This is a genomic window from Streptomyces sp. DT190 (assembly GCF_049846985.1).
Taxonomy (GTDB): domain Bacteria; phylum Actinomycetota; class Actinomycetes; order Streptomycetales; family Streptomycetaceae; genus Streptomyces.
On record NZ_JBNCNM010000006.1, the window covers coordinates 112,119 to 168,605 of the forward strand.

General features: G+C 72.4%; 51 protein-coding genes, 2 tRNA genes and 2 pseudogenes (2 of these 55 running past the window's edge). 25 read left to right on the plus strand and 30 right to left on the minus strand.

Features of this window, described 5'->3' with window-relative positions:
- From ACPXCS_RS13540 to ACPXCS_RS13550, 3 genes are all read right to left on the minus strand, one after another.
- Positions 1-504 carry the 5' portion of a nucleotidyl transferase AbiEii/AbiGii toxin family protein gene (locus tag ACPXCS_RS13540; protein ID WP_425946963.1) on the minus strand. 198 nt of this gene lie to the left of the window's left edge, so the window shows 504 of its 702 coding nt (coding positions 1-504); the start codon lies at positions 502-504; its stop codon lies off the left edge, out of view.
- A gap of 304 nt (positions 505-808) precedes the next feature.
- Positions 809-1,519 carry a polysaccharide deacetylase family protein gene (locus ACPXCS_RS13545; RefSeq protein WP_425946962.1) on the minus strand — a complete coding sequence of 237 codons (711 nt, stop codon included), beginning with the start codon at positions 1,517-1,519 and terminating at the stop codon, positions 809-811.
- Positions 1,516-2,178 carry a glycoside hydrolase family 11 protein gene (locus tag ACPXCS_RS13550; RefSeq protein ID WP_425946961.1) on the minus strand — a complete coding sequence of 221 codons (663 nt, stop codon included), beginning with the start codon at positions 2,176-2,178 and terminating at the stop codon, positions 1,516-1,518. Before ACPXCS_RS13550 ends, ACPXCS_RS13545 begins: the two co-directional genes overlap by 4 nt.
- Positions 2,179-2,510: 332 nt before the next feature.
- Here ACPXCS_RS13550 and ACPXCS_RS13555 point away from each other — a divergent pair, with 332 nt between their 5' ends.
- Complete coding sequence (locus tag ACPXCS_RS13555) at positions 2,511-4,655, plus strand: SpoIIE family protein phosphatase (RefSeq protein WP_425946960.1); 2,145 nt, start codon at positions 2,511-2,513, stop codon at positions 4,653-4,655.
- A 227-nt stretch (positions 4,656-4,882) separates the two neighbouring features.
- On the opposite strand, the gene ACPXCS_RS13560 is transcribed toward ACPXCS_RS13555, so the two are convergent.
- From ACPXCS_RS13560 to ACPXCS_RS13610, 11 genes and pseudogenes are all read right to left on the minus strand, one after another.
- Positions 4,883-6,067 carry a type III polyketide synthase gene (locus tag ACPXCS_RS13560; protein WP_425946959.1) on the minus strand — a complete coding sequence of 395 codons (1,185 nt, stop codon included), beginning with the start codon at positions 6,065-6,067 and terminating at the stop codon, positions 4,883-4,885.
- A gap of 463 nt (positions 6,068-6,530) precedes the next feature.
- The gene (locus ACPXCS_RS13565; RefSeq protein WP_425946958.1) at positions 6,531-6,884 is read right to left on the minus strand and encodes a helix-turn-helix domain-containing protein; all 354 of its coding nucleotides are present in this window, start codon (positions 6,882-6,884) and stop codon (positions 6,531-6,533) included.
- Positions 6,885-7,587: 703 nt separating this feature from the next.
- Positions 7,588-7,890, minus strand: a pseudogene (locus ACPXCS_RS13570) (SCO5918 family protein); the annotation flags it as partial.
- A gap of 39 nt (positions 7,891-7,929) precedes the next feature.
- Positions 7,930-8,163, minus strand: coding sequence for a CBS domain-containing protein (locus tag ACPXCS_RS13575; RefSeq protein WP_425946957.1), 234 nt, complete (start codon positions 8,161-8,163; stop codon positions 7,930-7,932).
- 82 nt (positions 8,164-8,245) lie between these two features.
- Positions 8,246-9,817, minus strand: a complete 1,572-nt coding sequence (locus ACPXCS_RS13580; RefSeq protein ID WP_425946956.1) for a DEAD/DEAH box helicase — start codon at positions 9,815-9,817, stop codon at positions 8,246-8,248.
- Between the two features lie 241 nt (positions 9,818-10,058).
- Positions 10,059-10,262 (minus strand): cold-shock protein, encoded by a 204-nt coding sequence (locus ACPXCS_RS13585; RefSeq protein WP_028799214.1) that lies wholly within the window; start codon positions 10,260-10,262, stop codon positions 10,059-10,061.
- Positions 10,263-10,690: 428 nt separating this feature from the next.
- Positions 10,691-11,257 carry a Uma2 family endonuclease gene (locus ACPXCS_RS13590; RefSeq protein WP_425946955.1) on the minus strand — a complete coding sequence of 189 codons (567 nt, stop codon included), beginning with the start codon at positions 11,255-11,257 and terminating at the stop codon, positions 10,691-10,693.
- A gap of 132 nt (positions 11,258-11,389) precedes the next feature.
- Positions 11,390-11,947: a DinB family protein gene (locus tag ACPXCS_RS13595; protein WP_425946954.1), complete on the minus strand. Its 558-nt coding sequence runs from the start codon at positions 11,945-11,947 to the stop codon at positions 11,390-11,392.
- A gap of 561 nt (positions 11,948-12,508) precedes the next feature.
- Positions 12,509-12,584, minus strand: a tRNA-Arg gene (locus tag ACPXCS_RS13600).
- Positions 12,585-12,673: 89 nt separating this feature from the next.
- On the minus strand, positions 12,674-14,377 hold the full coding sequence (locus tag ACPXCS_RS13605) for an IclR family transcriptional regulator domain-containing protein (protein ID WP_425946953.1): 1,704 nt from the start codon (positions 14,375-14,377) through the stop codon (positions 12,674-12,676).
- A gap of 92 nt (positions 14,378-14,469) precedes the next feature.
- On the minus strand, positions 14,470-15,867 hold the full coding sequence (locus ACPXCS_RS13610) for a M6 family metalloprotease domain-containing protein (protein WP_425946952.1): 1,398 nt from the start codon (positions 15,865-15,867) through the stop codon (positions 14,470-14,472).
- A 549-nt stretch (positions 15,868-16,416) separates the two neighbouring features.
- Between ACPXCS_RS13610 and ACPXCS_RS13615 the strand changes: the two genes are divergently transcribed.
- Positions 16,417-17,076 (plus strand): TetR/AcrR family transcriptional regulator, encoded by a 660-nt coding sequence (locus tag ACPXCS_RS13615; protein WP_425946951.1) that lies wholly within the window; start codon positions 16,417-16,419, stop codon positions 17,074-17,076.
- 241 nt (positions 17,077-17,317) lie between these two features.
- Positions 17,318-18,865: an MFS transporter gene (locus tag ACPXCS_RS13620; RefSeq protein ID WP_425946950.1), complete on the plus strand. Its 1,548-nt coding sequence runs from the start codon at positions 17,318-17,320 to the stop codon at positions 18,863-18,865.
- Between the two features lie 103 nt (positions 18,866-18,968).
- On the opposite strand, the gene ACPXCS_RS13625 is transcribed toward ACPXCS_RS13620, so the two are convergent.
- Positions 18,969-19,502, minus strand: coding sequence for a MarR family winged helix-turn-helix transcriptional regulator (locus ACPXCS_RS13625; protein ID WP_425946949.1), 534 nt, complete (start codon positions 19,500-19,502; stop codon positions 18,969-18,971).
- A 115-nt stretch (positions 19,503-19,617) separates the two neighbouring features.
- On the opposite strand from ACPXCS_RS13625, the gene ACPXCS_RS13630 reads away from it, so the two are divergent.
- Positions 19,618-20,379, plus strand: coding sequence for a dioxygenase (locus tag ACPXCS_RS13630; protein WP_425947106.1), 762 nt, complete (start codon positions 19,618-19,620; stop codon positions 20,377-20,379).
- 5 nt (positions 20,380-20,384) lie between these two features.
- Here the strand turns inward: ACPXCS_RS13630 and ACPXCS_RS13635 are convergent, their stop codons facing one another.
- Complete coding sequence (locus ACPXCS_RS13635) at positions 20,385-20,903, minus strand: GNAT family N-acetyltransferase (RefSeq protein WP_425946948.1); 519 nt, start codon at positions 20,901-20,903, stop codon at positions 20,385-20,387.
- Between the two features lie 205 nt (positions 20,904-21,108).
- On the opposite strand from ACPXCS_RS13635, the gene ACPXCS_RS13640 reads away from it, so the two are divergent.
- Both ACPXCS_RS13640 and ACPXCS_RS13645 read left to right on the plus strand, forming a co-directional pair.
- On the plus strand, positions 21,109-22,107 hold the full coding sequence (locus tag ACPXCS_RS13640; RefSeq protein WP_425946947.1) for a sigma-70 family RNA polymerase sigma factor: 999 nt from the start codon (positions 21,109-21,111) through the stop codon (positions 22,105-22,107).
- A 414-nt stretch (positions 22,108-22,521) separates the two neighbouring features.
- Positions 22,522-23,223, plus strand: a complete 702-nt coding sequence (locus ACPXCS_RS13645; protein ID WP_425946946.1) for a TetR/AcrR family transcriptional regulator — start codon at positions 22,522-22,524, stop codon at positions 23,221-23,223.
- 500 nt (positions 23,224-23,723) lie between these two features.
- On the opposite strand, the gene ACPXCS_RS13650 is transcribed toward ACPXCS_RS13645, so the two are convergent.
- Positions 23,724-24,701: a helix-turn-helix transcriptional regulator gene (locus ACPXCS_RS13650; RefSeq protein ID WP_425946945.1), complete on the minus strand. Its 978-nt coding sequence runs from the start codon at positions 24,699-24,701 to the stop codon at positions 23,724-23,726.
- Positions 24,702-24,763: 62 nt separating this feature from the next.
- Here ACPXCS_RS13650 and ACPXCS_RS13655 point away from each other — a divergent pair.
- The 5 genes and pseudogenes from ACPXCS_RS13655 to ACPXCS_RS13675 all read left to right on the plus strand — a co-directional run bounded on the left by ACPXCS_RS13655 (position 24,764) and on the right by ACPXCS_RS13675 (position 30,228).
- Positions 24,764-25,821, plus strand: a pseudogene (locus tag ACPXCS_RS13655) (MFS transporter).
- 162 nt (positions 25,822-25,983) lie between these two features.
- Positions 25,984-26,745, plus strand: coding sequence for a DeoR/GlpR family DNA-binding transcription regulator (locus ACPXCS_RS13660; RefSeq protein ID WP_425946944.1), 762 nt, complete (start codon positions 25,984-25,986; stop codon positions 26,743-26,745).
- Positions 26,742-27,689 carry a 1-phosphofructokinase gene (gene pfkB, locus ACPXCS_RS13665; RefSeq protein WP_425946943.1) on the plus strand — a complete coding sequence of 316 codons (948 nt, stop codon included), beginning with the start codon at positions 26,742-26,744 and terminating at the stop codon, positions 27,687-27,689. Before ACPXCS_RS13660 ends, pfkB begins: the two co-directional genes overlap by 4 nt.
- A gap of 163 nt (positions 27,690-27,852) precedes the next feature.
- A complete protein-coding gene (locus ACPXCS_RS13670) occupies positions 27,853-29,955 on the plus strand; it encodes a PTS fructose transporter subunit IIABC (RefSeq protein WP_425946942.1) in 2,103 nt (700 codons plus the stop codon).
- A gap of 117 nt (positions 29,956-30,072) precedes the next feature.
- Positions 30,073-30,228 carry a hypothetical protein gene (locus tag ACPXCS_RS13675; RefSeq protein WP_425946941.1) on the plus strand — a complete coding sequence of 52 codons (156 nt, stop codon included), beginning with the start codon at positions 30,073-30,075 and terminating at the stop codon, positions 30,226-30,228.
- A 6-nt stretch (positions 30,229-30,234) separates the two neighbouring features.
- Here the strand turns inward: ACPXCS_RS13675 and ACPXCS_RS13680 are convergent, their stop codons facing one another.
- The 4 genes from ACPXCS_RS13680 to ACPXCS_RS13695 all read right to left on the minus strand — a co-directional run bounded on the left by ACPXCS_RS13680 (position 30,235) and on the right by ACPXCS_RS13695 (position 34,897).
- Positions 30,235-30,981: a DUF6227 family protein gene (locus tag ACPXCS_RS13680; RefSeq protein ID WP_425946940.1), complete on the minus strand. Its 747-nt coding sequence runs from the start codon at positions 30,979-30,981 to the stop codon at positions 30,235-30,237.
- Between the two features lie 179 nt (positions 30,982-31,160).
- Positions 31,161-32,378, minus strand: a complete 1,218-nt coding sequence (locus ACPXCS_RS13685; RefSeq protein ID WP_425946939.1) for a L,D-transpeptidase — start codon at positions 32,376-32,378, stop codon at positions 31,161-31,163.
- A gap of 164 nt (positions 32,379-32,542) precedes the next feature.
- Entirely contained in the window at positions 32,543-33,583 is a 1,041-nt protein-coding gene (locus ACPXCS_RS13690; RefSeq protein ID WP_425946938.1) for a P1 family peptidase, read from the minus strand.
- Between the two features lie 84 nt (positions 33,584-33,667).
- Positions 33,668-34,897, minus strand: coding sequence for a low temperature requirement protein A (locus tag ACPXCS_RS13695; RefSeq protein WP_425946937.1), 1,230 nt, complete (start codon positions 34,895-34,897; stop codon positions 33,668-33,670).
- A 56-nt stretch (positions 34,898-34,953) separates the two neighbouring features.
- Between ACPXCS_RS13695 and ACPXCS_RS13700 the strand changes: the two genes are divergently transcribed.
- A complete protein-coding gene (locus ACPXCS_RS13700) occupies positions 34,954-35,133 on the plus strand; it encodes a hypothetical protein (protein WP_425946936.1) in 180 nt (59 codons plus the stop codon).
- 88 nt (positions 35,134-35,221) lie between these two features.
- Here ACPXCS_RS13700 and mscL read toward each other — a convergent pair whose 3' ends face one another.
- The 6 genes from mscL to ACPXCS_RS13730 all read right to left on the minus strand — a co-directional run bounded on the left by mscL (position 35,222) and on the right by ACPXCS_RS13730 (position 41,502).
- Positions 35,222-35,680 (minus strand): large conductance mechanosensitive channel protein MscL, encoded by a 459-nt coding sequence (gene mscL, locus ACPXCS_RS13705; RefSeq protein ID WP_425946935.1) that lies wholly within the window; start codon positions 35,678-35,680, stop codon positions 35,222-35,224.
- Positions 35,681-35,830: 150 nt separating this feature from the next.
- On the minus strand, positions 35,831-36,448 hold the full coding sequence (locus ACPXCS_RS13710; protein ID WP_425947104.1) for a hypothetical protein: 618 nt from the start codon (positions 36,446-36,448) through the stop codon (positions 35,831-35,833).
- 576 nt (positions 36,449-37,024) lie between these two features.
- Positions 37,025-37,948 (minus strand): S-methyl-5'-thioadenosine phosphorylase, encoded by a 924-nt coding sequence (locus tag ACPXCS_RS13715; RefSeq protein ID WP_425946934.1) that lies wholly within the window; start codon positions 37,946-37,948, stop codon positions 37,025-37,027.
- Between the two features lie 78 nt (positions 37,949-38,026).
- A complete protein-coding gene (locus ACPXCS_RS13720) occupies positions 38,027-38,344 on the minus strand; it encodes an FmdB family zinc ribbon protein (protein WP_425946933.1) in 318 nt (105 codons plus the stop codon).
- A 67-nt stretch (positions 38,345-38,411) separates the two neighbouring features.
- On the minus strand, positions 38,412-39,704 hold the full coding sequence (locus ACPXCS_RS13725; RefSeq protein ID WP_425946932.1) for an MFS transporter: 1,293 nt from the start codon (positions 39,702-39,704) through the stop codon (positions 38,412-38,414).
- A gap of 268 nt (positions 39,705-39,972) precedes the next feature.
- A complete protein-coding gene (locus tag ACPXCS_RS13730; protein ID WP_425946931.1) occupies positions 39,973-41,502 on the minus strand; it encodes a potassium/proton antiporter in 1,530 nt (509 codons plus the stop codon).
- Positions 41,503-41,741: 239 nt separating this feature from the next.
- Here ACPXCS_RS13730 and ACPXCS_RS13735 point away from each other — a divergent pair, with 239 nt between their 5' ends.
- Entirely contained in the window at positions 41,742-44,585 is a 2,844-nt protein-coding gene (locus ACPXCS_RS13735) for a penicillin acylase family protein (RefSeq protein WP_425946930.1), read from the plus strand.
- A gap of 81 nt (positions 44,586-44,666) precedes the next feature.
- On the opposite strand, the gene ACPXCS_RS13740 is transcribed toward ACPXCS_RS13735, so the two are convergent.
- Positions 44,667-45,308 carry a 5-formyltetrahydrofolate cyclo-ligase gene (locus tag ACPXCS_RS13740; RefSeq protein WP_425946929.1) on the minus strand — a complete coding sequence of 214 codons (642 nt, stop codon included), beginning with the start codon at positions 45,306-45,308 and terminating at the stop codon, positions 44,667-44,669.
- A gap of 75 nt (positions 45,309-45,383) precedes the next feature.
- Here ACPXCS_RS13740 and galU point away from each other — a divergent pair, with 75 nt between their 5' ends.
- From galU to ACPXCS_RS13775, 7 genes are all read left to right on the plus strand, one after another.
- Positions 45,384-46,286, plus strand: coding sequence for a UTP--glucose-1-phosphate uridylyltransferase GalU (galU, locus tag ACPXCS_RS13745; protein WP_425946928.1), 903 nt, complete (start codon positions 45,384-45,386; stop codon positions 46,284-46,286).
- A gap of 4 nt (positions 46,287-46,290) precedes the next feature.
- Positions 46,291-47,631 (plus strand): gephyrin-like molybdotransferase Glp, encoded by a 1,341-nt coding sequence (glp, locus tag ACPXCS_RS13750; protein WP_425946927.1) that lies wholly within the window; start codon positions 46,291-46,293, stop codon positions 47,629-47,631.
- An 82-nt stretch (positions 47,632-47,713) separates the two neighbouring features.
- Positions 47,714-48,223 (plus strand): cyclic pyranopterin monophosphate synthase MoaC, encoded by a 510-nt coding sequence (gene moaC, locus ACPXCS_RS13755; RefSeq protein ID WP_425946926.1) that lies wholly within the window; start codon positions 47,714-47,716, stop codon positions 48,221-48,223.
- Entirely contained in the window at positions 48,220-48,717 is a 498-nt protein-coding gene (locus ACPXCS_RS13760; RefSeq protein WP_425946925.1) for a MogA/MoaB family molybdenum cofactor biosynthesis protein, read from the plus strand. The genes moaC and ACPXCS_RS13760 overlap by 4 nt, the downstream gene beginning before the upstream one ends.
- Positions 48,714-49,361 (plus strand): GNAT family N-acetyltransferase, encoded by a 648-nt coding sequence (locus ACPXCS_RS13765; protein WP_425947102.1) that lies wholly within the window; start codon positions 48,714-48,716, stop codon positions 49,359-49,361. The genes ACPXCS_RS13760 and ACPXCS_RS13765 overlap by 4 nt, the downstream gene beginning before the upstream one ends.
- A gap of 172 nt (positions 49,362-49,533) precedes the next feature.
- Positions 49,534-50,733, plus strand: coding sequence for a gephyrin-like molybdotransferase receptor GlpR (glpR, locus tag ACPXCS_RS13770; protein ID WP_425946924.1), 1,200 nt, complete (start codon positions 49,534-49,536; stop codon positions 50,731-50,733).
- Positions 50,734-50,817: 84 nt separating this feature from the next.
- Positions 50,818-50,891 (plus strand) — tRNA-Ala (locus ACPXCS_RS13775).
- Between the two features lie 78 nt (positions 50,892-50,969).
- Here the strand turns inward: ACPXCS_RS13775 and ACPXCS_RS13780 are convergent.
- Positions 50,970-51,446 carry a GNAT family N-acetyltransferase gene (locus ACPXCS_RS13780; protein ID WP_425946923.1) on the minus strand — a complete coding sequence of 159 codons (477 nt, stop codon included), beginning with the start codon at positions 51,444-51,446 and terminating at the stop codon, positions 50,970-50,972.
- A 60-nt stretch (positions 51,447-51,506) separates the two neighbouring features.
- On the opposite strand from ACPXCS_RS13780, the gene ACPXCS_RS13785 reads away from it, so the two are divergent.
- Complete coding sequence (locus ACPXCS_RS13785) at positions 51,507-52,310, plus strand: exodeoxyribonuclease III (RefSeq protein ID WP_425946922.1); 804 nt, start codon at positions 51,507-51,509, stop codon at positions 52,308-52,310.
- Here the strand turns inward: ACPXCS_RS13785 and ACPXCS_RS13790 are convergent.
- Positions 52,307-52,948 carry a MerR family transcriptional regulator gene (locus ACPXCS_RS13790; protein WP_425946921.1) on the minus strand — a complete coding sequence of 214 codons (642 nt, stop codon included), beginning with the start codon at positions 52,946-52,948 and terminating at the stop codon, positions 52,307-52,309. The genes ACPXCS_RS13785 and ACPXCS_RS13790 overlap by 4 nt on opposite strands.
- Positions 52,949-53,078: 130 nt before the next feature.
- On the opposite strand from ACPXCS_RS13790, the gene ACPXCS_RS13795 reads away from it, so the two are divergent.
- From ACPXCS_RS13795 to ACPXCS_RS13810, 4 genes are all read left to right on the plus strand, one after another.
- On the plus strand, positions 53,079-54,608 hold the full coding sequence (locus ACPXCS_RS13795) for a flavin-containing monooxygenase (RefSeq protein WP_425946920.1): 1,530 nt from the start codon (positions 53,079-53,081) through the stop codon (positions 54,606-54,608).
- Positions 54,605-55,528 (plus strand): alpha/beta fold hydrolase, encoded by a 924-nt coding sequence (locus tag ACPXCS_RS13800; protein ID WP_425946919.1) that lies wholly within the window; start codon positions 54,605-54,607, stop codon positions 55,526-55,528. Before ACPXCS_RS13795 ends, ACPXCS_RS13800 begins: the two co-directional genes overlap by 4 nt.
- Positions 55,525-56,409 carry an SDR family oxidoreductase gene (locus ACPXCS_RS13805; protein ID WP_425946918.1) on the plus strand — a complete coding sequence of 295 codons (885 nt, stop codon included), beginning with the start codon at positions 55,525-55,527 and terminating at the stop codon, positions 56,407-56,409. The genes ACPXCS_RS13800 and ACPXCS_RS13805 overlap by 4 nt, the downstream gene beginning before the upstream one ends.
- Before the next feature lie 76 nt (positions 56,410-56,485).
- Positions 56,486-56,487, plus strand: partial view of a hypothetical protein gene (locus ACPXCS_RS13810; RefSeq protein WP_425946917.1) — a 2-nt sliver only. The gene runs 202 nt beyond the window's last position; only 2 of the gene's 204 nt are visible here; only part of the start codon is in view: it crosses the right edge, with 2 bases visible at positions 56,486-56,487; the stop codon falls past the right edge of the window.

Genomic DNA, 56,487 nt, shown 5'->3' on the forward strand with positions numbered 1-56,487 from the left:
GTCAGCGGCATGGCGGCGGCCGAGCTCCTCCAGTTCGGGGTGGCTCCAGCGGGCCGAGACGGCGTGCACGTCGACCAGGTCGCGGGGGAGCCCGCGGTCGGCCAGGTCCCGCACCCGCGTGCCGGCCAGGTCGTCCAGGGAGAGGGCCGGCCCGAGTTCCGTCGGCACCGGCGGGCGCCACAGCACCTCCTTGCGGACACCGACCCGGCACTCCTCGCCGGTCGCCGCGTCCGTCACGAGGAACTGCGCGGACAGCGGCTCGGTCCCCAGCGTCTGCACGAGCCAGCCGCGCGCCGCCAGACCGGTGCGGACCGCGTCGGCGATCGCCTCCATCCCGGCGGGGTGCTCGGTGGCGACGTCCACGTCCCGCCCGCCCCGCTCCACCAGCCCGTGCGCCAGCACCGCGGACCCGCCGGCGAGGACGAGCGCGTACGCCTCACCCACCGAGAGCAGATCACCGAGAAGCCGGCCGAGCGGCTGGGAGACAGGGGCAGGGGCGGACATGCCCTGATTATCCCCGGGCGGCGGCAGGGGGCCGGAACGACCGCCCCGGACGGGTGAGGCCCGGGGCGCTCACCCACCCGCGACAGCCTGCACCCCACGCCGGCTCGGCGGGCGCCGGCCCTTCCGAGACCCGGCGCTCCCGGCGGCCGGCCGGACGCGGTACGGCACGGCCGCACCGGCGCCGTACGCCTGGACGCGGCGCTCACGCCCTCGCTCGCGAGACCTCGCGCGGTCGGCGGCGCACGGCGGCGCGGCGGCCCGGGGGCCGTCGCGCCTGGTGCGGTGTGCCGGGTGGGCGGCCCTGTCAGCCGGGGGCCACGGCGCGGCCCGTCTGGGGGGAGATCATGCCTGCGCACAGGCCGCGGGCTGCCAGACCCTGGGCGATGCGGGGAACCGCGGCCAGGGTGTTCGCGGACCAGTCGTGCATCAGGATGACCTGCCCGCTCGTGAGGCGGGCCGCGGACTGGACGATCGCGTCGGTGCTCGCGCCGTTCCAGTCCTGCGAGTCGACGTGCCAGATGATCTCGGTCAGGCCGTAGCGGGCCGCGACCGACTTCACGGTCGCGTTGGTCTCGCCGTACGGCGGGCGGAACAGCTTCGGTGTGCCGCCTCCCGCGTTGGCGATCGCCTGCTGGGTCCGGGAGATCTCGGAGTCGATCTGCGCCTGGCCCAGCTGGGTCAGGTGCGGGTGGGTGTAGCTGTGGTTGCCCACCCACATCCCGGCCGCCACCTGGGCCCGGACCAGGGACGGGTTGGCGGCGGCGTACTGGCCCTGGTTGAACATCGTGGCCCGCAGCCCGTTCTGGCGGAGCGCGTCGAGAAGTCTCGTCGTGTTCCCGGACGGGCCGTCGTCGAAGGTGAGTCCGACGTAGCCGTTGCAGGCGGCCGGCCGCGGGGGAGCGGCGGTCGCGGTGGCGGTGAGGGCGGCGGCGGTGGCCGCCATGGCCGTCGCGAGGACGGTCAGCCTCCTGAGCAGGGCGCGCGGTGCGGGGCGCGAGTCCGTCCGCACGGTCATCGCACGGTGATGGTGGAGCTGCCGCTGCTCTGGTAACCCTCGGTCGCCATGATCATGTAGTACTTGAAGTTGCCGAGGGGCATGCCGGCGCGGGCCCAGGCGTCGAAGTGGTTGCCGGCGGTGATGGTGCCGCCCGTGCGCTTCGACTGCCGCACGCTCCAGTACTGGTCGAAGGTGCGCGTGCCCTCGACGGACGGGGCGTTGTACCGCGTCGTCTTGTAGATGTCGTACGTACCGCCGTCGCTGGTGACGGTGCCCTTGTACTGGCCGGTGGGCCGGTACGTGCCCCAGTTGTCGACGATGTAGTACTCGACGAGCGGGTTGGCCGTCCAGCCGTAGAGCGTCAGGTAGGCGTTGCCGGACGGGTTGAAGCTGCCGGAGTACGTCACGGTGCGACGGGCGCCGGTGCTCCAGCCCTTGCCGGCGACGAAGTTCCCGGTGTTCCGCCACGAGGTGCTGTACGTGCCTCCGTTGGACAGCGTCATGGAGACGGTGCCCGGGGCGTCGGTCCAGAACGAGTAGTAATACCCGTTGTTGGTGCCGGTCTGGTTGGTCGTGACCACGGTGTCCGCGTGGGCGGTACTGGCTGCGAAAGTCACCATCAGCAGGGCGCAGACACCGCTGATGAGCAGCCGTAAGCGATTCGAGAGCGTGTTCATGGGGGGCGCTTCCTCCTTCGCCTCATCGGTCATCCGGAGTGTTGGCCTGGCCCTGACAACTGTCAACAGTTTCGGTACTAGTTTCGAAATATTCGTCGGTGGCCGGCTCATGACGGAGGCCCGTACGCGCTGTTCACGCGCCTTCTTGAGCAGGTCTTCTGTCCTGCGGGTGATCGTGTTCGCGAGGATTCGCCCGGAGTGATCCCTTCCGCTAGTCGAATGTTTCGTAGTACTTCCGGATCGCGTGCGAGCGGTTGCCGGAGGCCCGTGGCCCATCCGCTGATGTGGGCGAAGTGCCCTTACCTGTTATTGAATGAGGTGTGCGGTCAGGAATGTCGGGATCATCGTCCTCGTCGCCGTTCGACATGATCAGCAGCGCCCTGGGGAAGTACATCCCGCGCGGCGGAACAGCAGCGTCCGGCGGTTCTGCGGGTCCGCAGGCCGACCGGCCCGCCCGCCCCCTCGTGTCCGCCCCCGGCCGCCAGGAGCAGATCCTCGGCGCGGTCAACCTGGACCGCGACCTGCGCATCACCCGCTGCAACCTGGGCGCCCCCGTCTTCGCCGGGGTGGACCCCGTGATCGGCAGCCCGTTCGTCGATCTGCTGCCCCCGGGCGACGTGCCGACGGTCACCCGGCGGCTGCGGCAGGTCCTCGAGACCGGCGAGCCGCACGTCGCCCGGGTCCAGCGCCTGCGGCGCTCCGACGGGTCGGAGCTGGTGGTCTCCATGAGCATCCTGGCCGCCGCGGCACCCCAGGAGGGCCTGACCGTCTCCCTGATCGCCATGGCCAAAAGGCTCCACCTGTACGCCGCCGAGACCGCGATCGGCACCTCGCTGGACATCGGCGAGACCGCGCAGTCCCTGGCCGAGTCGCTGCTGGCCTGGGGAGAGGTGGCCGCCGTCGACCTCGACTTCGCCGTGTGGACGGGCGAGGCCGTCGCCAAGCAGTCGCAGGGACGCATCCGGCTGCGGCGGGCGGCCCTCGTGCCCGACCGGGCCTGGCCCGACGGCTACGTGACCCCGGGCGAGGACCTCCCCGGCGAGGCGAGCCGCCTGCTGTCCCAGGCGATACGGCGCGACGACGCCGCCCAGGCGATCGTCATACCCGACCGGGACGCCATCGAGCGGGTCCTCGGCAGTCCCCGGCTGGTACGCGCCCTGGTCCCCGGCGACGGCGCGGCCGGCGTGGCGTTCATCCCCCTGGTCCTGGACGGCCCCCCGCCCGTCGTCCTGGGCGTGGCGGAGGTCTGGCGGCGGGCGGACCGGCCCTTCCACGACGGTGAGCTGCTCGACCTGCAGGAACTGGTGGCCAGAACCTCCCACCACGTCGACCTGGCCCGCCAGCACCAGCGCGAACACACCCAGGTCCTGGCCCTGCAGCGCCGGCTGCTGCCCCGGACCGGCGGCGACACCGTCGAGACCGCCAGCGTCTACCAGCCCGCCACCCCCGACAGCGCGGGCGTCGGCGGCGACTGGGTGAACAGTTTCCCGCTGCCCGACGGCCGTACCGCCCTCGTCGTGGGCGACGTCGTCGGACACGGTCTGGGGGCCGCGGCGACCATGGGGCAGCTGAGCATGGAGGCCCGCGCCCTGCTCTCGGCGGGACTGGCCCCCGACGAGGTGCTGGAACACCTGGACGAGACGGTGTCCCTGCTGGACGACGCGGAGTCCGGCCTGGCCGCCGGCTACAGCGCCCTCGGCTCGACCTGCTGCATCGCGGTGTACGACCCGGTCGCCCAGCACGTGGCCCTGTCCAGCGCCGGCCACCTCCCCCCGATCCTGGCGCCCCCGGACGGCCCCGCCGTCCCGCTGGCGGTCCGGCCCCACCCGGGGCTGGGCGCCGAGTTCGCGCTGCGGGAACCGTTCGACGTGCACGCCTTCGCCGCACCCGTCGGCTCCCTGCTCGCCCTCTACACCGACGGCCTGGTCGAGGACCCCGCCCTGTCGATCGACGAGGGCATCGCCAGGCTGGCGGAGGCCGTCTCCGCGGTGCACCCCTGGGACGCCCTGCCGCAGGCCGCCCGGCACGTGGTCGCCACCCTCGCGCCCGCGCGCCGCCGCGACGACGTGACCCTGCTGCTCGCCCGCACGATCGGCTACCGCAAGGGGGACACCGCGACCTGGCGGCTGCCCGCCCGCGACGACGCGGCCGCCCGCGCTCGCGCCCTGGTCGCCACCCTGCTGGCGCGATGGCGCACCCGCGCCGACACCCGGGACCGGGTGGTGCTGGTGGTCGACGAACTGGTCGCCAACGCGGTCCGCTTCGCCGACGGCCCCATCACCGTACGGGTGATCAGAACCGGCCACGGGCTGCTGTGCGAGGTGGGCGACACCGGCAACGGCAGACCGCGACTGGGACGCAACGAACTGTTCGACGACGCCGGCCGCGGCCTGCACGTCGTCCACCGGCTCACCACCCGGTGGGGGGTGCGGTGGACGGACACCGGCAAGGTCGTCTGGGCGGCGGTCGCGAGGTGAGCCGGGGAGCGCGGGCAGGTGACGACGGGGGACCGTCACGGTCACGGCGTGTTCAGGTGACGCCGGAGGCCGCTGTCCCTACGGCGTGGTGACGCCGGAGGCCGCTGCCCCCACGGCATCTGGAGGTGACCCCGTGGGCCGCTGCCCCACGGCATCTGGAGGTGACTCCGGGGACCGCTGTCCCACGGCATCTGGAGGTGACCCCGTGGACCGCCGCCCCACGGCGACTACAGCCACTCGCCTTCCAGCGCGGTGGCCGTGAGCCCCGGCGCGGCCGCGTAGAGCACGGCACGGCTGCCCGGTTCCTGCCCGGCGTCGTGGGCCCTGCGCATGATGTCGAACACGGCGGCGCCCCCGCGGTTGCCGCTGGTGTAGCTCGCCCGGCTGTGGTCCAGCAGCCCCGACGGCCACCCGTCGGGCATCGTCTGCTCCATGTACTCCAGCACCCGCGTCCCGCCGGGGTGCGCGAGCAGGACGTCGGGGTGCCAGGAGTCCGGGTCGTCCTGGTAGCGCAGGCGCAGCCACTCCCACATCGCGGTGACCGTCTCCTGCACGGCACGCGGTCCGCGCCGGTCCATCACGAAGTGCGTGCCGTCCGCCCGCGTCTCCAGGCGGTGCAGGTCCTGCGTACCGGGCAGCGTGTGGTGCCAGGCGGCGTCCAGCCGCAGCACCGACTCGGGCCTCGGGCGGCCCGTGACGACGGCGGCGACGGCGGTGTCGGCGAACAGCAGCCGGACGATCAGGGACTCCAGGGTGTCGTCCGCGGGCTGGTAGGTCGTGCTCAGCGCCTCCGCGATCACCACCAGCACCACCCGGTCGGGGTCGGCGGCCACGAGGTCCGCCGCCAGCGCCAGGGAACGGGTCCCGGCGATGCACGCCCACTGCGTCGCGGGCAGCAGCATGACGTCGCTGCGCAGCGGGAGCCTGTTGGCGAGGGAGACGTCCAGGCCCGGCAGGGCCGGAGTGGTGGAGTGACTCGTGATCAGGCAGTCGACGTCCGACACGTCGAGCCCGGCGATCTGCAGGGCCCCGCGCGCCGCGCGCTCCCCGTACGACTGCACGGCCGCCCAGGCCGGAGCGGTGCGCTCCTGGACGGTCTGCGGGGCGGGTATCGCCTCCAGGGCGGCCAGCACGCGGTCCACGTCCCGCTCGCCGAACCCGTCTTGCGCCAGCGCCTCCCGGGCCTGCCCGGTGCCGCCCGGCCACCGGCCGCTCCCGTCGCCGGGCGCGACGGCCGTCTCCAGCGGCAGCATCCAGCCGCGGGCCTCGATACCCGTACTGGCCGCGATGCCGTCGATCCGCGGCGCCCAGGCGGCGTGCGGGTGCCGGCTGCGCACCTCGTCCACGATCTGGCTGGTCTTCACGGTGTGCTCGCCGTGTATCACGGCAGGGGGGCACAGGTAAGCGGCCATGGTCGGCACCTTTCTGGCGGAGCAGGAGGGGAGCAGGAAGGACGGACGCCGAAGCGGGAAGGAAGCAGAAGAGGAGTGGGCGAAGCACGAACGTCACGAGAGCTGTGGCGTGGGTCACTTCGCCCGCGTCCCATACAAGTTGACGCCGCGGCAGCCCGTTTCGGGCCTCGGCGTCCGAATCGAGCATGGGTGCCAAAAGGACATTTTCGCTGTGAGGTGGGCAACTTGGGCGGACATTCGGTACGTGAGGCCGCCCACACCGCGGACGCGCCGCTCCCGGATGGCCCCGTGAACGCCGAAGACCCCGGACCGTGATGGGTCCGGGGTCCTCAGTCCGACGCGCACTCGCTAGGGGGCTGCCGGGGAATCAGATGAGGGTCGACGTCGTCCTGGCCGGGGGGGAGTTGACGGGACGGACACGGTCGGGGGTCGACGCGGTGGAGCGCATGGCGTGTACGGGTACTCAGCTCGCCCCGCGCGCAGGGCTCTCGGGTGCCTGGCTCGCGGCGCGGCGGTACTCCGCGTTGATGCGCTGAGCCTCCTCCAGCTGGTCCTCGAGGATGATGATGCGGCACGCGGCCTCGATCGGGGTCCCCCGGTCGACGAGCTCGCGGGCGCGCGCGGCGATCCGCAGCTGGTAGCGGGAGTACCGGCGGTGTCCGCCTTCCGAGCGCAGCGGAGTGATCAGCCGGGCCTCGCCGATGGCGCGGAGAAAGGCCGGCGTGGTGCCGAGCATCTCGGCGGCACGGCCCATGGTGTACGCGGGGTAGTCGTCGTCGTCCAGACGATCGCTGAGCGGAGTATCTGCTGCTGCCATGTCACCTCGTAGTCGCAACGCGTCGAGGGGCCCTGGTGCCGTACGGCACCAGGGCCCCGAAGGAAATGAAACACCATCTGTCGGCCCTAATGCTCTGCCGACCTTCTGTTTCCGCTACCCGGTCCGCGTGAGGGAGGGGTGCGGGGATCGCTGCTGCGTGACCGGGAACCACCGTCCATTCCGGGGTCTTGCGGTACCCGGACCGAGAGCATCCCGGACCGGGCGATCCTGATGGCGTCTGCTCCTCCGTCCTCTCCGAACCGATCACTTACGTCCTGCTACCCGCCAGTTCGTGTCTGCCGGGTCTCACTTGACCGTGTCAACACGACTTAGATTAACCACGGCGGATCCGAATGTCTACTCTGGCAAGAGTAGATTTTCTGCGTGGCGGGGCACGGGTCTCAGACACCCGCCCACCGGCGGCGAACCGCCGCGAACCGCCGCGAACCGTCGTGGAAACGACGGACACCGGCGCGGCGACAGGAGACGACGTGCGCGGCGACACGAGACGCCGAGCGGGCGACACGACGACGAGGGCCCTGCTGACGCGCGTCAGCAGGGCCCTCGTCGGGTCCTCGGGGTGGCGGTCGCCCGCCGGGTGTCACACCCGCGCGGGGATCTCCTGGGCGGAGGTCCCCTGCACAGGGGCCGCCTCCGGAGCGGGGGCCTCGCGGGCTGGGTTCTCCTGGGCCTGGGTCTCCGCCGAGACGCCGCCCGACAGCAGCGCCGAAGCGGCCTGGAGCGGGGTGATGGCGGTCACCGGTGCGCTGTCGGGGTGCTCGTGGCAGGTGAAGCCGAGCCGCGTCAGGGCCCGGACGACTTCACCGCTGGTGAAGTCGCGGCGGTCCTGCCGGGTGATGGCCTGGCCCACCTGCTTGACCGGGTAACGGCGACGCCCGATGGTCACGGACTCACCCGTGACGACCTCGGGCGTGACGCCCTTCATCGTGGCCAGCACGCCGTCCTTGGTCAGGTCGAACGGGTACCGGGCGATGACACAGCGCATGATGCCTCACAGGGGAAGGGGAGCGGGGGTGCACAGGGCTCAGGGCTGAGCGGGGGACCCGGCGAGGACGTCCCGCAGCCGGACCCGGTCCGTGTAGGCGGGAGTGCCGCTGAGCACGGCGAGCCGGGCCAGGGTGATCAGGCCCGTGCTCTGGTCGTCCCCGTCGCACAGGACGAGGTGATCGACACCGGCCCCGGCCATCAGGGACAGGGCCACCTCGACCGTCATGTCGTCGCGGACACGGGGTCCGAACACGCCACTGTCGTCGATCACGGCCGTGGGGGTGGATCCCCCCGTGTGGTGCATGGTCTCAACCGGTGTCACAGGTACCTCCTACGCGAGATGGGTCCGGCACCTACGCAGCCGAGCCGAAGCCGGTCCGCCGCTGCGGCCGGCGACGCCCCGCCTCCCCGACGGCACCGCCCCTGCCGCCCTGTCCGCCCTGACCGGCCTGAGCGCCCTGGCCGCCGTAACCGCGGCGCCCGCGACGGCTCCTGGACGAGGAGGACGCCCCGCCGGGACGTTCCACGCGCGGCGTCGTGATGACGACCGGGACACCGGAGGGAGCCTGCGCACCGGTGATACGGCTCAACTCCTCCTCGCCCGACCGCACCTGGGCGACCTGCGGGGTGATGCCCGCCGAGGCCATCAGCCGGGTCATGCCGCGACGCTGGTCGGGTGTCACGAGGGTGACGACACTGCCGGACTCGCCGGCACGGGCCGTACGGCCGCCGCGGTGCAGGTAGTCCTTGTGGTCGCTGGGGGGATCGACGTTGACGACCAGGTCGAGGTTGTCGACGTGGATGCCGCGCGCCGCGACGTTGGTCGCGACCAGCACCGTCACGTGCCCGCTCTTGAACTGGGACAGCGTCCGCGTGCGCTGCGGCTGGGACTTGCCGCCGTGCAGGGCGGCGGCGCGCACACCGCTGCTCAGCAGGTGCTCGGTCAACCGGTCCACGGCGTGCTTGGTGTCGAGGAACATGATCACCCGGCCGTCCCGCGCCGCGATCTCAGTGGTCGTCCGGTGCTTGTCCGCGCCGTGCACGTGCAGGACGTGGTGCTCCATCGTGGTGACCGCGCCCGCCGACGGGTCGACGGAGTGGACCACCGGGTCCGACAGGTAGCGGCGGACCAGCAGGTCGACGTTGCGGTCCAGGGTGGCCGAGAAGAGCATGCGCTGCCCGTCCGGACGCACCTGGTCGAGCAGGGCGGTCACCTGCGGCATGAAGCCCATGTCGGCCATCTGGTCGGCCTCGTCGAGCACGGTGACGGCGACATCGCCCAGCCGGCACTCGCCCCGGTCGATGAGGTCCTTGAGCCGCCCCGGCGTCGCGACGACCACCTCGGCCCCGGCGCGCAGCGCACCGGCCTGCCGGCCGATGGACATGCCGCCGACGACGGTGGCCAGCCGCAGGCTCACGGAACGGGCGTACGGCGTGAGCGCGTCGGTGACCTGCTGGGCCAGTTCACGCGTCGGGACCAGGACGAGCGCGAGCGGCTGCCGCGGCTCGGCACGCCGCCCCGCGGTACGGGCCAGCAGGGCGAGGCCGAAGGCCAGGGTCTTGCCCGACCCGGTGCGGCCACGGCCCAGCACGTCACGCCCGGCCAGGGAGTTCGGCAGGGTCGCCGCCTGGATCGGGAACGGCACGGTCACGCCCTCGTGCCCGAGCGTGGCCAACAGCCGCGCGGGCATGTCCAGTTCGGCGAACGACTCGACGGCGGGCAGCCCGGGGGTGATCGTCTTCGGCGGCGCGAACTCGCCGTGCACGGCACGCCCGGTCTGCCGGCTTCCGTAGCCGCCCTGGGACCGGCGAGGACCACCGCCGGAACGTCCGGCACCACCGCTTCCCCCGAAGCGGTCATAGCTTCGAGACGAGGACGAACGAGACGAGGACGAACGAGATGAGGATGTACGGGCACGCTTCATACGGGCGGGACCTTCCTTGATGGGCGCGTGGCAAGGAATTCCCGCAGCAGAAGAGCGGCGCAGAGAAGTCTCGAGACGAGCCGGGTGTGATGGGGGCGAGTCGGACCGACGGGCTTGTGCCGTCGCCGGTCGTGAAACGGCGGAGAAAAATCGTGCCGCCCCGAACCCTGAAAAAAGCGAGCCGGGGCCCGCACCCCAGAAGGTGCGGGCCCCGGCTGCGAAGTATGCGTCAGCGCCGATGTCAGGCGGGGACGATGTTCTCGGCCGTCGGGCCCTTCTGGCCCTGAGCGATGTCGAAGGACACCTTCTGGCCTTCCAGCAGCTCGCGGAAGCCCTGGGTGGCGATGTTCGAGTAGTGGGCGAAGACGTCGGCGCCGCCGCCGTCCTGCTCGATGAAGCCGAAGCCCTTTTCCGCGTTGAACCACTTCACGGTGCCAGTAGCCATGTCATTTCTCCTTCGGAGGCGGTGTCAGGAAAACGCCGTGTGCGCATTCCGTGTCGCCGTGATGATTACCCCGTAGGAAATGAACCTTCTGGCAACCACACCTGCAACTGAGATCGACAGTAGCACGGTGCGACCGACCGGGCGCGATCATCAATTTCCGCCCACTTCACGGCGCGAGGAATAACTACGAAGCCCCGCCCCAATACCTGCTCTCACGAACACAGATATTGCTCTCCGGGCGGGCGGCGTTACCTGCCCACGCTCCCACGCCCAACGCTGTGACCTCCCCGGACGGACACCACAAGGCCCCGGCCCCCGCCGACCCCACCGAGACCGTCTTACGAGCTCATTTCTCACGATGGCGAGGAAGGTCACATCCCCACCGGCCTCGCGGCCACACGCGCTGCCGACTGCTGAACAGCTGGTGATCAGACCTGGCCGAGGTCGATCTCCGCCGGGAAGGGGGCCACCACCTTGAGGACGCCGGTGAACACGTCTCCCTCGCGGTAGCTTCTCGTCGCCGGGTCGAGGACGTAGGTATAGACGAGAGGAACGCCAGTCGCGGCCTGCTCGATCCGCCAGTAGAAGCCGATGCCGGCTTTGGCGTACTGCTCCACCTTCACGATCCGGTCGGTGGTCTCCGAGCCGGGCGACACCACCTCCGCGACCAGCAGCACGTGCTCAGGGCGGGTGGGGCTGATGTCGATGGTGTCCGCGCGGTAGACGACGACGTCCGGGCGGCGATTGGTGAGCGGGACGTCCTGCAGCCGCACGTCGAAGTCCGTGTCGGCGTTCCACTGCGGGCCCCCAGCGGCATCCAGGGCGTTCGCCAGAATCCGGGCCAGTCGGTTGTGCCGCTTGGACGCACACGGAGTCACGACGACCATTCCGTCCACGATCTCGATGCCGGCGCACCGCTCCTCGGACCAGGAGTCGTACTCCTCCGCCGTGATCTGCTCATGCATCCACGCCGGGGCCACCATCTCGGCCGTCATGAAGCACCTCCCGGACACTGGCTACGGGCCCGATCCCGCTGAGCTCAGCGTACTGTCCCACCCGGCTCGCTACACCGGACGCATCAGCCGCGTCCACGAGTCGCCCGAGGCCGAGCCCTGCCGCGCCGCCGGCTAACCCATGGTCCTGGCGCCGTCCAGGGACTCGCGGATGATGTCGGCGTGGCCGGCGTGCTGCGCGGTCTCGGCGAGGATGTGCATCAGCACCCGGCGGGCCGACCATCGCGCGCCCGGCTCGGACCACGGGGCCTTCGGCAGTGGTTGTGTGGCGCCCAGGTCGGGGAGGCCGGCGACGAGCTCGTCGGTCCGGCGGGCCACTTCGGCGTAATCGAGGAGCACGCCCTCCAGCGTCTCGCCGGGCAGCATCCGGAACTCGTCGGCCCGTCGGGCCCAGTCGTCCTCGGTCATGGCGGTGAAGTCGGGCATCGCCGACGGGCCGTCCAGAATGAACTGCCCCCAGGCTCGCTCGACAGCAGTGACATGTTTGATCAGGCCGCCCAGGCACAGCCGGCTGGCGGTGGTCCGGCGCCCGGCCTGCTCATCGGTGAGGTCACGGGTGGTGAAACGCAGGAAGTCCCGATGCTTGGCCAGGGCCTCCAGCAGGTCCGCGCGCTCGCTGCTGGAGGCCGAGCCGTGGGTGGCCGGTCCGTTGACAGTCGTGGTCTCGCTCATGATCGCTGCCTTCCGTGGTTCGGGTTCCGCCGGTCATGGAAGACGCTAGGGGGCATCTAGGTCAGATGCTGACCTCGATCACGGCACGGGAATGATCGGCGGCGTTGATGTCGGAGGTGGAGACCAACGGCTCCGGACCAGGATCGGGCCGAGACCCCTTTCACGAGCCGCGGGTCAAACCGCCGATCCGGGCCTCCAATACGTGCTCAGGCTGCAGAGAACTCCCCTTCGAGACACCTTGGTTGACCGTGGCAGAACCGCTCCACCTGGCCCGACAGCGACACGAACCTCCGGTCTTGGACGGGATGGTGCACGCCGAGCGTGAGAAGCCGCCGAACTGCTGGACGCGACGCCCCGCTTGAAGCACTTGATCCTTTGTCACTCCAGATCAGCATGACCATGGAACGTCTACACCCACGTCGTCCAGGACACGCAGCGCGAAGCCATGAGCCACATGGACCGCCTGCTCAGGAGGCGCCGCATCCGCGAGTGACCGCCCTCGTTGATGTCAGAAGTGGATGTCAAAGGCCCCGGACCATGATCGGTCCGGGGCCTTTCGCCTGGTGCCCCCGGCAGGATTCGAACCTGCGACACCCGCTTTAGGAGAGCGGTGCTCTATCCCCTGAGCTACGAAGGCAGTGGCAGCGGACGCATGGAGCGGCGTGCCTGTGGTCCGGGAGGACCACAGGCGTCAGCGTACCGGATACGGGTCGGGCCGGTGTGGGGTCAGGTCAGGGGGACGGGCGTGAAGCGGCCCGCCGTGTGGAGGTCGGCCTCGATGCGGGTGGCGGTCGCCGTCAGTTCGGGGAGGAGGTCCGTGACGCACTCCCGCAGGGAGTGGCGGCTCGCGTGCATCGCCGCGTTCAGGGCCGCCACCACCCGGCCGGCCCGGTCGCGGACGGGGACCGCCAGGGAGCGGAGGCCTTCTTCCAGTTCCTCGTCGACCAGGGCGTAGCCCTGGGTGTGGACCGTGCTGCCGGGGTCCGCCAGCAGGACCCGGCCCAGGGCCGTCGCGCGGGCCGGCAGGCGTGTGCCCACCGTGATGTTCACGCTCATCACCCGGCCCGTCGCCACCCTCGCCGTGCACTGGATCTCCTCGCCCGACTCCGAGAGCACCGCCAGTGACGTCGACTCGTGGATGCGGGACGTCAGCTCGGCCAGGTGGGGCTGGGCGATCTCCGGCAGGGTGGTGCGGGAGAGGGGTGGGAAGCCGAGGGAGAGGATCCGGGGGGTGAGGGAGAAGGCGCGGTCGGCCGCGGTCACCAGGCCCAGGTGTTCGTAGGTGATCAGGGCCCGGCGGGCCGTCGCCCTGGCCAGGCCCGTCGCCTGGGCCACCTCCGTGAGGGTCAGTTCCGGCCTGCCTTCCCCGAAGGCCGTGAGGACCGTCAGGCCCCGCGCCAGGGACTCGATGAAGTCGCGGCCCAGCTGCAGTTTCGACGCACCCGTCCACAGGGCCAGGTCGGCGGGGCGCGGGCCGGGGTGCGGGGGAGGGGTGCGGTGGAGTTCCCGCTCCATCTCCGCCACCGCCGCGCGCAGCCTCGGCAGGAGCGTCGTCCGCAGGTCGTGGGCCGTGTGGCGGCTGGTGTGGCTGACCACGCTCGCCACGCACGCCACGCCCAGGTCCTCTCCGCGGACGGGGACCGAGATCGCCACCAGGCCCGGTTCGATCAGCTGGTCGTCCAGGGCCCAGCCGTGCACCGACGCCTCCTCGGTGCGGCGGACGAAGTCCTCGTCGTACGCCGGGTCCGCTCCGTGCCTGCGGGGCGGTACGGCCGTGAAGGAGAGGTCCCTCGGATCCGCCGCCCGGCGTGCGCGCCAGCGCTGCCAGTCCGCCGCCGTCCACCGCGTCGCGAACAGCGGGCCCGGCGCCGTGCGTTCGGCGGGGAGCAGGTCGCCGATGCGGAAGCTGAGGGACATCGCGCGGCGGCGGGTCGCCTGGTGGATGAAGCGGATGCCGTCTTGGTCGGCGACGGCCAGGGAGACCGACTCGTCCAGTTCGTCGGCCAGGGCGTCCGCGTACGGGGAGAGCAGGGAGGGCAGGCGCAGGGCGGCCAGGTAGGCGTTGCCCAGCTCCATCAGGCGGGGTGCCAGGAAGACGTCACGGCCGTCGAGGCGGACGTAGTCCATGCGGGCCAGCGTGGCCGTGATGCGGTCGACCGTGGAGCGGGCGAGGCCCGTGGCGCGTTCCAGGGCGCTGAGGCTCAGCGTGCCGCCGGCGTCGGTCAGTTCGCGCAGGACCGCGATGCCGCGGATGAGCGGGGTGACCGCCTCCGCGGGGGTGGAGCGCAGAGTGTCCGCGTCCGCGGGGGTGGAGCGCCCGGTGTCCGAGGGGATGGCGCGCCGGGTGTGCGCGTCCGCTGCCCGCGCGCCCTCTCCGTCGGCCGGTGGGGCCGACCACTCGGGGGGCTCTGGCGTGGGCTTCGCTGGCATCGGTTCTCCGGTGGGCGGTCGGGGCAGGCCCACCGTAATCCGGATCCGGGCCGCCGGCGTCCGAGGGGGTTCAGCGGGGTTTCCCGGTGTCCCTAGCTCCGGCGCGTCGGCTCGTCCCGCGTGACCCGCACCCGGTGATGTCCCTCCCCGTCGGCCTCCGCGACCTCGATCGCGACGCCCCTGCGCGCGTCCCTGAAGGTCTCCCCGGGGACGAAGGGCGCGTCGGACAGCTCCGCGTGGACGTTGGGGGCGCGGGTGCAGCCGCCGCTGTCGGGGCGGGAGTCGTGGACCGTGACCGGGCCCATGCCCGTGTCCACCTCCGCGTCGACCTTGTAGACCAGCACCCCCGGGCGGCACACCGTCTCGTCGTTGCCGCCGCGCGTGCGCACCTCCACGGCGTAACCGGTCCCGGCGTCCAGGGGTACGACGACCAGCTTGGAGCCGCCCGCGCGGGCCAGGGGCGTCAGGGTGTACTCGGTCGTGCCGGACGCGGTCGCGCAGTGCACCTGGGAGGCGTCCAGCCAGCCCAGCTTCCACTTGTGCCAGCCGAGGAAGTCGTTGTTGGTGCCCCAGTCCTCGCTCATGATGTCCCAGTGCCCGACCGCGCCCCCGCCCTCGGCGGTGTACAGGTCGGGCAGGCCGAAGACGTGGCCGTTCTCGTGGGGGAGGACGCGGTAGCCGGTGCGGTGGTAGGAACCGGAGCCGTCGTCCTGGCGCGAGTAGACGAACGAGGCGTTGGCCACGGCGGTGCCGTCGGCCTGGGGGGCCTCGGGGTTGCCGGCGAAGGTGACGGACAGGACCGTGTCCAGGGCGGAGGGGCCGGCGTTCGGGGTGACCAGGACGTTCAGCAGGTCGTAGGCGCCGAAGTCCACCTTCGGGTCGGCCGCCGCGACGAGGTCCTGGACGAGCGTGCGGTACCCGGGCTCGAACGGGGCGCCGCGCTCTATGCCGTACTCGCGGAACGACTTCGGCATCCGCAGCCATCCGGGTATCGGGGTCTCGGGGCGGTAGTCCAGGCGGCCGTAGGAGCTGGTGCGGAACCACTCGGTGGTCTGCGGGAAGAACTCCCGGAAGCGGTCCAGGGCCTTGCCCTCACCGGGGGCGTCCGAGAAGTCGATCATCAGGGTGAGGGCGCGGACGGTGCCGGTGGAGCGGGAGTAGCCCTCGGTGGTCGGGATGCCCTCGGACATCTGGACCTCGCGGGCGCCGCGGATGAGGCAGGGGGCGTGGGCGGAGTGGCGCGACAGGGATATCGGGCCCGCTCCGGCCGCCGTGGTGCCCGGGGCGAGGTGCGCCGTGCCGGCCGAGGTGCTGACCGTGAAGGTCAGCGCGGACACGCAGGCCAGGGCGGCCAGACGGCGCCGGGGTATCCGGTGACCGGGCGAGCCCGGCAGCCCCGGCGTGCCCGGCGTGCCCGGCGTGCCCGGTGGGGCCGAGCGGCTCGGGAAGGGGCTCGGCGGCGAGGAAGGGCTCGGCGGGGGTGGCTGCATGTCGGGCACCTGCAAGGGACCTCCCGCGCCACGGCAGCCTCCGGTCTCCGGCTGCACCCTTGCGATCACCCTGCGTCGCCGGTTGCGGGGACGCGCGTTGGAGGAGACCGATCGTGGGTTTCCCGTGAGTAGCCGCTGCGCGGGGACCGGGGAGTCCGCGCAGGCCAGGGCGGCCGGGGGAACCGGGGCGACCGGGGAGTTCGCGCAGACCGGGGCGGCCGGGGAAACCGGGGCGACCGGGGAGCCCGCGCAGGCCAGGGCGGCCGGGGGAACCGGGGCGACCAGGGAGCCCGCGCAGACCGGGGCGGCCGGGGAGGCCGGTCGAAGCGGCCCGGCCACAGGAGAGTGACCCAGGTCACAGATAAATATCCCGGCAGCGGGAAATACCGGGGACCCACTCCCCGTTTAGCCATGTGTCCGAGCGAAACGGGGACCCCTTCCCCGGATCGCCCGGGCGAAGGACCGCAGGACCCCGGCACCACCCGGTGTCACCCCGGTGCCGCCCGGCACCACCCGGCAGCACACGCCACCACGAACCAGGAGTACGCCGTGCAGACCGCAACCCCCGTACAGCGCAAGGCGCCCCGGCCCCGCGCCGACGCCCTGCGCAACCGGGAGCGGATCGTCACCGCCGCCCGGGAGATGTTCGTCGAACACGGCCCCGAGGTGCCGCTCGACGAGATCGCCCGCCGGGCCGGCGTCGGCAACGCCACGGTGTACCGGAACTTCCCGGACCGCGACGCGCTGGTCCGTGAGGTCGTCTGCTCCGTCATGGACCGTACGGCCGCCGCGGCCGAGCTCGCGCTCGCCGAGAGCGGCGACGCGTTCGAGGCGCTGGAGCGCTTCGTGCACGCCGCCGCCGACGAGCGGATCAGCGCGCTGTGCCCGATGGTCTCCAGCACGTTCGACAAGCACCACCCGGACCTGGAGGCCGCCCGTGAACGGGTCGAGCGGCTGGTCGCGGAGGTCATGGACCGGGCCAGGACGGCCGGGCAGCTCCGCTCCGACGTGGATGTCGGGGACGTCATGATCGCCGTGGCCCAGCTCAGCAGGCCCCCGGCCGGTACGGACTGCTTCCGTGCCGACCGCTTCGTCCACCGTCATCTCCAGCTGTTCCTGGACGGGCTGCGGGCTCCGGCCCGCTCCTCCCTGCCGGGCACGGCCGTGACCCTGGAGGACCTGCGCCGCCCGTGCCCGGGCGACTCCTGACGAACAACTCCTGACCCAACGGCTGTCGGCCGAGCGGCCTGTGACGCAACGGCCGTTCGACCGAACGGCTCCCGACCGGCCGGGCCCGGCCCACCGGAAGCCGCACCATCCGCCCAGACCGATCAGTTCAGCCCGTTCCATCCGTCTAAGAACAGACGACAGTCCCGACGGCCGTCCCCGCAGGCGAGCCGTTCCCTTTCGTCACTTTTTTCCGTCACGAAGTCCCGAAGTGGGTACCTCCATGTCTGAAACAGCCTCCAAGGCCCGCAACCTCGCGGCCGTCCCGGCCGAACCCGATCCCGGCCGCTGGAAAGCGCTGATGTTCATCGCGCTCGCCCAGCTGATGGTCGTGCTCGACGCGACCATCGTGAACATCGCCCTGCCCTCCGCCCAGCAGGACCTCGGCATCTCCGACGGCAACCGGCAATGGGTCGTCACGGCCTACGCCCTCGCCTTCGGCGGTCTGCTGCTGTTCGGCGGACGCATAGCCGACCTGTGGGGCCGCAAGAAGGCCTTCGTCGTCGGTCTGGGCGGTTTCGCCGCGGCCTCCGCGCTCGGCGGCGCGGCCACCAACGAGGCGATGATGTTCGGCGCCCGCGCCCTCCAGGGTGCGTTCGGCGCCCTGCTCGCGCCCGCCGCGCTCTCCCTGCTGGCCGTGATGTTCACCGACGCCAAGGAGCGCGCCAAGGCGTTCGGCATCTACGGCGCGATCGCCGGTGGCGGCGGCGCCGTCGGCCTGATCCTGGGCGGCTTCCTCACCGAGTACCTGGACTGGCGCTGGACGTTCTTCGTGAACATCCCGTTCGCCATCGTCGCCGCGGCCGGTGCCTACTTCGTCATCCGTGAGCCCGAGGGCGGCCGCAACCGCTCCCCGCTCGACATCCCCGGCGTGGTCCTGTCCACCCTCGGCCTGGTCGCCCTGGTCTACGGCTTCACCCGCGCCGAGTCGGACGGCTGGGGCGACGCGGTGACCGTCGGCATGTTCGTCGCCTCGGCGGTGCTGCTGCTGGCCTTCGTGGTCGTCGAGTCCAGGGTCAAGGCGCCGCTGCTGCCACTGCGCGTGGTGACCGAGCGCAACCGCGGGGGCATCTACCTCTCCCTCGGTCTCGCGATCATCGCGATGTTCGGCCTGTTCCTCTTCCTGACGTACTACCTGCAGATCGTGAAGGGCTACTCGCCGGTCAAGACAGGTTTCGCCTTCCTGCCGATGATCGCGGGCATGATCACGGGCTCCACCCAGATCGGCACCCGTCTGATGACCCGGGTCGCCCCGCGCCTGCTGATGGGCCCCGGCTTCCTGGTCGCCGCGCTCGGCATGCTGCTGCTGACGCAGCTGGAGATCGGCTCCTCGTACGCGGCCCTGCTGCTGCCCGCGATGCTGCTGCTCGGCCTCGGCATGGGTACGGCGTTCATGCCGGCCATGTCGCTGGCCACCCAGGGCGTCGAGCCGCGGGACTCCGGTGTCGCCTCCGCGATGGTCAACACCTCGCAGCAGGTGGGCGGCGCGATCGGCACGGCCCTGCTGAACACCATCGCCGCCTCGGCGACGACCTCCTACATCGCCGACCACATCGCGGGGGCGACCAGCCGGTCCCAGCAGCAGCTGGTCCAGCTGGAGGGCCAGGTGCAGGGCTACACCAGCGCCATCTGGTTCGCCGTCGGCATCCTCGTGGTGGCCGCGGCGATCGCCCTGACCCTCGTCAACGCCGGCCGTCCGGACATGAGCCCGGTGACCGGTTCCGACGAGGGCGCGGTGGACGAGGTGCAGATCCCGGTCGTCGCCCACTGACGGCGGCGCCCGCCCCTTCGGGCCCTCCTTGGGCACTTCGGGCCATCCGTGGGTGCGGGGAAGGGGACGCCCCGCTCCCACGGAATCCAGGACCTGCCCCGGCTCAGCGGAGCCAGGGCAGGTCCGCACCCGCTTCGGCCGGCTGAAGTCCCTCGGCGATGATCCGCATGATCTCGCCGAGGGACTTCTGCTGTTGCGGGGAGAGCCGGTCGAAGACCGCCTGGCGCACGGCCTCCACGTGGCCGGGCGCGGTCCGGCGCAGCACCTCGTAGCCCTCGTCCGTCAGCACGGCGAACTGGCCCCGCTTGTCGTCGGGGCAGTCCTCGCGGCGGACCCAGCCGTTCTTCTCCAGGCGCGCGATCGCGTGCGAGAGCCGGGATCGGGTGATCTTCGCGAGCATCGCCAGCTCGGTCATCCGCAGCCGCCGCCGCGGCGCCTCGGCGAGCTTGACCAGGAGGCCGTAGTAGACGTGCGGCATGCCCGCGTCGCGCTGGAGCTGACGGTCGAGATGGTCGTCGAGGAGGGTGACGCCCTCCATGAACGAACGCCAGACGCGCTGTTCCTCGTCGGTGAGCCAGCGCGGTTCCTGGGGCTCCGCGGTGGAGCCGGTTGCCGGTGCGGATGCGGGTGCCTTCATGCGTTCCACTCTACGCGGATCCTTCTTGAACTTTAAACAAATGGCCCGTACAGTTTTGTAGAGGGAACCATGTCCCGGAAGGAGCCGCAGCATGTCCGCCGCCACTCAGGAGCGCATGCCCGCTCTGTACCTCAGCCACGGCGCGCCGCCCCTCGCGGACGACCCCGTCTGGCCCGGCGAGCTCGCCGCCTGGTCGGCCGGCCTGCCCCGGCCCAGGGCGATCCTCATGGTCTCCGCCCACTGGGAGGAGGCCCCGCTGGCCCTCGGCGCCACGGAGACCGTCCCGCTCGTGTACGACTTCTGGGGATTCCCCGAGCACTACTACCGGGTGACCTACGACGCCCCCGGCGCGCCGGAGCTCGCCGAGTCGGTACGGAAGCTGCTGCGCGCCCCCGGGATGCCCGTCCAGGACGTCCCCGACCGGGGCCTCGACCACGGCGCGTACGTCCCGCTGGTCGAGATGTACCCGGCGGCCGACATCCCCGTCCTCCAGGTCTCGATGCCGACGCTCGACCCGGTCCGGCTCCTGGAGATCGGCCGCAGGCTCGCCCCGCTGCGCGACGAGGGCGTGCTGATCGTCGGCTCCGGCTTCTTCACCCACAACCTGGCCGCTCTGCGGCAGGGCGGCGTCCCCGCCTGGTCGGCGGAGTTCGACGACTGGGGCCGCCGGGCGCTGGAGGCGGGGGACGTCGACGCCCTGCTCGACTTCACCCGCAAGTCGCCCGCGGGCCTGCTGGCCCACCCGCGCACCGAGCACTTCGCCCCGCTGTTCGTGACCATGGGCGCGGCCGACGCCACCGGTGAGCTGGACGCGCACAAGTCGGTGATCGACGGGTTCTGGATGGGACTGGCGAAGCGGTCGGTGCAGTTCGGCTGACCGCCCTACAGCTCCTTCTCGTACCAGGCCACGTCCCAGTACCGCCCGAACTTGCGGCCGACCTCGCGGTAGGTGCCGACGTGCCGGAAGCCGAGGCGCTCGTGCAGCCGGGCCGACGCCTCGTTCGGCTGGGCGATGCCCGCGTAGGCGCGGTGCAGGTCCTCACCCGACAGGGCCGCGAACAGCGCCCCGTACAGCAGCGTGCCGATGCCCCGGCGGCCGGCGTCCGGGGCGACGTACACGGTCGTCTCCACGGAGGTCGTGTAGGCCGGCTTGGGGCGGAACGGGCTCGATGTGACGTAACCCAGGATCCGCCCTGTGTTCCGGTCCGCGGCAACCATCAGGCGGTACGGCCCGTCTTCAGGGTGGGAGAGCAGCCAGGGGCGGCGCTCCTCCGGAGTGAAGATCGCAGTGTCGAACGTGATCGCCGTCTCACGCACATAGTGGTTGTAGAGGGCCGTGAGGGCGGGGAGGTCGTCCTCGACTCCCGGCCTGACCTGCACCTCCGTAGATGCCGACGGCATCGCGCCCTCCTCCAGGACCGGGCAGCGGCCCGACAGGGTACTGCATGATCAGAAAAATCGGGGGCCCGGTTGGGAATTCTGTCCTGATTCCAGTCGTTGTTTCCATCGGATGCAGGGCACCCGAGGAGAGTCCGGAGAGAGTCCGGAAGACGGAGTCAGGCGTCCGAAGGACCACCCGCTGACCTCACATCGCAAGGGAGCTCGCATGGCAACCCGTGCCGTCGCCCGTCGTAAGTCCGCCACCGGCGAGACGGCCGACGCGGCAAGCAGTGTTCGCGCCCATGGCGGCGAGATCGCCGACCGCGACCTGGTCGGCATGTATCTCGACGAGATCGCGCGTACACCGCTGCTCGACGCAGCCAAGGAAGTCGAGCTGTCGCAGGTCATCGAGGCGGGTGTGTTCGCGAGGCAGGTCCTCGACGGGTACGAGGAGACCAAGACGGACGCGACCCGGGAGGAGCTCGAAGCCCTGGTCGCCGCCGCGGAGCGCGCCAAGGACGTCTTCATCCGCTCCAACCTCCGCCTGGTCGTCGCCGTCGCCCGTCGCTACCCCCGCAGCGGCCTGCCGCTGCTGGACCTGATCCAGGAGGGCAACGCCGGCCTGGTCCGCGCGGTCGAGAAGTTCGACTACCGCAAGGGCTTCAAGTTCTCCACGTACGCCACGTGGTGGATCCGCCAGGCCATCACCCGCTCGATAGCCGACCAGTCCCGCACGATCCGCCTGCCCGTCCACCTGGTGGAGGAGCTCGGCCGGATCCGCCGGGTGCAGCGCGAGTTCAACCGCGAGCACGGCCGGGACCCGGAGCCGGCGGAGATCGCCGCCGAGCTGGGCTCGACGCCCGAGCGCGTCACCGACGTGCTGGACTGGGCCCGCGACCCGGTCTCGCTGAACATGTCGGTAGACGACGAGGGCGAGACGCAGTTCGGTGACCTCCTGGAGGACACCTCGGCGGTGTCGCCCGAGCAGTCGGTGCTCACGCTGCTGCGCAGCGAGGAGCTCGACGACCTCATCGGCCGCCTGGACCAGCGCACGGCCTCCATCATCAAGATGCGCTACGGCATCGAGGACGGCCGCGAGCGCACCCTGACCGAGGTGGGCAAGGAGCACGGCCTGACCCGCGAGCGCATCCGGCAGATCGAGAAGCACGCGCTGCTGGAGCTGAAGAAGCTGGCTCGCAGCACCGGTTTCGACGCGGCGGCCTGACCCCGGCGATCATCGCGGACGGCCCCGGCGCACGACCCGTGGCCCCTCTGGGTGACGGGCCGTGTGCGCCCGGTGGTCACCGCGTACGCCGGGTGGCGAAAGACCGCGCAAACATGGCGTTCGGACGCCGCTTCAACCCCCAGGGCTCAGGGAACAAGACTTCCGGGCCCATCAGTTCGGGCCCGGGGCCGGTCTCCGGTCCCCCGAGAGCCAAGTCCCGTCGCACTCCCCCCGGCGCCGGGACTCTCCCAAGGCCGGGCTTCGGCGTCCCTCCCCCCGGACGCCGGGGCCCGGCTCTCTTTCTGCCGCCGGCCCCGCCGGCGCGCGGCACTGGAGAGCGGGCCACCCCGTACCTGAACCACGGGGTGGCCCGCCAGATGGCAGATTGTGTCACATGGGCATAGCCTGCCGGGCGTGAGCAGCACCACCCCCACCCCGCAGGCCTCGCTGACCGAACGGCGCAAGGCCGAGACGCGCATGGAGATCGCCCGTGCGGCGGCCGGCCTCTTCGTGCGGCGCGGCCTGCGCGCCACCCGTGCGGAGGACATCGCCCAGACCGCCGGCATCGCCCCGCGCACCTTCTACCGGTACTTCGCCACGAAGGAGGAGGCCGTCGCCCCGCTCTACGCGGCCGGCGCCCAGCGCTGGGTGGAGGCGGTGCGGGCCGCGCCCGCCTCCGTGAGCGTCCCGCAGGCCCTGGAGGACGGGGTCCGCCACACCCTCACGCCGGGCGTCGGCGTCTCCGCCTCGTCCTGGGAGTGGGTCCGCACGCTCCTGCGCCTGGCCGCGGCCAACCCGTCCCTGCGCCGGGTGTGGGCGGAGGTCTGCCAGGACTCGGAGCGCATGCTGGGGGAGGTGCTGGCGGAACGGGTGACACGTGCCGGTGCGGTCGCGGGCTCCGCGGCGGCGGACGGGGGCGACAACGTTGCCGCCGCCGCTGAGCTGCGCCTCGCCGACGCGGCACTGCGCTTCGCTGCGGCCGTCGCCAGTGCCGCCGTGCGGACCGCGCTCGAAGGCTGGGCCGAGGGGGACGGACCGGCGGAGGGCCCGGGAAGCCCGGCCGACCTCGCGCTGCGCAACCTCACGGCACTCCGCGACTTCCCGTTCGGGGCGTGACCTCCAGCTCTCACGCCCGGGGCCCCTGGGCCCCGGCTTTCCGGGCCCTTGGTCCCCTGGCCCATCCGGCTCACCGGCCCATCCGGCTCACCGGCCCATCCGGCTCACCGGGCCCTCGGCCCTCGGCCCCCGGCCCTCGGTTACGGGCCAGGGCCACGGGCCACGGGCCACGGGCCACGGGCCCCCGGCCCCGGGCCCTCAGGCCCTGGCCCTCAGGCCCTCGCCCCCCTCCCCGGGCCGTCGGCCCCCGCCCCGCCCCGGCTCCTCGGCTACCCGGGCCCTCGGCCCCCCCGGCTCCTCAGGCCAGGCCCCCGGCGTCGGGCCCCCTGGCCCTCGCCTCCCGGCCCCGGGCCCCCGGGCCACCGGGCCGCTCGCCCCCGGCCTTCCGGGCCGTGGCCCCCGGCCCCAGGCCCTTGGCCCTCAGGCCCTCGCCCCCCCGACTCCGGGCCCCAAAGCCTCGCCCCCCCCGGCTCCTGTTCCGGGACGTGACCCCGGCCCCCTCACGCCCCCGCCCCCGCCCCCGCCGCTCTGCTCAGCCGTGCTCCCAACTCCCCCACGGCGTGCACGAGTTCCCGCGGCTCGTGCACGGTGAAGTCGCACTCCAGCATCGCCAGCCGGAACGCCACCCAGGGCGTCGCGTCCCCCACCGACCCGCGCAGCCGGCAGCTGTCCTCGTCCACCGGCTCGGGCGTGCCCAGCCACGCGGGCAGGCGGGCGGCGACGAAGGCGGCGGGTGCGGCGAACGTGACCTCGAAGTCGTAGCTCTGCTGCTGCCGTTGCATCGACCGGCGCAGGTACTCCGCGGCGTCGCCGGTGGGCAGCTCGCGCGGGGTGAACCGCGCCCCGGTGGCGAACGGCTCGCTCACCCGGTCGACCCGGAACGTGCGCCAGTCGTCCCGGTCGAGGTCGTACGCCACCAGGTACCAGCGGCGGCCGGTCGACACCAGGCGGTACGGCTCCGTCAGGCGCCGCGACTCGGTGCCGTCGGCGGCCCGGTAGGCGAACCGCAGCCGCTCGTGACCGGCCGCCGTCGAGGCCATGACGGTCAGTGTCTCGGGGGCGATGCTCGGTCCGTCGCCGCTGGTCAGCGGGGTGGTCGCGGCCTGGAGCGTGGTCACGCGGTGGCGCAGCCGGGCGGGCAGCACCTGCTCCAGCTTGGCCAGCGCCCGCACCGACGCCTCGTCCAGGCCCTCCACGGCGTGCCCGGCCCCGGCGCGCAGGCCGACCGCGATGGCCACGGCCTCCTCGTCGTCGAGCACCAGCGGCGGCATGGCCTTGCCGGCGACGAGCCGGTAGCCGCCGTCGGTGCCCTTGGTGGCCTGTACGGGATAGCCGAGCTCGCGCAGCCGGTCGATGTCGCGCCGGACCGTGCGGCGGGAGACCCCGAGCCGGTCGGCGAGCTCGCCGCCGGGCCATTCGCGGGGCGTCTGGAGGAGGGAGAGGAGCGTCAGCAGCCGGGCCGGGGTGTCCGTCGTCATGCCGTCGAGGATGCCGTATCACTAGGACACAATCTGACCTATTGGGCTTCTACTGTCGACCCATGAACTCCACCGAGACCTCTTCGGGCACGGACCGCCGGCGCTGGTTCGCCCTCGCGATCGTGATGACCGCGGCCTTCATGGACCTCGTCGACGTGACCATCGTCAACATCGCCATCCCGTCGATCCAGCAGGACGCGGGCGCCTCCTTCAGCGAGATCCAGTGGATCACCGCCGGATACGCCCTCGCCTTCGCCGCCGGGCTGATCACCGGCGGACGGCTCGGCGACATCCACGGCCGCAAGCGGATCTTCCTCGTCGGCATAGGGGGATTCACCGTCGCCTCCGCGCTGTGCGGCCTCGCGGTGAACCCCGAGATGCTGGTCGCCTCGCGGTTCCTGCAGGGCGCCATGGCGGCGCTGATGGTGCCGCAGGTGCTGTCGATCGTGCATGCGACCTTCCCGGCGCACGAGCGGGGCAAGGTGTTCGGGCTGTTCGGCGCGGTGGTCGGCCTCGGAGCCGTGTCCGGTCCGCTGCTCGGGGCGCTGCTGACCGAGTGGAACCTGTTCGGCTGGGAGTGGCGCTCGATCTTCCTGATCAACCTGCCCGTCGGGATCGCGGGTCTGGTCCTCGGCAGCCGTTTCATCACCGAGTCCAAGGCGCCGCGGGCGCTGAAGCTCGACCTCGTGGGCGTCGCGCTCGGGAGTCCGGCCACTACGGCCTCGCGATCACCCCGTGGCAGATGGCCCTGCCGCTCGTGGTGATGGGTGCCGGCATGGGGCTGATCGTCGCGCCGCTGACCGACGCGATCCTCTCCGAGGTGCCGCGCGAGCACTCCGGTTCGGCCTCCGGCCTGATCAACACCGTCCAGCAGATGGGCAACGCGCTGGGGCTGGGGCTGGTCTCGGTGGTCTTCTTCGGCACGATCTCCGAGCACCTGCGCCCGGAGCAGGTGGGTCCGGCCTTCGCGGACGCCTTCGAGAACGCACTGGTGTACGTGGCCGCCGTGCTGGGTGTCATCTTCCTGCTGATGTGCGCGCTGCCGAAGCGGCCCGCGCAGCACGTCGAGGGGGAGCAGACGCCGGCCGGGCGGCAGGAGCAGGAGCCGGCGCTGGTCTGACCGGCCCTCGGACGGAGACGGACTCGGCCCCTCGGGGTGCCGGGTCCGTCTCCGTCTTTCCGATCATGCCCGCTTGGGCCCGAACCTGTTTACTTCCCGGACATCTGGGCGTAGCCTCCCGCTGAAACCACACGTTCGGGCATGAGGCGGAGGCGAACGGACATGTACGCACCGGAGCGGCAGCAGGAGATCCTCCGGCTCGCCCGTGACGGCGGCCGAGTGGATGTCGTGTCGCTGGCCGAGGAGTTCCAGGTGACGGCGGAGACGATCCGCCGCGATCTGAAGGCCCTCGACCGCGCCGGACTGGTCCGCCGGGTGCACGGCGGGGCCATCCCGGTCGGGCGCCTCGACTTCGAGCCGGACCTCGCCGAGCGCGAGTCCACGGCCGCCGACGAGAAGGACCGCATCGCCAAGGCCGCCCTCGCGGAACTGCCGACCGAGGGCACGATGATCCTCGACGCCGGCACGACGGTGGCCCGCATGGCCGCCGCCCTCCCGCTGGAGGCCTCCCTCACCGTCGTCACGCACAGCCTGCCCATCGCGGCCCGCCTCGCCGACCACCCCGGCATCCAGCTCCACCTGGTCGGTGGCCGCGTCCGGCACCGCACCCGCGCCGCCGTGGACGCCTGGGCGCTGCGGGCCTACGGCGAGATCCGCGCCGACGTGCTGTTCGTGGCCGCCAACGGCTTCTCCGCCGAACACGGCCTGACCACCCCCGACCTCGCCGAGGCCGCCGTCAAGCGCGCGGCCGTGGCCGCCGCCCGCCGCGTGGTGCTGCTCGCCGACTCCTCCAAGCACGGCCAGGAGCACTTCGCCCGCTTCGGCGACCTGAGCGACGTGGACCTGCTGATCACCGACAGCGGGTTGAGCCCCGAAGACGCCGTCGCGATCGAGCGCGGCGGCACGGAAGTAGTGCGCGCATGATCCTCACCGTCACCCCCAACCCGTCCCTGGACCGCACCTACGAGGTGCCGTCCCTCGACCGCGGCGAGGTCATCCGCGCCACCGGCGAGCGGATGGACCCGGGCGGCAAGGGCGTGAACGTCTCGCGCGCGGTGGCCGCCGCCGGGCAGCGCACGGTGGCCGTCCTGCCGCTCGGCGGTGCCCCGGGCGCGCTCGTCGCCGAGCTGCTCGACCAGCAGGGCATCGAGGTCGCCCCGGTCCCGGTCGCCGGGGCCACCCGTTCCAACATCGCCCTGGCCGAGGCCGACGGCGTCCTGACGAAGATCAACGCGCCCGGTCCGGAACTCACCGAGACCGAACGCGAACTGCTGCTGGAGACCATCCGGCACCAGTCCCGCGACGCCTCCTGGATCGCCTGCTGCGGCAGCCTCCCGCGCGGCCTGGCCCCCTCCTGGTACGCCGAGCTGGTCGCCCGCGCCCACGCCGCCGGTGCCCGGATCGCCCTGGACACCTCCGGGCCCGCCCTGCTCGCGGCCCTGCGGGAACGGCCCGACGTCGTCAAGCCCAACGCCGAGGAGCTGTCCGAGGCCGTCGGACGCCCCCTCGCCACCGTCGGTGACGCCGTGAAGGCCGCCGAGGAACTGCGCGAGATGGGGGCCCGGGCCGTCCTCGCCAGCCTCGGCGCCGACGGGCAGCTGCTCGTGTCGGACCAGGGCGCCTGGTTCGGCAGCGCCCGGGTCGACGCCGTCCGCAGCAACGTGGGCGCCGGCGACTCCTCCCTCGCCGGTTTCCTCATCGCCGGCGGCAGCGGCCCCGAGGCCCTCGCCTCCGCGGTCGCCCACGGCGCCGCCGCCGTCCAGCTGCCCGGCAGCGTCATGCCGACACCGGCCGACCTGGACCCGGCGGCGGTCAGGGTCACGGCCGACCTGCCCGCCGACCGCGTGCTGCAGGAGCCGGTGTCATGAGCCACGACGCGCAGCGCCCGGTGACGCCCGGTCGGCGGACCTCCCCGTTACTCCCCACCGCCACCCCTGTCATCCCCGTCACTCCCGTCACCCCCCACCGCACCCCCGTCCCCCTCCCCGCCCACTCCACCCACCGGGCGATACGCGTGCTAAGGAGCCCGCGATGAGCGACATGATCACGGCGGAACTGGTCGATCTCGACCTGTCCGCCGACACCAAGGAAGCGGCGGCCCGCGCCCTCGCCGAGCGCATGGTGGCCCTGGGCCGGGTGACCGACCTGGACGGCTTCCTCGCCGACGTGGCCGCCCGCGAGGCCCAGATGCCGACCGGTCTCGACGGTGGCATCGGCATCCCGCACTGCCGCAGCGAACACGTCACCGAGCCGACGCTCGCCTTCGGGCGCAGCGCGGCCGGCATCGACTTCGGCGCGGCGGACGGCCCCGCCGACCTGATCTTCCTGATCGCCGCGCCGGCCGGCGCCGACGACGCCCACCTGACGATCCTGTCCTCCCTGGCCCGCCAGCTGATGAACAGCGAGTTCACCGACGCCCTGCGCGCGGTGGGCGACCCGGCGGCCGCCGCGGCGCTGATCCGCGGCGACGAGCCGCCGGCACCCGCCGCGGCCCTCTCCACCGACCCCGTGGCGACGGCGGGAGCGGCCTCTCCCGCCGCCGCCACGGTCACCGCCGACGCGGACGATGCCGCCGCCACGGTCACCGCCGACGCGGACGAGGCCACCGCCGGCGAGGTCACCGCCGGTGCGCAACGCCCGTTCCGCATCGTCGCCGTCACCTCCTGCCCCACCGGCATCGCTCACACCTACATGGCGGCCGAGTCGCTGGAGAACGCCGGCCGCGAGGCGGGCGTCGACATCACCGTCGAACCCCAGGGCTCGGCCGGCTTCACCCGGCTCGACCCGGCGGTCATCGCCGCCGCCGACGCCGTGATCTTCGCCCACGACGTGCCCGTACGGGAGAAGGAACGCTTCGCCGGCAAGCCCACCGTCGACGTCGGCGTCAAGGCGGGCATCAACCGCCCCGCCGAACTCATCGCGGAGGTCCGCGAGAAGGCCGCCCGCGGTGAGGTCACCGCCGGCTCCGCCCCGGCCACCCCGGTGGAGCGCTCCGGCGGCTCCGGCGAGGGCTACGGCACCAAGCTGCGCAAGTGGCTGATGTCCGGCGTCAGTTACATGGTGCCGTTCGTCGCGGCGGGCGGTCTGCTGATCGCCCTCGGCTTCGCGATCGGCGGATACGAGATCAACAAGGCCCCGTCGGTGATGGAGCACTTCGTCTGGACGCAGGCCGACAGCTGGGCGGCCCTGCTCTTCCAGATCGGCGGCGTCGCCTTCGGCTTCCTCGTCCCCGTCCTGGCCGGCTACATCGCCTACGGCATGGCCGACCGGCCCGGCCTCGTGCCCGGCTTCGTCGGCGGCGCGATCTCCCTCACCATCAACGCGGGTTTCCTCGGCGGTCTCGCCGCCGGCCTCATCGCCGGTGGCGTGGTCATCGCGATCCAGAAGGTGCAGATCCCGGCGGCCATGCGCGGCATCATGCCGGTGGTGGTGATCCCGCTGATCTCCTCGGCGATCGTCGGGTTCCTGATGTTCGTCGTCATCGGCAAGCCCATCGCCGAGGCCCAGAAGGGCATGACCGACTGGCTCAACGGCCTGTCCGGCTCCAACGCCATCCTGCTCGGCGCCCTCCTCGGCCTGATGATGTGCTTCGACCTCGGCGGCCCCGTCAACAAGGTCGCCTACACCTTCGCCACCGCCGGCATCGCGGTCGCCAGTCCCAGCGACTCGGCGATGAAGATCATGGCCGCGGTCATGGCGGCCGGCATGGTCCCGCCGCTGGCGATGGCCCTGGCGACGACCGTGCGCGGCAAGCTCTTCACCCGGACCGAACGCGAGAACGGCAAGGCCGCCTGGGTGCTCGGCGCCTCCTTCATCTCCGAGGGCGCGATCCCGTTCGCGGCGGCCGACCCGCTGCGCGTCATCCCCGCCTCGATGGCCGGCGGCGCCCTCACCGGCGCCCTGTCGATGACCTTCGGCGCCACCCTGCGCGCCCCGCACGGCGGCATCTTCGTGGTCCCGCTGATCGGCAACCCGCTGCTCTACCTGGTCGCCATCGCCGCGGGCGTCTGCGTCACCACCGCCCTGGTCGTCGTCCTGAAGGGCCTGCGCAAGCCGGCTCCCGGCGCCACCGCGGCCCCCGACGAGGGCACCGCGGCCCCGGCGGCCGAGCGCAAGCAGCCGGTGGCGGCCTGAGGCTCAACCGGAACCGCCCCTTTCGGGCTGTGTGAGCTGTTCATGCCGCCTGCGAGATAGATCACGAAAATCACGGCCCGGGACCGATGCCCCGGGCCGTGGTGTCTACTGGGGCACATGTCCGATCACGTCTCGCGGTGGCCCGAGCGCCACTCCCTCCCCGCCCTCCCGCAGCAGCGGCAGACGGGCTCCCGGTCGGAGTCCGTGGAACTGACCTCCGAGGAGGCGGACGCCTTCGCCGAGCTGGTACGCCGCTTCGGCGACGGCGACTGAACCGCGCTACGACAGCTGCGCCGCCCGCCGCTCCATCGCCTCACGCGCCGCGTCCTCGCTGGCGTACACCTCGCACATGTGCCGCCCGTCCGGCGTCGCCGTGTGCTCGACCTCCCACAGGGACAGCTCCTCGCCGTCGCGCAGCAGGAACGCGTGCTCGTAGAGCGAGAAGCCCAGACCAGCCCGGCCCGCGCGGCAGGGACGGCCGAAGGCCTGGGTGATCAGGTGACCGGACGCCGTGGCCAGCAGGGCCGCCGTGTCCGCGCCCGGCCGGTCCGTGTTCTCCGCCCGGCGCAGTAAGCGGCGCGCGTGGTCCGCCGAGTCCTCCGCCGCGTAGGCGTGCCGGGGCGTGGGAGCCGGGGACAGCTGCACCGTCACCGGCAGCTCGAAGTCCGGTGTGTCCGGCGGCAGCGGCAGCCGCGAGGTCGCGGCCCGCAGCTCCTCCTCGTCGACGTACACCTCGTGCTGCGGCTCGCTGCCCGGCGCGGTGTTGTGGACGAGCTCCCAGAGCGTGAGCGCCGAGCCGTCGGCCAGCAGCCACGTGTGCCGGTACGTCTCGCGGTGCAGCCCCGCGCTGTGGTGCGCGGAGTGCAGCGAACCGTCGTGCGCCAGCGCGCAGTCCAGCCGCCGTATCGTCTCGTCCGGTAGCTCGAAGGAGTTCAGGGCACGGCCGAGGAGTCGCGCGAGGTGCTCCTCCGGAGACTCGGGCGAGTCATGGGGTTCGTACGCTGCCGTCTCGTACGGAACGCTCAAGGTTTCTCCCGGCGTTGCTGCATGTCACCTTGTGAGTGCATACCGTAGCCCCTCGGTCGGACATCATGTCCGGGAACCGAGAAAACGTACGTCCACGAAAACGCGCGGGCCGCGCGAAAAGTTCCCGCGCGGACCCGTCGGTTCGTCAAAAACGCCTGCTGGAGCAGTACTTCGTGAGGTCAGGCGGCGCTGCCCGCGACCCACTGGCTCCAGCTCATGTTCCATCCGTTGAGCCCGTTGTCCGGCGCCACCGTCTTGTCGGGCGAGTTCTTCACGATCACCACGTCCCCGATGAGGGAGTTGTCGTAGAACCACTTGGCGGAGGTGTCGCCCCCGGCGCCCCGGACGTCCGCGAGGCCGACGCAGCCGTGGCTGGTGCCCTGGCGGCCGAACGGCGGGTTGCCCTTGTTGTACCAGTAGTTGCCGTGGAGGAACGTCCCGGACGTCGTCAGGCGCATCGCGTGCGGCACGTCCGGGATGTCGTATTCGCCGCCCAGCCCGACCGTCCGGCTGTTCATCCGCGTCTGCACGAACTTCTCGGAGATCACCATCTGCCCGTTGTACGTGGTGTGCTCCGGGCTGCCCGCCGAGATCGGGACCGTCTTGAGCGTCTTGCCGTCCCGGACGACCGTCATGGTCTGCGTGTTCGTGTCGACCGTGGAGACCTGCGAGCGCCCGACGGTGAAGGTGACCGTCTTCTTCTGCACCCCGAAGACGCCGTTCGCGCCCTCGACCCCGTCCAGGTCGATCTTCATCGTGACCTTGGACCCGGCCTTCCAGTACTCCTCGGGCCGGAAGTCGAGCCGCTGGCCGTTGAACCAGTGCCCGACGACCTTCTGCCCGCTGCTGGACGTGACCGAGATGTGCGACTGCACGGCCTTGCGGTCGGTGATCGCCTTGTCGAAGGTGAACGACACCGGCATGCCCACACCGACCGTGGTGCCGTCGTCCGGCGTGTACGTCCCGATGAAGCTGTTCGACGACGTCACCGTGGTGAAGATGGAGTTGGCCGCGGCCGTCCGGCCCTCGGCGTCCTTCGCGGTCGCCGATATCCGGTACTTCGTCCCGCGCTCCAGGCGTTCCTTCGGCTTCCACGCCTTGCCGTCCGCGGTGAGCGAGCCGGGCACGCTCTGCCCGTTGTCCGCCACCGTCATCTTCACGTCCGTCAGCCTGCCGTCGCTGACCTTCACGCCGGTGGTGTTGATGGACGCGCCGGTGGAACCGTCCTCGGCCGAGATGGCGATCTTCGCGACGGACGTCTTGGTGTCGCCCTTGCCGCCCTTCCCGTCGTCCTCGGCGTTGGCGCTGCCACCGCACGCGGTGAGCGTCAGGGCGCCGACCACCAGGGCGGCACAGGCCCCCAGTACGCGCCGCGCTGCAATGTCCGGCGTTGTCACGGGCTGCTCCCAGTTCAAGTGATGTGCGTGATCCGCTCCAGTACGTGAGGGAAGAGGGGACCGGCCCCCGGCCGGGTTCCGTCCGTGCGCGGTGAACGCTGTCACGTGACAGAACCGCGACAAAGTCCGGCTCCGCGTGACGGCACCGAGCGCGGCCCGGGCCGTCAGCGGCCGCCGTACAACTCGCCGTACGACGGCCACGCCCCGCCCGGCCCGTCGACCGGCCCGGCGGCCCGCACGGCCCGCACGATCGCCCGTGTCACGACGTCCGCGCCCGCCGCGAGGACCTCGTTGAGCGCGAGCGGGTTCGCCGCGTCCAGGGCGCGGTCGCCCGTCGCCAGGGCGAACACCGTGTCCCCGTCGTTGAGGAGATGCACCGGCCGCACCGCGCGGGCGATGCCGTCGTGGGCCGTCCCGGCCAGCTTCTGCGCCTGCGCCTTCGTCAGGTCCGCGTCCGTGGCGACCACGGCCAGCGTGGTGTTGAGCGGCGGCGGCGCACTCCGCGCGGACGTCTCGGCGAGCCTGCGCCGCGCGGCCTCGTGGACCTCCGCCCGCGGATAGGCGACCCGCCCCTGGAACAACTCTCCGTACAGCACCCCCGTTTCCGGATCGAGCACCGATCCCGCCGCGTTGGCCACCGCCAGCGCCGCCACCGTGATTCCCGAAGCGAGCACCGTGCTCGCGCTGCCGACGCCGCCTTTCACCACCCCGACGACCGCGCCCGTGCCCGCACCGACACAGCCCTGCGGCACCGGCGCGCCCGGCTCGCTCGCCGCGGCCGCCTCGACCGCCTCCCGCCCCAGGGCCGCGTCGGGCCGGGCCCGGAAGTCACCGCCCCGGCCCAGGTCGAAGACGCACGCCGCGGGCACCACCGGCACCACGTGCGCCGGGTCCGCCCCGACCCGGATGCCGCGCCCCCGCTCCTCCAGCCAGGCCATCACCCCCGACGCCGCGTCGAGCCCGTAGGCGCTGCCGCCGGTCAGGACGACCGCCTCGACCTTGCGCACCACGTTGCGCGGGTCCAGCGCGTCCGTCTCCTTGGTGCCGGGACCGCCGCCCCGTACGTCCACGGCGGCCACCGCCCCGCCCTCCGGGGCGAGTACGACCGTGGTGCCGGTCAGCCAGCCGTCGCCGGCGCGGGTCGCGTGCCCCACCCGCAGACCGGCCACATCCGTCAGAGCGTCCATCCGAGCCTCGACTGTCATGGCGCACAGTCTCGTCCAGACGGCGGGCCGCGCGGGCCGCCACGAGCCGGCCGAGGCGGGCCTGCGCCGGGCCGGCCGGTGCGGTCAGGCCGCCCGGCCCGAAGCGGCGTGCACCCGCGCCGGGCGCGTCGCCAGTGTCTCTCCCACCGCCACCGACAGCGCGACCACCACACCCGCCGCGAGCACCGCCCAGTCGCCCAGGAACGTGCAGCAGATCACCAGCAGGGCCGTCGTCGGCAGCACCAGCTGCTGGGTGATGCCCACCTTGAAGTGGCGGGAGTGCAGCGCCCACAGGGTCAGCAGGTAGAGGGCCGTCGGCAGGGTCACGGCGGCCGACGCCGCCAGCGCGGAGATGTGCGCCTCGCCCACCGTCTGCTCCACCGCCACCTCCAGCCCCGCCCCGATCGCGGCCGCCGAGGCGAACACCGCGTAGTGGCCGTAGCCCCACAGGAACGCCTGCCGGTTGGAGCGCAGATGGCTGTGGATGGGCACCACGAAGTACAGCCACCACGCGGCGAAGATGATCAGCAGGCCGCCCGCGGCGATCGGGAGGAGCTCGCCCAGCGCGTCGTTCTCGTCGACGCCCGACTTCACCGCGACCGTGGCCGCGGCGACCGTCTCGCCGAGCACGATGATGGTGAACAGGCCGTACCGCTCCGCGATGTGACGCGGATGCCAGGCCGTGGCACGGCCCCGCTCCGCGAACAGCGGCACGGACATCTCCAGCAGCGCCATCGCCAGGAACCACCAGGGCCGCACCCCCGAGGGCAGGAACAGCAGCCCCAGCCAGCCGACCTGGCACAGCAGCACGCCGCCGGCGTAGCGCAGGGCCGTCGACCGCTCCGGGCCCTCGCTCGAACGGGCCGCCCGCAGCCACTGCGCCACCAGGGCGAGCCGCATGACGGCGTACCCCAGCCAGACCACGAGGTACTCGTGCTCCTCGAACGCCTGGGAGACCCCCGCCGCGAGGACCAGCACGCCGGCGATCTGCACCAGCGTGACCACCCGGTACAGCACGTCGTCGTTGTCGTACGCCGAGGCGAACCAGGTGAAGTTCATCCACGCCCACCACAGGGCGAAGAACACCATCGCGTAGTCGACGATCCCCTCGCCCGCGTGCCCCTCGGCGACCGAGTGCACCAGTTGGATGCCCGCCTGGGCGACGGCCACGACGAAGCACAGGTCGAAGAAGAGCTCCAGCGGCGAGGCCGTCCGGTGCGCCTCGTCGCGGCCGCGGGCCCTCATCCTGCGCAGCGGACCCCGGCCGCCGGGCGCGTCGGAGGGGTCGGGCGGGGGAGGGGTGCTGGAGGTCATGGTCCCCAGCACAACAGAAGGAGCCGGGATTTTCTCCGCGACCGTACCCTGGACGCATGAGCACCGCTCCCGAACCCGAGCCGCGCGCGCCGAAGCCCGCGCTGGTCTTCGACGACCCGCTCGACCAGCAGTCCTCCGACGACACCGACCGCGGCTGGGGCGAGCGCGGCGACTCCGGCGGCAGCGCGGCCGACCTCAAGCGCTTCCTCGACGAGAAGCCGCCGCACCACCTCTGAGCGACCCGGTGCAGCGCCCGGTGCCTCACCAGGCGCCACGCCCGGCGCACCCCCCGGTGAGACGCCCCTGCGGCCGCCGGGCGCGGCGCTACCGCCGGTCGTGCCCCGAGCCGCGCTGGGCGACCAGGGCGTCCCGGATCTCCTTCAGCACCTCCAGCTCGGTCACCTCCATGACCTCCTGCGTGCCCTCCTTCGCCTTCCGGCGGGCCTCCACCCGGGCCAGGTACTTCGCCATCGGCAGGACCATCAGGAAGTAGACGACCGCCGCCGTGATCACGAAGCTGAGAGCGGCGCCGAGGACCGAACCCCACAGGATCTGGATGCCCTGCTCGCCCTCGCAGGTCGAGCTCAGGCAGGAGCTGTAGTGGTCGAGGTTCTTGGTCCCGATGGCCCCGACGACGGGGTTGATGATCCCCTTCACCACGGCGTTGACGATGTTGGTGAAGGCGGCACCGATCACCACCGCCACCGCCAGATCGACGACGTTGCCGCGCATCAGGAAGGCCTTGAAGCCCTCCCAGACGCTCGGATCCTTCTTCTCGCTCACCTGGGGGCCTCTCCTCGTACGAGCAGCTTGTGGAACAAAACGCTCCGCAACCTACGGCACCGTGCGGCCGAACCGGGCAAGCGGGTCCCTCCAACGAGGGGCGTGACGGAACCCCGCGCCGACGTACCTTCCGCGTCGCCCGCGCGCCGGTCACCACAGCGTCACCGCCAGCCGCGTGGTGGCGCTCGCGCCGGCCAGCCGGGCGGCCGTGGCGCGCGGCACCGAGAGCACGACCAGCGCCCCGCCGTCGGTGGCGTCCTGGGAGGGCTCCGGCACCTCGGTCACCCGGGCTCCGCGCGCGACGACCCGGGCGTCCCCGCCCGTCGCCGTCTCCTCCGCGGCGATGACGTCGACCCGGTCACCCGGCCGCAGCAGCCGTACGGTCGCCGCGTCGGCGATCCGGACCGGGGCCGTCACCGCCGCGATCGCCCGGCGGGCCCGGGTGGATTGCTCCCCGGAGGCCGGGGCCGCGCGGGCGGGGGACTGCGCCGGGGGATGGCCGCGAGCCCCCTCGGCGTCGCGCGGGCCCGCCGCCACGAGCGCCGTCGCCGTGACCGCGAGCCCGACCGCCACGGCCCGCCGCCGGTGCCGCACCAGCCGGCCCGCGCGGCCGCCGCCCCGTACCCGGACCGGGTCGAACCCGGGCACCTCGCGGGTCGCGGGAACCTCGGCCCCGGGCGGGCCGGGCGCGACGGCCCAGGAGGGCGGGGAGGACGGGGACGGCGGGGACGGCGCGAACGAAGGGCGAGCGAGGGACACGGGGACCACCACCTGGGACGAGGGACCGGCTTGCGCTCCCCACGATGAGGCGTCCCGCCGCACTCCGCTCCGGCCTGTGGACCCACCGCCGGCCTGTGGACAACTCCCTCACCCGAACGGCGAATTCCGGCTTCCGACCCACCCGTCCGCGATCAGCCCGCCCCTGCGGCAGCGCGCGTCCCCACCCGTCCGGTCGGCCCGCCGGCGAGCCCACCCGTCCGCGATGGGCCCGCCCCTGCGGCAGCGCGCGTCCCCATCCGTCCGGTCGGCCCGCCGGCGAGCCCACCCGTCCGCGATGGGCCCGCTCCTGCGGCAGCGTGTGGCCCCATCCGTCCGGTCGGCCCGCCGGCGACCGACGGCAGTGCGCGTCCCCACCGCCTGGTCAGCCCGCCCGCTCCTTGCGGCAGCGCGTGGCCTCACCCGTCCGGTCGGCTTGCCCACTCCCTGCGGCAGCGCGCGTCCCCACCCGCCTGGTCAGCCCGCCCGCTCCTTGCGGCAGCGCGTGGCCTCACCCGTCCGGTCGGCCTGCCCACTCCCTGCGGCAGCGCGCGGCCCCACCCGTCCGGCCAGCCAGCCCGCCCGCCCCTACGGCAGCGCGAACCCCGGATTCATCCCGCCCAGCGCGTTCACGCACAGGCAGTCCCGTTCCTCCGCCCCCGGCAGCCCGGCCACCGCGTCGAACAGCACGCCGCGCAGCCGGTCGACGTTCGCCGAGAACACCCGCAGTACCTCGTCGTGCGAGACGCCCTCGCCGGTCTCCGCACCCGCGTCGAGGTCGGTGACCAGTGTCAGGGACGTGTAGCAGAGCTCCAGCTCGCGGGCGAGGGCCGCCTCGGGATGGCCGGTCATGCCCACGACCGACCAGCCCTGCGCCTGGTGCCACAACGATTCGGCACGGGTCGAGAAGCGCGGCCCCTCGACCACGACCAGCGTGCCGCCGTCCACCGGCTCCCAGTCCCGTCCGCGCGCCGCCTTCAGTGCCACGGCCCGCCCGGCGGGGCAGTAGGGATCGGCCAGCGACACGTGCACGACGTTCGGCACCGTGCCGTCGGGCAGCGGCAGTCCGTCGAAGTAGGAGTTGGCGCGGGACTTCGTGCGGTCCACCAGCTGGTCCGGCACCAGGAGCGTGCCCGGCCCGTACTCGGGGCGCAGACCGCCCACCGCGCAGGGGGCCAGCACCTGGCGCACGCCGACCGACCGCAGCGCCCACAGGTTGGCCCGGTAGTTGATCCGGTGCGGCGGCAGATGGTGGCCCCGCCCGTGCCGGGGCAGGAAGGCGACCCGCCGGCCGGCGACCTCACCGAGGAAGAGGGAGTCGCTGGGCGGCCCGTAGGGGGTGTCGACCCGGACCTCGGTCACGTCGTCGAGGAAGGAGTAGAACCCGGAGCCGCCGATGACGCCGATCCCGGCGCCCTCCGTGCCCTCAGTGCCCTCAGTGCCCTCCGTGCCCTCCGTGCCCTCCGTGCCCGCCGAGTCCACCGGGGTCGCCGCGTTCGCGTTGTTCGCCATGCCCGCACCCTAACCGCAGGCGGAAACGCCGAGGACCCCGTCGCCCCGAGGGCGACAGGGTCCCGTAAGAATCAGGCCTTACGCGGCGGTCGTGCTGCTGCTGCTCGCGGAGCTGCTGCCCGCGCTCGACGACGAACTCGACGAGCTCGACGAGCCGGAGTCCGAGGACGACGAGGACGAGCTCGACGACTTCGACGCCGGGGAGCTGCTCGACGAGGAGCCGCGGCTGTCGTTCCGGTAGAAGCCGGAGCCCTTGAAGACAATGCCGACCGCCGAGAACACCTTCTTCAGGCGGCCCTGGCAGCTGGGGCACTCGGTCAGAGCGTCGTCGGTGAACTTCTGCACCGCCTCGAGGCCCTCGCCGCACTCGGTGCACTGGTACTGGTAGGTGGGCACTGTCTTCCTCCTGGCACTCTCACTCGATGAGTGCTAACGACGCTCCATAGTGACGTATTCCGGCCGCTCAGTCCACTGCCACCGGCACGCGGTGACCCACGCCACGTGCGACGGTCCGGCCGTGGGCCCGCGGGGACAGCCGGGAACGCAGGGCCAGCAGGGTCGCCAGGGCCAGCACCGTGCCGCCCATCGGCACCAGGAAACCGGCGCCGTCCCAGAGGCGGTCCTCCAGCTGTCCGGCGACCGTGACGGCCGCCGCCTGGCCGAGGGCGACCGCGCCGGTCAGCCAGGTGAAGGCCTCCGTGCGGGCGCCGGCCGGGACCAGGCTTTCGACCAGGGTGTAGCCGGTGATCAGGGCGGGCGCGATGCACATGCCGACCAGCAGGCCGAGACCGGCGAGGACCAGCACCGAGTGGGCGGCCCACAGGCCCGAGGCGGTGAGCGCCAGGGCCAGGTAGCCGACGACCAGGCGCTGCTGCGGTGCCGCCTTCCAGGCGATGGCGCCGCAGACGAGGCCGGAGAGCATGTTGCCCGCGGCGAAGACGCCGTAGAGGACGCCGTTCAGGCCCGGTTCGCCGATCGACTCGGTGAACGCGGCCAGCGAGACCTGCATGCCGCCGAAGACGGTGCCGATGCCCAGGAAGGTCACGATCAGGACGCGGATCCCGGGGACGCGCAGGGCGGACGTGTGCTCCACGCGCGCGTGGCCGCCGCCCGAGACCGAGGGCTGGGTGCTCTTCTGCGCCGCGAACAGCAGCCCGCCGACCAGGGTCAGCGAGGCCTCCGTGAGCAGCCCGGCCGCCGGGTCGACGGCCGTGCACAGGGCGGTGGCCAGCAGCGGCCCGACGACGAAGGTCAGCTCGTCCGTGACGGACTCGAAGGCCGCCGCGGTGCTCATCAGGGGCGAGCCCTTGAGCGTGACGCCCCAGCGGGCCCGCACCATCGGCCCGACCTGCGGCACCGAGGCGCCGGTCGGGACGGCCGCGGCGAACAGCGCCCACAGGGGCGCGTCCACGAGTGCCAGGGCCGTCAGCGTCAGCCCGGAGACCGCGTGCAGCAGCACGCCCGGGATCAGCACGGCGCGCTGCCCGTGACGGTCCGCGAGGCGGCCGCTGTAGGGCGCGAAGAGGGCCATGGAGACACCGGTCGCGGCCGCGACGGCGCCCGCCGCGCCGTAGGAGCCGGTGGTGTGCTGCACCAGCAGCACGATGGAGATCGTCAGCATCGCGAACGGCTGGCGCGCCGCGAAACCGGGGAGCAGGAACGTCCAGGCGCCGCGGGTGCGCAGCAGCCGGCCGTATCCCGGGCGGGCGGAAGCCGGCGGGTTCTCCGACGTCTTCGAGGTGACCGTGGATGCCACGGCCCGTGCCTTTCTGCCGCCTGGTAGCGCGGCCCCGTCAGCGGGCGGCGCCGAGAGCTGTCCTCTTGCGCGGAACTGCGGTAGATGCCGGGGCCCGGTGAGGAGGGGTGTCCCGACCGCCATACGGTCGCGCCAGCTCTGCGTCAGGCAGAGTTGGTTCGATCTGGGTACGCCTTCATCGTACAGGGATCAAGGGCTTGTGGGCCTGTGAAAACGAGCACCATGGGCTCGCCCGCCTTACAAACCCCAAAGGAGGGTGAATCGCCCTTCAGGAGCCCGGCCCGTCCGTGCCCAGCCACCCGGCGAGCTTGCCACCGTGCCCGACCGCGCGCAGCCGGCTCTCGGTGGCGTCCCGGACGGGGTCGGTGGCGACCACCAGCAGCTCGTCGCCCCGCTGCAGGATCGTCGTCGGCAGCGGCACGAAGGACTCGCCCCCGCGCACCACGAGCGTCACGGCGGCGCCGTGCGGCAGCCGCAGTTCGGCCACCTCCACGCCGTGCATCTTCGACCCCTCGGGGATCGCGACGGACAGCAGGTGCCCGCGCAGCCGCTCCAGGGGGGCCGACTCGATGCCGAGGTCCGCGGCCTCCGAGTCCTCGCCGAGGCGCAGCTTGCGGCCCAGCCAGGGCAGTGTCGGGCCCTGGACGAGGGTGTAGACGACGACCAGGACGAAGACGATGTTGAAGATCCGGTCGCTGCCCTCGACGCCCTTCACCATGGGGATGGTCGCCAGGATGATGGGCACCGCCCCGCGCAGCCCCGCCCAGGACATCAGCGCCGACTCCCGCCAGGGCACCCGGAAGGGCAGCAGGCAGGCGAACACGCCCAGCGGACGCGCCACCATGGTCAGGACCAGCCCGATGACCAGCGCGGGCATGATGTCGTCGCCCAGCTCGTGCGGGGTGACCAGCAGGCCGAGCATGACGAACATGCCGATCTGCGCCAGCCAGCCCAGGCCGTCGGCGAAGCCGCGCGTGGCCGGCCAGTGCGGCAGGCGCGCGTTGCCCATCACCATCGCGGCCAGGTACACCGCGAGGAAGCCGCTGCCGTGGGCCAGGGCGCCCGCCGCGTACGCCACCACGGCGATCGCCATGACGGCGATCGGGTACAGGCCGGACGCGGGCAGCGCCACGTGCCTGAGCCCCCAGGCGCCCAGCCAGCCCACCGCGAGCCCGATGGCCGCGCCGATCGCCAGCTCCAGCAGGATCACGCCGAGCAGGACGTACCAGTGCTCGACCGGCCCGGCCGTGGACAGGGACACCACGAGGATGACCACGGGGGCGTCGTTGAAGCCGGACTCCGCCTCCAGCGTGCCCTTCACGCGTGAGGGGAGCGGGATCTTGCGCAGCACGGAGAACACAGCCGCCGCGTCGGTCGAGGAGACGACCGCGCCGATGATCAGCGCCTGCCGCCACTCCAGCCCGACCAGGTAGTGCGCGGCCGAGGCCGTCACCCCGACGCTCACCGCGACACCGGCCAGCGCCAGGGCTGTGGCGGCCGGCATCACCGGCTCGATCTCCTTCCACTTCGTGCCCAGACCGCCCTCGGCCAGGATCACGACCAGCGCCGCGTACCCGATGACCTGGGTCAGCTCGGCGTTGTCGAAGTGGATGTCCCCGATGCCGTCCTGGCCCATGGCGACGCCGATGCCCAGGTACACGAGCAGGCTGGGGAGCCCGCTGCGCGAGGAGATCCGTACCGCTGCGACGGCGACGAGCAGGACGAGCGAGCAGACGAGCAGGAGCTGGTTGAGGTGGTGGACAGTCAGCGGCCGAATCCTTCCCTGGCCCGCACGCACGCGCGCGTGGGCTCACGTACATCGCACACGAAGCAGGTGGCGCAGTGCGCCGACTACTTCGTTACCTTACCTAACTCTTGACGATTTCTTGACACTCGGGAGGGCAGGATCGAACGTCCTTCCGTGCTGGTTCCCGACACCGCGTCAAGGGGCGCAAGGCCCTGCGCCTATCGTTGCTCCAGCGCTCAGTTAAAAGCACAGCCGAACCTGCCGCTCGCGTTAGGACAGCAAGGACAGCGATGCCCACCGACACCACCGCCTCCACGGGTCAGCAGCCCGGCAAGTCCGGCAGGAGAAAGGGGCGCAAGGTCCGTCTCCTCGTGCTCGTCCTGGTGCTGGCCCTCCTCGGGGGCGTCGCCTTCGGCGCGTACTGGACCATCAGCACGGTCCGGGCCTCCTTCCCGCAGACCAAGGGCACTCTCACGCTCGAAGGCCTGACGGGACCCGTCGAGGTCAAACGGGACGACCACGGCATCCCGCAGATCTACGCCTCCTCCGACGCGGACCTGTTCATGGCCCAGGGCTACGTCCAGGCCCAGGACCGCTTCTACGAGATGGACGTCCGCCGCCACATGGCCGCCGGGCGCCTGTCGGAGATGTTCGGCAAGAGCCAGGTCGACAACGACGAGTTCCTGCGCACCCTGGGCTGGGACCGGGTCGCCAAGCAGGAGTACGACACCAAGCTGTCGGCCGCCACGAAGAAGTACCTCCAGGCCTACGCCAAGGGGGTCAACGCCTACCTCCAGGGCAAGGACGGCGAGGACATCTCGCTGGAGTACGCGGCGCTGGGCTTCACCAACGACTACAAGCCGCAGCAGTGGACCCCGGTCGACTCGGTCTCCTGGCTGAAGGCGATGGCCTGGGACCTGCGCGGCAACATGCAGGACGAGATCGACCGCGCCCTGCTGACCAGCCGCCTCGGCCCGAAGCAGATCGCCGACCTGTACCCGCGGTACCCGTACAGCCGGAACAAGGCGATCGTCCAGGAGGGCCAGTACAGCGAGCTGACCGGCGCGTTCGATCAGGGCGCCACGTCCGGCACGAGCGGCACCGCCGGGACCGCCGGGACCGCCGGGACCGCCGGCACGTCCGGTACGGCCGGCACGTCCGGCGCGGGCACCTCCGGCACCGCGGGCACGTCCGGCACCGCCTCCGGCACGGGCGGCACCGCCTCCGGCACCTCGGGCCTGGACAGCCAGCTCACGGGCCTCACCCGGGTCCTGAACGACCTCCCGCCGGCCGTCGGCGTGAACGGCGACGGCATCGGCTCCAACTCCTGGGTCGTCAAGGGCGAGCACACGATCACCGGCAAGCCGCTGCTGGCCAACGACCCGCACCTGGGTCCGTCCCTGCCGTCGGTCTGGTACCAGATGGGCCTGCACTGCCGCAGCGTCTCCAGCACCTGCCAGTACGACGTCACGGGCTACACCTTCGCCGGCATGCCCGGCGTGATAATCGGTCACAACCAGGACATCGCCTGGGGCATGACCAACTCCGGCGTCGACGTCACGGACCTGTACCTGGAGAAGATCACCGGCGCGGGCTACCTCTACGACGGCAAGGTCAGGCCCTTCGAGACCCGCGAGGAGACCATCAAGGTCGCCGGCGGCCCGTCCAAGAAGATCGTCGTCCGCGAGACCAACAACGGGCCGCTGCTCTCCGACCGCGACGAGGAACTCGTGAAGGTCGGCAAGAAGGCCACCGTCGACACCGCCGCGCCCGACCGGGGCGACGGCTACGGCGTCGCCCTGCGCTGGACCGCGCTGCAGCCGGGCACCACCATGGAGGCCGTTTTCGCCATGAACAGGGCGAAGAACTGGACCGACTTCCGTGAGGCCGCCGCACTGTTCGACGTGCCCTCGCAGAACCTGGTCTACGCCGACACCGAGGACAACATCGGTTACACCCTGCCGGGGCGGATCCCGCTGCGCGCGGAGGGCGTCGACGGCTCCCTGCCGGCGCCCGGCTGGGACCCGAAGTACCGCTGGACCGGCTACATCCCGCAGGACGCGCTGCCCTACGAGTACAACCCGGAGCGCGGCTACATCGTCACCGCCAACCAGGCCGTCATCGACCAGGACAAGTACCCCTACACGCTCACCGCGGACTGGGGCTACGGCACGCGCAGCCAGCGCATCACCGACCTGATCCAGTCGAAGATCAAGGACGGCGGCAAGATCTCGACCGACGACATGCGCCAGATGCAGCTGGACAACAGCAGCGAGATCGCCCGGCTGCTGGTGCCCACGCTGCTGAAGATCGACACCGGCGACAAGGACGTCCGCGAGGCGCAGAAGCTCCTGGAGGGCTGGGACTACACCCAGGACGCCGACTCGGCCGCCGCCGCCTACTTCAACGCCGTCTGGCGCAACGTCCTCAAGCTGGCCTTCGGCAACAAGCTGCCCAAGGAACTGCGGCCCAAGGGACAGTGCCTGTGGGTCAAGCCGGTCAACACCACCGGCCCGGCCGACGAGGCCGAGGAGGTCCGCGAGTGCGGGCAGCGCGACCCCGACCAGGCGCAGCCGGACGGCGGCGACCGCTGGTTCGAGGTGGTCCGCAAGCTCATGGACCAGCCGAAGAGCGACTGGTGGAAGACGCCCGAGGCGGGCACCCGCGACGGCGCCGTCAACCGCGACCAGCTGTTCAAGCGCGCCATGGTCGACGCCCGCTGGGAGCTGACCGCCAAGCTGGGCAAGGACATCGACACCTGGAGCTGGGGCCGGCTGCACCGCCTGTTCCTGAAGAACCAGACCCTCGGCACCGCGGGCCCCGGTTTCGTCCAGTACGCCCTCAACCGCGGCCCCTGGGAGCTCAGCGGCGGTGAGGCGACGGTGAACGCCACCGGCTGGAACGCCGCCGGCGGCTACGGGGTGGTGTGGGTGCCGTCCATGCGGATGGTGGTGAACCTCGGCGACCTCGACAAGTCCCGCTGGATCAACCTCACCGGCGCCTCCGGGCACGCCTACAGCGCCCACTACGTCGACCAGACCGACAAGTGGGCCGGCGGCGAGCTGCTGCCGTGGTCCTTCTCGGACCGGGCGGTCGAGAACGGCACGGCCGACAAGCTGGTGCTCAAGCCGTGAGCCTCTGAACGACGGCGACGCCTGACGGCGACAGCGACCGGGAACGGCCCTCCACGCACGCGTGGAGGGCCGTTCCCGGTGTCAGGGCTCCTGCCCGAACCGCCGCACCCCCGTCGGCGTCACCACCGCGTGCACCGGCCGGTCGTGCGGTTCCTCCGGGACCTGGGCGACGACCTCGGTGTCGTAGAGCAGCACCACCAGGGCGGCCTGCGCCCCGGAGCGTGCCAGCCGCGCCAGCACCCGGTCGTAGGAGCCGCCGCCCCGGCCCAGGCGCATCCCGCGCGTGTCGACCGCGAGCCCCGGCAGCAGCACCGCGTCCGCCGCGGTCACCGCGTCCGGCCCGAGGCGCTCGCCCGCGGGCTCGAAGAGGGCCATCCGGCCCCCGTGCCGCACCTGCGCGAGCGCGTCCCGGCCCTCGTACCGGCCCCAGTCGAGGTCGTTGTCGGGCAGCAGCACCGGCAGCAGCACGCGCACGCCCCGGGCGCGCAGGGTGTCCAGGAGCGCGAGCGTTCCGGGTTCACTCCCCACGGAGACATAGGCCGCGACCGTTCCGGCCCGCGCCAACTCGGGCAGTTCCAGGGCCTGCCCGGCCAGCGCGGCCGACGTTTCCCGCAGGTCATCCGCCGTCAACCTGTTCCTCACCGCGAGGATCTCGCGCCGCAAACTCCGTTTGTCAGGCTCGCCCGGACGTGCGATAGGCCTCAATGGTTGCTCCCGTACCATGGCAATACGCTCATATGAGCGCCTATGAACCGGAGCCGCAGATTCCCTGCAAAGGCACCGGATAGGGTGGCGGGCATGACTCAGTCGCACCCTCGGATCAGCAAGGCTGTCATCCCCGCAGCAGGCCTCGGCACCCGGTTCCTGCCGGCCACCAAAGCCACTCCCAAGGAGATGCTGCCGGTCGTGGACAAGCCCGCGATCCAGTACGTGGTCGAGGAGGCCGTCGCGGCGGGTCTCGACGACGTCCTCATGGTGACGGGCCGCAACAAGCGCCCCCTCGAGGACCACTTCGACCGCAACTACGAGCTGGAGTCGGCGCTCCAGAAGAAGGGCGACGCCGATCGGCTCGCCAAGGTGCAGGAGTCCAGCGACCTCGCGACCATGCACTACGTCCGCCAGGGCGACCCCAAGGGCCTCGGCCACGCCGTGCTGTGCGCCGCCCCGCACGTCGGCCACGAGCCCTTCGCGGTCCTCCTCGGCGACGACCTGATCGACCCCCGCGACCCGCTGCTGCAGCGCATGGTCGAGGTCCAGGCGCAGCGTGGCGGCAGCGTCATCGCGCTCATGGAGGTCGCCCCGGAGCAGATCCACCTCTACGGCTGCGCGGCCGTGGAGACCACCGAGGACAGCGACGTCGTCAAGGTCGGCGGCCTGGTCGAGAAGCCGGACCCGGCCGACGCCCCGTCCAACTACGCGGTCATCGGCCGCTACGTCCTCGACCCGAACATCTTCGACATACTGCGCCGGACCGAGCCGGGCCGCGGCGGCGAGATCCAGCTCACCGACGCCCTGCAGCAGCTCGCCGAGGACGAGAAGATCGGCGGCCCCGTGCACGGCGTGGTCTTCAAGGGCCGCCGCTATGACACCGGCGACCGTGGCGACTACCTGCGTGCCATTGTCCGACTCGCGTGCGAACGTGAAGACCTGGGCCCGGACTTCCGGACCTGGCTTCGCAGTTACGTAGCCGAGGAGATGTAGCACGTTGAGCAGCGCCGCGCCCCGCGTCACGCACCAGGACCACTCGGGCCCCGACCACCTCTGGTCGGTGGACGAGCACCTGGAGGACATCCTCGCCACCGTCCGGCCCCTGGAGCCGATCGAGCTGCACCTGCTCGACGCCCAGGGCTGCGTCCTCGTCGAGGACGTCACGGTGCCGGTGTCCCTGCCGCCCTTCGACAACAGCTCGATGGACGGCTACGCGGTGCGGGTCGCGGACGTGGCCGGCGCGAGCCGGGAGTACCCGGCCGCCCTGGAGGTCGTCGGGGACGTCGCGGCCGGCCGGTCGGAACCGCTCCACGTGGGGCCCGGCCAGGCCGCCCGCATCATGACCGGCGCCCCGCTGCCGTCCGGCGCCGAGACGGTCGTGCCCGTGGAGTGGACCGACGGCGGGCTCGGCGAGGGCCCGGTGCACGGAATGCGCGCCCGCAGCCTCGGCCCCGAGGGCGCCACCGGCCAGGTCCAGGTCTACCGCCCGGCCGAGGCCCGCGCGCACGTGCGCGCCAAGGGCAGCGACGTCAAGGCCGGCGACCGCGCCCTGGAGGCCGGCACGATCCTCGGCCCGCCCCAGATCGCCCTGCTGGCCGCGATCGGCCGCGGCAGCGTCCGCGTACGCCCGCGCCCGCGCGTGGTGGTGCTCTCCACCGGCAGCGAACTCGTCCCGCCCGACGAGGAACTGCGCACGGGTCAGATCTACGACTCCAACAGCTTCGCCCTCACCGCCGCCGCCCGTGACGCCGGCGCCCTCGCCTACCGCGTCGGCGCCGTCGCCGACGACGCCGAGACCCTGCGCTCCACCATCGAGGACCAGCTGGTCCGCGCCGACCTGATGGTCACCACGGGCGGGGTGAGCGTCGGGGCCTACGACGTCGTCAAGGAGGCCCTGTCCCACGTCGCGGACGAGGACGAGCCGGGCAGCGGCGTGGAGTTCCGCAAGCTGGCCATGCAGCCCGGCAAGCCCCAGGGCTTCGGCTCCATCGGCCCCGACCACACCCCGCTGCTGGCCCTGCCCGGCAACCCCGTGTCGTCGTACGTCTCCTTCGAGCTGTTCGTCCGCCCCGCCATCCGCGCCCTCATGGGCCTGCCGGACCTGCACCGCCCGGCGACCCGGGCGACGCTGGCCGCGGAGAAGGCGCTGACCTCCCCGAAGGGCCGCCGCCAGTTCCTGCGCGGCACGTACCGCGACGGCCGGGTCACCCCGGTCGGCGGCGCCGGATCCCACCTGGTCGCGGCCCTCGCCCAGGCCGACGCGCTGATCGTCGTCCCCGAGGACACCGAGTCCGTCGAGCCCGGCAGCCAGGTCGACGTGATCCTGCTCGGCCGATAGCCGCTGGTTGGGGGTACCGTGTCGCGCACAGCAGGCCCGTGCGCCGCACCGCGACGGGCCCGGACCGGGAGCGCCACACAGCATGAGCACGCAGGACCCACGCACGCAGGACGGCTCCACGCAGGACGGGCTGACGCACCTCGACGAGGCGGGCGCCGCCCGCATGGTGGACGTGTCGGAGAAGGACGTGACCGCGCGCACCGCCCGCGCCAGCGGACGCGTCCTCGTCTCGCCCCGTGTGATCGAGCTGCTGCGCGGCGAGGGCGTCCCCAAGGGCGACGCCCTCGCGACCGCGCGCATCGCCGGGATCATGGGGGCCAAACGGACCCCCGACCTGATCCCGCTCTGTCACCCGTTGTCGGTGTCCGGTGTGAAACTGGACCTGTCGGTCGCTGACGACGCCGTGGAGATCCTGGCCACCGTCAGGACGACGGACCGCACGGGCGTCGAGATGGAGGCCCTCACCGCGGTCTCCGTCGCCGCGCTCACCGTGATCGACATGGTCAAGGCGGTCGACAAGGGAGCGGTCATCACGGACGTACGGGTCGAGGAGAAGACGGGCGGCAAGTCGGGCGACTGGAGCCGGGCATGACGTACCGCGCTCTCGTCGTGACGGCCTCGAACCGGGCCGCCGCAGGGATCTACCAGGACAAGGGCGGCCCGCTGATCGCGGACGGGCTGAAGGGCTTCGGCTTCGACGTCGAGGGGCCGCAGGTGGTGCCCGACGGCGATCCGGTGGAGGCGGCCCTGCGCGCCGGTGTCGAGGCCGGCTACGACGTCATCGTCACCACGGGCGGCACGGGCATCTCGCCCACCGACCGCACCCCCGAGGCCACGCGCCGGGTGATCGACCACGAGGTGCCCGGCATCGCCGAGGCCATCCGGGCGTTCGGCCGGCCGAAGGTGCCGACCGCGGCGCTCTCCCGGGGCCTGGCCGGAGTGGCGGGCCGGACGCTGATCGTCAATCTGCCCGGTTCCAGCGGCGGTGTGAAGGACGGCCTCGCCGTGCTGGAGCCGCTGCTGGTGCACGCCGTGGAGCAGCTGCGCGGCGGCGACCACCCCAGACCCGACGGGGGTGCGAGCTGAACAGCCCCTCCTGGCCCGTCGAGCTGGTGGACGGCGACATCGTGCTCAGGCCGATAAAGCTGCGCGACCAGCGGGCGTGGCGTGAGGTCAACCGGCGCAACCGCGACTGGCTGCGCCCCTGGGAGGCGACGATCCCGCCGCCCACGCCCGCCGGGCCGATGGCGCACCGCCCGACGTTCCGCCAGATGGTCCGCCATCTGAGGTCGGAGGCGAACGCGGGCCGGATGCTGCCCTTCGTGATCGAGTACCAGGGCCGGCTGGTCGGGCAGCTGACCGTCGCCGGGATCACCTGGGGCTCGATGTGCTCGGGGCACGTCGGGTACTGGGTGGACGAGGCGGTGGCCGGGCGCGGGGTGATGCCCACGGCGGTGGCCCTCGTCGTCGACCACTGTTTCCGCACGGTCGGACTGCACCGCGTGGAGGTCTGCATTCGTCCCGAGAACGGCCCCAGCCGCCGGGTCGTCGAAAAGCTGGGATTCCGCGAGGAGGGGCTGCGGCCCCGTTATCTCCACATCGACGGGGCCTGGCGCGACCACCTCGTCTTCGCGCTCACGGCGGAAGAGGTGCCGGACGGTTTGCTCAGACGCTGGCAGCGGGCACGATCGCAGAGTAATCGCGGAATGCGGCATCACCCCGGAAATTGAATACTTGTTCGAAATTGATCGGCCGTTGACCGTCTCGGGGCGAGGAATTCCCGGCCTCGATGGTGTGGTGATCGCATCAGTCGCAAAAAAAGTTCGAAATATCAGCCAGATCGTGCGACACACCGGCTCAATTGGCAGATGGCCTCATGCAAACCCCTCTACGGTGTGAGGCGTGAGCAGCAGCGGCCTCATCTACGCAGTCATTGTCGGGGCCTGGGCCGCCTACTTGGTGCCGATGTGGCTCCGTAGGCAGGACGAGCTGAACGAGGCCCGTCCGACGGAACGCTTCAGCACCGCCATCCGGCTCCTGTCCGGAAAGGCGGCCATGGAGCGCCGGTACGCCAAGGACCTGCAGGCGCGCTCCACCGAGGAGGGGGAGCAGGACGCCGACCACCTGGACGCCGTCACCGAGTCGGTGGACGTCCGGGCCTTCGCCGTGTCCAAGACGCGCCCCCGGACCCAGGCGCCCCTCCCGTCGCCCGCCCCCGAGCAGCCGGCCCGCCCGGCACCGAACGCGGCCCGTTCCGAACGCGGCCCGGGCGGCGTGCCCGCCCGGCGCGGCGCGTCGGCACAGGCGGAGCAGGCGGCCGCGGCGCGGGCCCGGCGCTCGAAGGTGCTCGCGCGCCGTCGGCGCACCACCACCATGCTCTTCCTCGCCTTCACCCTCGGCGCGATCGTCGCCGCGGTCGGGGGCCTGGCGTTCCTGTGGGCCCCGGGCGTGCCCGCCGTGATGCTCAGCGTGTACATCGCCTACCTGCGCTCCCAGGAGCGCCGCCGGTTCACCTACCAGATGGACCGCCGCCGGGCCGAGGCCGCCGCCCAGCGGCTGCGGGAGCGGCAGCGCCCCTCCCGCCGGCGCCCCCAGGCCGAGGACGAGGCCGACGAACCGGAGGAGGGACCCGAGCCGGTGACCGACCCCGGTCTGTCGGCCCTCGCGGCGGACCGGCGCGCCCTCGTGGAGCAGACCGACCACGCGGAGTGGGTCGACCAGCAGCGCGAGCGGCAGCGGCGGCCCGGCCAGGGCGACAGCTGGGAGCCGGTGCCGGTGCCCCTGCCGACCTACGTGACCGCGCCGGTCGCGCCCCGGGCGACGAGCGACGTGGACCTCGGCGCACCCGACACCTGGAGCTCGGCGCGGTCGAGCACGGTCGCCCCCGACGCGGTGGACGAGACGGCCGGCGCCGCCGAGCAGGGCGCCGCGGAGCCCCCCGCGCAGGAGGGGGCGGACGCCGACGCCGTGCCCCCCGCCCGGAAGCGCTCGCGCGGCGGCAACCCCGCCGCGGCCTCCGCGCGGCGGGCCCGGGAGCGCGGCCGGACGCCGCTGTTCGACCAGTACGAGGACGGGGACCGGCCCCGGGCCGCCAACGAGTAGGCCCGCGAAACCCGCAGGTGGCCGCCGCTCGGGAACGGATTTTTATGCAGGCCGATCGGGGTGCTAGAGTTTCACTCGTTGCAAGGGCCTGTGGCGCAGTCCGGTAGCGCACCTCGTTCGCATCGAGGGGGCCAGGGGTTCAAATCCCCTCAGGTCCACGCAGCTTCGAGCCCCTGTCGGCGAAAGCCGACAGGGGCTCTGCTCTGTTCGCAGGCCCCGTACGGCTCTTCGGACCGTCACAGCCGCTTCGCGAAGCAGCGGCTGGACTCGTAGTGGCGGTAGTAGCCGAACTTGCCGCACGGCTCGTAACCGCTCGACGTGTACAGGGCGATGGCCTCCGGCTGCTTGGTGCCGGTCTCCAGGACCATCCGGACGCGGCCGGCCGCGCGGGCGTCCTCCTCCAGGGCCGCCAGGATGCGGCGGGCGAGGCCGCGGCCGCGCAGCTGCTCGATCACATACATGCGCTTGAGCTCGGCGTCGCCGTCCAGGTTCCCCTCGTCGTTGGCGTCCTGGGCACGCCAGCCGCCGGAGGCGACGGGGCTGCCGTCCTCGTCGTAGGCGATCAGGTAGATGCCGTTCGGCGGGTCGAAGTCCGCCGCGGCCATGGGCGTGGCGTCGCCGTCGTCCCCGTAGCGGACGGCGTATTCCGCCTGGACCTGGTCGTTCAGCTTCATGGCGTCGGGGTGGTCGAAGGAGACCCGGCGTATGTGCATGCCAACCACGGTATTCGATCCGGAACTGGACCTCGTCCAGGGTGCCGGTATCGTGCCGGGGTGCTCACTGTGACCTCTGTGAATGTGAACGGGCTGCGTGCCGCCGCGAAGAAGGGCTTCGTGGAGTGGCTGGCCGCGACCGACGCCGACGTGCTGTGCCTGCAGGAGGTGCGCGCCGAGCCGGAGCAGCTGCCCGGGCACGTCCGCGCGCCCGAGGGATGGCACGTGGTGCACGCGCCGGCCGCCGCCAAGGGCCGGGCCGGGGTGTCCCTGTACACCCGCCGGGAGCCGGACCGGGTGCGGATCGGGTTCGGGTCCGCCGAGTTCGACGGCAGTGGACGGTATGTGGAGGCCGATCTGCCCGGGGTCACCGTCGCCTCCCTCTATCTGCCCTCCGGCGAGGTCGGCACCGAGCGGCAGGACGAGAAGGAGCGCTTCATGGGCGAGTTCCTCGCCTATCTGAAGGAGCTCCGCCAACGGGCCGCCGCCGAGGGGCGCGAGGTCGTCGTCTGCGGTGACTGGAACATCGCCCACCAGCGGGCCGACCTGAAGAACTGGCGCGGCAACCAGAAGTCCTCCGGCTTCCTGCCCGAGGAACGCGCGTGGCTGACCAGCGTCCTCGACCCGGCCGACGGCGGATACGTCGACGTCGTACGCACCCTGCACCCGGACACCGAGGGCCCGTACACCTGGTGGTCCTACCGCGGCCGGGCCTTCGACAACGACACCGGCTGGCGGATCGACTACCACGTGGCGACCCCGGGGCTCGCCGAGCGGGCGGTCAAGGGGTTCGTGGAGCGGGCCGCCACGCACGCGGAGCGGTGGTCCGACCACGCGCCGGTGACCGTCGTCTACGACCGCTAGGGCCTGCGCATCCGCCGGTCCAGCGCCAGGGACAGTTCCGCCTCCACCACGCTGCGGGCCAGGGGGCGCAGGCGGGGGAGGTCTTCCGCGGAGGCGTGGCGCAGGACCAGGTCCGCGAAGAGGGCGGCGAGGGCGTCGGCGTGGGTGCGGACCTGTTTGGCGGCGCCGAGGACGTCCGCGAGCGGGATGCCCTCGCGCACCAGGGCCGAGGAGACGTCCAGCAGGCGGCGGCTGATGTGGACGATCTCCTCGCCGTCGGTGCCGAGGTAGCCCAGTTCCATCGCGGTGGCGAGGTTCTCCGGGGTGGCCTCGCCCGCGAAGTGGTCGGCGAGTTCCTCGGGGGTGAGGTGGACCGGCTCCTCCTCGGTGGGGCCGCCCACGCCGAGCAGGTCGCCCACGTCCCGGCCGTGGTCGAAGGCCTCGGCCAGTTCCGCGATGCCGCTGAGGGTGTGGCCGCGCTCCAGCAGGGCCGTGATCGTGCGCAGCCGGGCCAGGTGCTGGTCGTCGTACCAGGCGATGCGGCCCTCCCGGCGTGGTGGCGGGATCAGCTTGCGTTCGCGGTAGAAGCGCAGGGTGCGCACCGTGATCCCGGCGAGGCGGGCCAGCTCTTCCATGCGGTATTCACGCTTCTCGGCCACCTGGGCACCTTAAGGCGTACCGCGGGTAACTTCCTCGTCCCGCCCCCTACCCATCAGTACGCCACTGCTCTACGCTCCCATTGCGCCAGTGTTCACTGGCACGGTTCTCGTGGTGTGTGGAGGTGTCGGCATGGACGAGCGCGAACGCGAGCATGTGCGGGTCGCGGTGGTCGGGTCCGGGTTCGGCGGGCTGGGGGCCGCCGTACGGCTGCGCCGGGAGGGGGTCACCGACTTCGTCGTCCTGGAACGGGCGAGCAGTGTCGGGGGCACCTGGCGGGACAACAGCTACCCGGGGTGCGCCTGTGACGTGCCGTCGCATCTGTACTCGTTCTCCTTCGCGCCCAACCCGGACTGGCCGCGCACTTTCTCGGGGCAGGAGCACATCCGGGCGTACCTGGAGCACGTGGCGGACACCTTCGGGCTGCGGCCGCACATCCGCTTCGACTCGGAGGTGAAGCGGATGACGTGGAACGCCGAGCGGCTGTGCTGGGACATCGACACCACCGGCGGGAACCTCTCCGCCGACCTCGTCGTGTCGGCCACGGGCCCGCTGTCCGACCCGAAGACGCCGGACGTGCCCGGCCTGGACTCCTTCCCCGGCAAGGTGTTCCACTCCGCCCGCTGGGACCACGACTACGACCTGCGCGGCAAGCGCGTCGCCATGGTGGGCACCGGCGCCTCGGCCATCCAGATCGTGCCGGCCATCCAGCCGGACGTCTCCCGGCTCACCCTGTTCCAGCGCACCCCGCCGTGGGTCATGCCGCGCATGGACCGGGCCGTCAGCGGCGCCGAGCGGTGGGTCCACCGGCAGCTGCCCTTCACCTCGCAGCTGCGGCGCGGACTGCTCTGGGGGATCCGGGAGTTGCAGGTCCAGGCGTTCACCAAGCGCCCGAACGAGCTGGGCTTCGTCGAGCAGCTGGCCAAGCGGAACATGGCCCGGGCCATCAAGGACCCGGCGCTGCGGGCCAAGCTGACCCCGGACTACCGCATCGGCTGCAAGCGGATCCTGCTGTCCAGCACGTACTACCCGGCGCTCGCGCAGCCCAACGTGGACGTCGTCGCCAGCGGCCTGGCCGAGGTGCGCGGCTCCACCGTCGTCGCCGCCGACGGCAGCACGGCCGAGGTGGACGCCATCGTGTTCGGCACGGGCTTCCACGTCACCGACATGCCCATCGCCGAACGGGTCGTGGGCGCCGACGGGCGGACCCTCGCGGAGACCTGGAAGGGCGGCATGGAGGCCCTGCGCGGCGCCTCGGCGGCCGGCTTCCCGAACTGGATGACGATCATCGGGCCCAACACGGGCCTGGGGAACTCCTCGATGATCCTGATGATCGAGTCCCAGCTGAACTACCTGGCCGACTACGTCCGCCAGCTCGACGTCCTCGGCGGCCGGGTCGCCCTCGACGCCCGTCCGAGCGCCGTGAGCGCGTGGAACCACCGGGTGCAGGAGCGCATGAAGCGCACCGTCTGGAACACCGGCGGTTGCACCAGCTGGTACCTCGACGCGAGCGGCCGCAACACCACCATCTGGCCCGGTACGACGGCCGAGTTCCGCCGGGCCACGCGCCGGGTGGACCTCGCCGAGTACGACGTCCTGCGGCCGCCCGCGGCCGGGGCGGGCCGGGCGCAGGCCGCGCAGACGACGGGGGTGGAGGCGTGAGCCGTCCGCTGCCCGTCGACTCCGGGCCCTACGCCCCGCCCGCGCCGGTGCGGGAGCTGACGGCCGTCTCCGCCGACGGCGCCCGGCTGCACGTGGAGATCCACGGGCCCGAGTTCGGCCCCGCCGTCGTCCTCGCCCACGGCTGGACCTGCTCCACCGCCTTCTGGGCGGCGCAGATCCGCGACCTGGCCGCCGACCACCGGGTCATCGCCTACGACCAGCGCGGGCACGGCCGCAGCCCTGCGAGCCGGGCGTGCAGCACCGACGCGCTCGCCGACGACCTGGAAGCCGTGCTGGGCGCCACCCTCGCCCCGGGCGAACAGGCCGTCATCGCCGGGCACTCCATGGGCGGCATGACCGTCATGGCGGCCTCCGGCAGAGCGGCCTTCCGGGCGCACGCCGCCGCCGTCCTGCTGTGCAGCACGGGCAGTTCACAGCTGGTCGCGGCCTCCACGGTCGTGCCCATGCGGCCCGGGCGGGTCCGCACCTGGCTGACCCGGCGGATCCTCGGCTCCCGCGCCCCGCTCGGCCCCGTCACACCGCTGGCCCGGCGGATCCTCAAGTACGGGACCATGGGCCCCGCTTCGGCCCCGGAGATGGTCGAGGCGTGCGCCCGGATCGTGCACGCCTGCCCCCGCGCGGTCCGCCACAGCTGGTCGCAGGTGCTGGACCTGCTCGACCTCGACCACGGGGTGCGGGAACTGACCGTGCCCACGGCCGTCGTCGTCGGTACGGCGGACCGGCTGACCCCGCCGTCGCAGGCGAGGGCCCTGTGCGAGGCGCTGCCGCGCTGCACCGGCTTCACCGAGCTGCCCGGCGTCGGCCACATGACGCCGATCGAGGCGCCCGAGCTGGTCACCGCGAAGATACGCGAGCTCGTCACCACACACATCCAGGTCGTATCCGAGGAGAGCGCATGAACAGGGTGAGCCTCGAAGGCAAGGTCGCCGTGGTGACCGGGGCGGCGCGCGGCGTCGGGGAGTTGCTGGCCCGCAAGCTGTCCGCGCGCGGTGTGCGGATCGCGCTGGTCGGCCTGGAGCCGGACGCGCTCAAGCAGGTCTCCGCGCGGCTGCACAGCGACAGCGACCACTGGTACGCCGACGTCACCGACCACGAGGCGATGGCGCGGGTCGCCGAGCAGGTCAAGGAGCGCTTCGGCCGGATCGACATCGTCGTCGCCAACGCCGGTGTGGCGACCGGCGGTCCGTTCGCCGACTCCGACCCCGGGTCCTGGCGGCGGGTGATCGAGGTCAACCTGATCGGCTCGGCGGTGACCGCCCGCGCGTTCCTGCCGGCGCTGCTGGAGAGCCGCGGCTACCTGCTGCAGATCGCCTCCCTCGCGGCGATCACGCCGGCACCGATGATGACCGCCTACTGCGCATCCAAGTCGGGCGTGGAGGCGTACGCGCACAGCCTGCGCGCCGAGGTCGGCCACCGGGGCGTGAAGGTCGGCGTCGGGTACCTGTCGTGGACCGACACCGACATGGTGCGCGGGGCCGACCAGGACGACGTCATGCGGGAGTTGCGGCAGCGGCTGCCCTGGCCGTCCAACAAGACCTACCCGCTAGGCCCGGCCGTGGACCGGCTGGTGACCGGTATCGAGCGCAGGTCGAGCCATGTCTACGGGCAGTGGTGGCTGCGCGGGATGCAGGGGGTGCGCGGCTATCTGCCCGCGGTCATCGGGACGGTGGGCCAGCGGGAGATGCGGCGCTTCGCCGGCCGGCTGGACGGCATGCGAACGGGCCTGGTCGGAGCCGGTGGAGCGGCCGACGAACAGCAGCGCACTACCGTGCGTGAGTGATCGACATGCGCAGCGTCACGACCCGTGTGAATCTGATCGAGCCAGATCCCCTCACCCCCAACGGGAGTGAACCCACAT

Coding starts and splice junctions, on each gene's coding strand:
- ACPXCS_RS13565 (WP_425946958.1), bottom strand. CDS start 6,884: ATGGCAGCAGCAGATACTCCGCTCAGCGATCGTCTGGACGACGACGAC.
- ACPXCS_RS13805 (WP_425946918.1), top strand. CDS start 55,525: ATGAACAGGGTGAGCCTCGAAGGCAAGGTCGCCGTGGTGACCGGGGCG.
- ACPXCS_RS13715 (WP_425946934.1), bottom strand. CDS start 37,948: ATGGCGAACAACGCGAACGCGGCGACCCCGGTGGACTCGGCGGGCACG.
- ACPXCS_RS13590 (WP_425946955.1), bottom strand. CDS start 11,257: ATGACGGCCGAGATGGTGGCCCCGGCGTGGATGCATGAGCAGATCACG.
- ACPXCS_RS13620 (WP_425946950.1), top strand. CDS start 17,318: ATGTCTGAAACAGCCTCCAAGGCCCGCAACCTCGCGGCCGTCCCGGCC.
- moaC (WP_425946926.1), top strand. CDS start 47,714: ATGAGCACGCAGGACCCACGCACGCAGGACGGCTCCACGCAGGACGGG.
- ACPXCS_RS13735 (WP_425946930.1), top strand. CDS start 41,742: ATGCCCACCGACACCACCGCCTCCACGGGTCAGCAGCCCGGCAAGTCC.
- ACPXCS_RS13585 (WP_028799214.1), bottom strand. CDS start 10,262: ATGGCTACTGGCACCGTGAAGTGGTTCAACGCGGAAAAGGGCTTCGGC.
- ACPXCS_RS13545 (WP_425946962.1), bottom strand. CDS start 1,519: ATGACCGTGCGGACGGACTCGCGCCCCGCACCGCGCGCCCTGCTCAGG.
- ACPXCS_RS13610 (WP_425946952.1), bottom strand. CDS start 15,867: ATGCAGCCACCCCCGCCGAGCCCTTCCTCGCCGCCGAGCCCCTTCCCG.
- ACPXCS_RS13740 (WP_425946929.1), bottom strand. CDS start 45,308: ATGGTACGGGAGCAACCATTGAGGCCTATCGCACGTCCGGGCGAGCCT.
- ACPXCS_RS13580 (WP_425946956.1), bottom strand. CDS start 9,817: ATGAAGCGTGCCCGTACATCCTCATCTCGTTCGTCCTCGTCTCGTTCG.
- ACPXCS_RS13795 (WP_425946920.1), top strand. CDS start 53,079: ATGGACGAGCGCGAACGCGAGCATGTGCGGGTCGCGGTGGTCGGGTCC.
- ACPXCS_RS13550 (WP_425946961.1), bottom strand. CDS start 2,178: ATGAACACGCTCTCGAATCGCTTACGGCTGCTCATCAGCGGTGTCTGC.
- ACPXCS_RS13760 (WP_425946925.1), top strand. CDS start 48,220: ATGACGTACCGCGCTCTCGTCGTGACGGCCTCGAACCGGGCCGCCGCA.
- ACPXCS_RS13675 (WP_425946941.1), top strand. CDS start 30,073: ATGTCCGATCACGTCTCGCGGTGGCCCGAGCGCCACTCCCTCCCCGCC.
- ACPXCS_RS13690 (WP_425946938.1), bottom strand. CDS start 33,583: ATGACAGTCGAGGCTCGGATGGACGCTCTGACGGATGTGGCCGGTCTG.
- ACPXCS_RS13695 (WP_425946937.1), bottom strand. CDS start 34,897: ATGACCTCCAGCACCCCTCCCCCGCCCGACCCCTCCGACGCGCCCGGC.
- galU (WP_425946928.1), top strand. CDS start 45,384: ATGACTCAGTCGCACCCTCGGATCAGCAAGGCTGTCATCCCCGCAGCA.
- ACPXCS_RS13560 (WP_425946959.1), bottom strand. CDS start 6,067: ATGGCCGCTTACCTGTGCCCCCCTGCCGTGATACACGGCGAGCACACC.
- ACPXCS_RS13605 (WP_425946953.1), bottom strand. CDS start 14,377: ATGCCAGCGAAGCCCACGCCAGAGCCCCCCGAGTGGTCGGCCCCACCG.
- ACPXCS_RS13670 (WP_425946942.1), top strand. CDS start 27,853: ATGAGCGACATGATCACGGCGGAACTGGTCGATCTCGACCTGTCCGCC.
- ACPXCS_RS13635 (WP_425946948.1), bottom strand. CDS start 20,903: ATGCCGTCGGCATCTACGGAGGTGCAGGTCAGGCCGGGAGTCGAGGAC.
- ACPXCS_RS13630 (WP_425947106.1), top strand. CDS start 19,618: ATGCCCGCTCTGTACCTCAGCCACGGCGCGCCGCCCCTCGCGGACGAC.
- ACPXCS_RS13625 (WP_425946949.1), bottom strand. CDS start 19,502: ATGAAGGCACCCGCATCCGCACCGGCAACCGGCTCCACCGCGGAGCCC.
- pfkB (WP_425946943.1), top strand. CDS start 26,742: ATGATCCTCACCGTCACCCCCAACCCGTCCCTGGACCGCACCTACGAG.
- ACPXCS_RS13640 (WP_425946947.1), top strand. CDS start 21,109: ATGGCAACCCGTGCCGTCGCCCGTCGTAAGTCCGCCACCGGCGAGACG.
- ACPXCS_RS13660 (WP_425946944.1), top strand. CDS start 25,984: ATGTACGCACCGGAGCGGCAGCAGGAGATCCTCCGGCTCGCCCGTGAC.
- ACPXCS_RS13555 (WP_425946960.1), top strand. CDS start 2,511: ATGTCGGGATCATCGTCCTCGTCGCCGTTCGACATGATCAGCAGCGCC.
- ACPXCS_RS13780 (WP_425946923.1), bottom strand. CDS start 51,446: ATGCACATACGCCGGGTCTCCTTCGACCACCCCGACGCCATGAAGCTG.
- ACPXCS_RS13700 (WP_425946936.1), top strand. CDS start 34,954: ATGAGCACCGCTCCCGAACCCGAGCCGCGCGCGCCGAAGCCCGCGCTG.
- ACPXCS_RS13650 (WP_425946945.1), bottom strand. CDS start 24,701: ATGACGACGGACACCCCGGCCCGGCTGCTGACGCTCCTCTCCCTCCTC.
- ACPXCS_RS13595 (WP_425946954.1), bottom strand. CDS start 11,947: ATGAGCGAGACCACGACTGTCAACGGACCGGCCACCCACGGCTCGGCC.